At 71.0% G+C, this 53,708-nt stretch carries 58 protein-coding genes and 3 pseudogenes (1 of these 61 only partly in view); 33 read left to right on the forward strand and 28 right to left on the reverse strand.

What is annotated here, in order from left to right; all coding sequences use genetic code 11:
- The first annotated feature begins 2 nt into the window (after positions 1–2).
- Positions 3–932: a hypothetical protein gene (locus MSA03_RS07865; protein WP_147050279.1), complete on the forward strand. Its 930-nt coding sequence runs from the start codon at positions 3–5 to the stop codon at positions 930–932.
- A gap of 30 nt (positions 933–962) precedes the next feature.
- Here the strand turns inward: MSA03_RS07865 and MSA03_RS07870 are convergent, their stop codons facing one another.
- From MSA03_RS07870 to MSA03_RS07910, 9 genes are all read right to left on the reverse strand, one after another.
- A complete protein-coding gene (locus tag MSA03_RS07870) occupies positions 963–1,415 on the reverse strand; it encodes a hypothetical protein (protein WP_147050280.1) in 453 nt (150 codons plus the stop codon).
- A gap of 93 nt (positions 1,416–1,508) precedes the next feature.
- Positions 1,509–2,096 (reverse strand): GNAT family N-acetyltransferase, encoded by a 588-nt coding sequence (locus tag MSA03_RS07875; RefSeq protein WP_147050281.1) that lies wholly within the window; start codon positions 2,094–2,096, stop codon positions 1,509–1,511.
- An 86-nt stretch (positions 2,097–2,182) separates the two neighbouring features.
- Complete coding sequence (locus MSA03_RS07880) at positions 2,183–3,460, reverse strand: DUF2254 domain-containing protein (RefSeq protein WP_147050282.1); 1,278 nt, start codon at positions 3,458–3,460, stop codon at positions 2,183–2,185.
- A 21-nt stretch (positions 3,461–3,481) separates the two neighbouring features.
- Positions 3,482–4,111 (reverse strand): TetR/AcrR family transcriptional regulator, encoded by a 630-nt coding sequence (locus MSA03_RS07885; protein ID WP_147050283.1) that lies wholly within the window; start codon positions 4,109–4,111, stop codon positions 3,482–3,484.
- Positions 4,112–4,140: 29 nt separating this feature from the next.
- Positions 4,141–5,235 carry an NAD(P)/FAD-dependent oxidoreductase gene (locus MSA03_RS07890; protein ID WP_147050284.1) on the reverse strand — a complete coding sequence of 365 codons (1,095 nt, stop codon included), beginning with the start codon at positions 5,233–5,235 and terminating at the stop codon, positions 4,141–4,143.
- Between the two features lies 1 nt (position 5,236).
- Positions 5,237–5,425: a ferredoxin gene (locus MSA03_RS07895; RefSeq protein ID WP_028494794.1), complete on the reverse strand. Its 189-nt coding sequence runs from the start codon at positions 5,423–5,425 to the stop codon at positions 5,237–5,239.
- Between the two features lie 35 nt (positions 5,426–5,460).
- Positions 5,461–6,633: a cytochrome P450 gene (locus MSA03_RS07900; protein WP_147050285.1), complete on the reverse strand. Its 1,173-nt coding sequence runs from the start codon at positions 6,631–6,633 to the stop codon at positions 5,461–5,463.
- A gap of 113 nt (positions 6,634–6,746) precedes the next feature.
- Positions 6,747–7,526, reverse strand: a complete 780-nt coding sequence (locus tag MSA03_RS07905) for an SDR family oxidoreductase (RefSeq protein WP_147050286.1) — start codon at positions 7,524–7,526, stop codon at positions 6,747–6,749.
- Between the two features lie 180 nt (positions 7,527–7,706).
- Positions 7,707–8,303: a TetR/AcrR family transcriptional regulator gene (locus tag MSA03_RS07910; RefSeq protein WP_147050287.1), complete on the reverse strand. Its 597-nt coding sequence runs from the start codon at positions 8,301–8,303 to the stop codon at positions 7,707–7,709.
- Between the two features lie 66 nt (positions 8,304–8,369).
- Here MSA03_RS07910 and MSA03_RS07915 point away from each other — a divergent pair, with 66 nt between their 5' ends.
- Positions 8,370–10,460, forward strand: a complete 2,091-nt coding sequence (locus tag MSA03_RS07915) for a beta-galactosidase (RefSeq protein WP_147050288.1) — start codon at positions 8,370–8,372, stop codon at positions 10,458–10,460.
- On the opposite strand, the pseudogene MSA03_RS14560 reads toward MSA03_RS07915, so the two are convergent.
- A pseudogene (locus MSA03_RS14560) lies at positions 10,451–11,011 on the reverse strand (helix-turn-helix domain-containing protein); the annotation flags it as partial. The gene MSA03_RS07915 and the pseudogene MSA03_RS14560 sit on opposite strands and share 10 nt — an antisense overlap.
- Before the next feature lie 100 nt (positions 11,012–11,111).
- On the opposite strand from MSA03_RS14560, the gene MSA03_RS07925 reads away from it, so the two are divergent.
- Positions 11,112–11,876 carry an SDR family NAD(P)-dependent oxidoreductase gene (locus tag MSA03_RS07925; RefSeq protein ID WP_147050289.1) on the forward strand — a complete coding sequence of 255 codons (765 nt, stop codon included), beginning with the start codon at positions 11,112–11,114 and terminating at the stop codon, positions 11,874–11,876.
- 96 nt (positions 11,877–11,972) lie between these two features.
- Positions 11,973–12,644, forward strand: a complete 672-nt coding sequence (locus tag MSA03_RS07930) for a Type 1 glutamine amidotransferase-like domain-containing protein (protein WP_147050290.1) — start codon at positions 11,973–11,975, stop codon at positions 12,642–12,644.
- A 26-nt stretch (positions 12,645–12,670) separates the two neighbouring features.
- Here the strand turns inward: MSA03_RS07930 and MSA03_RS07935 are convergent, their stop codons facing one another.
- Both MSA03_RS07935 and MSA03_RS07940 read right to left on the reverse strand, forming a co-directional pair.
- A complete protein-coding gene (locus MSA03_RS07935; RefSeq protein ID WP_147050291.1) occupies positions 12,671–13,501 on the reverse strand; it encodes an ADP-dependent NAD(P)H-hydrate dehydratase in 831 nt (276 codons plus the stop codon).
- Positions 13,485–14,213: a histidine phosphatase family protein gene (locus MSA03_RS07940; protein WP_147050292.1), complete on the reverse strand. Its 729-nt coding sequence runs from the start codon at positions 14,211–14,213 to the stop codon at positions 13,485–13,487. Before MSA03_RS07940 ends, MSA03_RS07935 begins: the two co-directional genes overlap by 17 nt.
- Positions 14,214–14,369: 156 nt before the next feature.
- Here MSA03_RS07940 and MSA03_RS07945 point away from each other — a divergent pair, with 156 nt between their 5' ends.
- The gene (locus MSA03_RS07945; protein WP_147050441.1) at positions 14,370–15,356 is read left to right on the forward strand and encodes an aldo/keto reductase; all 987 of its coding nucleotides are present in this window, start codon (positions 14,370–14,372) and stop codon (positions 15,354–15,356) included.
- A gap of 141 nt (positions 15,357–15,497) precedes the next feature.
- Here MSA03_RS07945 and MSA03_RS07950 read toward each other — a convergent pair whose 3' ends face one another.
- Entirely contained in the window at positions 15,498–15,899 is a 402-nt protein-coding gene (locus tag MSA03_RS07950; RefSeq protein WP_028497044.1) for a VOC family protein, read from the reverse strand.
- A complete protein-coding gene (locus tag MSA03_RS07955) occupies positions 15,896–16,177 on the reverse strand; it encodes an ArsR/SmtB family transcription factor (RefSeq protein WP_218028810.1) in 282 nt (93 codons plus the stop codon). The genes MSA03_RS07950 and MSA03_RS07955 overlap by 4 nt, the downstream gene beginning before the upstream one ends.
- A gap of 97 nt (positions 16,178–16,274) precedes the next feature.
- Between MSA03_RS07955 and MSA03_RS07960 the strand changes: the two genes are divergently transcribed.
- Positions 16,275–16,631: a VOC family protein gene (locus MSA03_RS07960; protein ID WP_147050294.1), complete on the forward strand. Its 357-nt coding sequence runs from the start codon at positions 16,275–16,277 to the stop codon at positions 16,629–16,631.
- A 10-nt stretch (positions 16,632–16,641) separates the two neighbouring features.
- Positions 16,642–16,875: pseudogene (locus tag MSA03_RS07965) on the forward strand (SDR family oxidoreductase); the annotation flags it as partial.
- 101 nt (positions 16,876–16,976) lie between these two features.
- Here the strand turns inward: MSA03_RS07965 and MSA03_RS07970 are convergent.
- Positions 16,977–17,570 carry a fasciclin domain-containing protein gene (locus MSA03_RS07970; RefSeq protein ID WP_244946367.1) on the reverse strand — a complete coding sequence of 198 codons (594 nt, stop codon included), beginning with the start codon at positions 17,568–17,570 and terminating at the stop codon, positions 16,977–16,979.
- A 254-nt stretch (positions 17,571–17,824) separates the two neighbouring features.
- Positions 17,825–18,538 carry a FadR/GntR family transcriptional regulator gene (locus tag MSA03_RS07975; protein ID WP_244946368.1) on the reverse strand — a complete coding sequence of 238 codons (714 nt, stop codon included), beginning with the start codon at positions 18,536–18,538 and terminating at the stop codon, positions 17,825–17,827.
- 133 nt (positions 18,539–18,671) lie between these two features.
- On the opposite strand from MSA03_RS07975, the gene MSA03_RS07980 reads away from it, so the two are divergent.
- The 14 genes and pseudogenes from MSA03_RS07980 (at position 18,672) to MSA03_RS08045 (ending at position 34,456) form a co-directional block, all read left to right on the forward strand.
- A complete protein-coding gene (locus MSA03_RS07980) occupies positions 18,672–20,270 on the forward strand; it encodes an ABC transporter substrate-binding protein (RefSeq protein ID WP_147050297.1) in 1,599 nt (532 codons plus the stop codon).
- A 78-nt stretch (positions 20,271–20,348) separates the two neighbouring features.
- The gene (locus MSA03_RS07985) at positions 20,349–21,305 is read left to right on the forward strand and encodes an ABC transporter permease (protein ID WP_147050299.1); all 957 of its coding nucleotides are present in this window, start codon (positions 20,349–20,351) and stop codon (positions 21,303–21,305) included.
- Between the two features lie 4 nt (positions 21,306–21,309).
- Positions 21,310–23,379, forward strand: a complete 2,070-nt coding sequence (locus MSA03_RS07990) for a dipeptide/oligopeptide/nickel ABC transporter permease/ATP-binding protein (protein ID WP_147050301.1) — start codon at positions 21,310–21,312, stop codon at positions 23,377–23,379.
- Positions 23,376–24,176: an ABC transporter ATP-binding protein gene (locus MSA03_RS07995; RefSeq protein WP_147050303.1), complete on the forward strand. Its 801-nt coding sequence runs from the start codon at positions 23,376–23,378 to the stop codon at positions 24,174–24,176. Before MSA03_RS07990 ends, MSA03_RS07995 begins: the two co-directional genes overlap by 4 nt.
- Before the next feature lie 23 nt (positions 24,177–24,199).
- Complete coding sequence (locus tag MSA03_RS08000; RefSeq protein ID WP_147050305.1) at positions 24,200–25,144, forward strand: dihydrodipicolinate synthase family protein; 945 nt, start codon at positions 24,200–24,202, stop codon at positions 25,142–25,144.
- The gene (locus MSA03_RS08005; protein WP_147050306.1) at positions 25,144–26,094 is read left to right on the forward strand and encodes an ROK family protein; all 951 of its coding nucleotides are present in this window, start codon (positions 25,144–25,146) and stop codon (positions 26,092–26,094) included. The genes MSA03_RS08000 and MSA03_RS08005 overlap by 1 nt, the downstream gene beginning before the upstream one ends.
- On the forward strand, positions 26,091–26,780 hold the full coding sequence (locus MSA03_RS08010) for an N-acetylmannosamine-6-phosphate 2-epimerase (protein WP_147050309.1): 690 nt from the start codon (positions 26,091–26,093) through the stop codon (positions 26,778–26,780). Before MSA03_RS08005 ends, MSA03_RS08010 begins: the two co-directional genes overlap by 4 nt.
- Positions 26,780–27,565: a glucosamine-6-phosphate deaminase gene (gene nagB / locus MSA03_RS08015; RefSeq protein WP_147050311.1), complete on the forward strand. Its 786-nt coding sequence runs from the start codon at positions 26,780–26,782 to the stop codon at positions 27,563–27,565. Before MSA03_RS08010 ends, nagB begins: the two co-directional genes overlap by 1 nt.
- The gene (locus tag MSA03_RS08020) at positions 27,565–28,515 is read left to right on the forward strand and encodes a DUF4862 family protein (protein WP_147050313.1); all 951 of its coding nucleotides are present in this window, start codon (positions 27,565–27,567) and stop codon (positions 28,513–28,515) included. The genes nagB and MSA03_RS08020 overlap by 1 nt, the downstream gene beginning before the upstream one ends.
- A complete protein-coding gene (locus MSA03_RS08025) occupies positions 28,508–29,437 on the forward strand; it encodes an alpha/beta hydrolase (RefSeq protein ID WP_170245472.1) in 930 nt (309 codons plus the stop codon). Before MSA03_RS08020 ends, MSA03_RS08025 begins: the two co-directional genes overlap by 8 nt.
- A 99-nt stretch (positions 29,438–29,536) precedes the next feature.
- The gene (locus tag MSA03_RS08030) at positions 29,537–29,728 is read left to right on the forward strand and encodes a hypothetical protein (protein WP_147050317.1); all 192 of its coding nucleotides are present in this window, start codon (positions 29,537–29,539) and stop codon (positions 29,726–29,728) included.
- On the forward strand, positions 29,725–30,603 hold the full coding sequence (locus MSA03_RS08035; RefSeq protein WP_147050319.1) for an aldo/keto reductase: 879 nt from the start codon (positions 29,725–29,727) through the stop codon (positions 30,601–30,603). Before MSA03_RS08030 ends, MSA03_RS08035 begins: the two co-directional genes overlap by 4 nt.
- A gap of 110 nt (positions 30,604–30,713) precedes the next feature.
- Positions 30,714–32,441, forward strand: a pseudogene (locus MSA03_RS08040) (ABC transporter ATP-binding protein).
- The gene (locus tag MSA03_RS08045; RefSeq protein ID WP_147050321.1) at positions 32,438–34,456 is read left to right on the forward strand and encodes an ABC transporter ATP-binding protein; all 2,019 of its coding nucleotides are present in this window, start codon (positions 32,438–32,440) and stop codon (positions 34,454–34,456) included. Before MSA03_RS08040 ends, MSA03_RS08045 begins: the two are co-directional and overlap by 4 nt.
- Positions 34,457–34,460: 4 nt before the next feature.
- On the opposite strand, the gene MSA03_RS08050 is transcribed toward MSA03_RS08045, so the two are convergent.
- Genes MSA03_RS08050 through MSA03_RS08065 form a run of 4 tightly spaced genes read right to left on the reverse strand, consistent with a single transcriptional unit; the run spans position 34,461 to position 37,284 of the window.
- On the reverse strand, positions 34,461–35,186 hold the full coding sequence (locus MSA03_RS08050; protein WP_218028811.1) for a DUF72 domain-containing protein: 726 nt from the start codon (positions 35,184–35,186) through the stop codon (positions 34,461–34,463).
- Between the two features lie 13 nt (positions 35,187–35,199).
- The gene (locus MSA03_RS08055) at positions 35,200–35,547 is read right to left on the reverse strand and encodes a hypothetical protein (RefSeq protein WP_147050323.1); all 348 of its coding nucleotides are present in this window, start codon (positions 35,545–35,547) and stop codon (positions 35,200–35,202) included.
- Positions 35,547–36,122, reverse strand: a complete 576-nt coding sequence (locus tag MSA03_RS08060) for a hypothetical protein (RefSeq protein WP_028497060.1) — start codon at positions 36,120–36,122, stop codon at positions 35,547–35,549. Before MSA03_RS08060 ends, MSA03_RS08055 begins: the two co-directional genes overlap by 1 nt.
- Before the next feature lie 16 nt (positions 36,123–36,138).
- Positions 36,139–37,284, reverse strand: a complete 1,146-nt coding sequence (locus MSA03_RS08065; RefSeq protein WP_147050325.1) for a zinc-dependent alcohol dehydrogenase — start codon at positions 37,282–37,284, stop codon at positions 36,139–36,141.
- 193 nt (positions 37,285–37,477) lie between these two features.
- Between MSA03_RS08065 and MSA03_RS08070 the strand changes: the two genes are divergently transcribed.
- From MSA03_RS08070 to MSA03_RS08090, 5 genes are all read left to right on the forward strand, one after another.
- Complete coding sequence (locus tag MSA03_RS08070) at positions 37,478–38,827, forward strand: APC family permease (RefSeq protein ID WP_147050327.1); 1,350 nt, start codon at positions 37,478–37,480, stop codon at positions 38,825–38,827.
- A gap of 122 nt (positions 38,828–38,949) precedes the next feature.
- Positions 38,950–40,335 carry an ABC transporter substrate-binding protein gene (locus MSA03_RS08075; RefSeq protein ID WP_244946369.1) on the forward strand — a complete coding sequence of 462 codons (1,386 nt, stop codon included), beginning with the start codon at positions 38,950–38,952 and terminating at the stop codon, positions 40,333–40,335.
- A gap of 2 nt (positions 40,336–40,337) precedes the next feature.
- Positions 40,338–41,288 carry a carbohydrate ABC transporter permease gene (locus tag MSA03_RS08080; RefSeq protein ID WP_147050329.1) on the forward strand — a complete coding sequence of 317 codons (951 nt, stop codon included), beginning with the start codon at positions 40,338–40,340 and terminating at the stop codon, positions 41,286–41,288.
- Entirely contained in the window at positions 41,285–42,202 is a 918-nt protein-coding gene (locus MSA03_RS08085) for a carbohydrate ABC transporter permease (protein WP_147050331.1), read from the forward strand. Before MSA03_RS08080 ends, MSA03_RS08085 begins: the two co-directional genes overlap by 4 nt.
- 84 nt (positions 42,203–42,286) lie before the next feature.
- Positions 42,287–42,625, forward strand: a complete 339-nt coding sequence (locus tag MSA03_RS08090; RefSeq protein WP_147050332.1) for a hypothetical protein — start codon at positions 42,287–42,289, stop codon at positions 42,623–42,625.
- Between the two features lie 34 nt (positions 42,626–42,659).
- On the opposite strand, the gene MSA03_RS08095 is transcribed toward MSA03_RS08090, so the two are convergent.
- Complete coding sequence (locus MSA03_RS08095) at positions 42,660–43,322, reverse strand: ThuA domain-containing protein (protein WP_147050334.1); 663 nt, start codon at positions 43,320–43,322, stop codon at positions 42,660–42,662.
- Positions 43,323–43,384: 62 nt separating this feature from the next.
- On the opposite strand from MSA03_RS08095, the gene MSA03_RS08100 reads away from it, so the two are divergent.
- Positions 43,385–44,761 (forward strand): MFS transporter, encoded by a 1,377-nt coding sequence (locus tag MSA03_RS08100; protein ID WP_147050336.1) that lies wholly within the window; start codon positions 43,385–43,387, stop codon positions 44,759–44,761.
- Between the two features lie 9 nt (positions 44,762–44,770).
- On the opposite strand, the gene MSA03_RS08105 is transcribed toward MSA03_RS08100, so the two are convergent.
- Together MSA03_RS08105 and MSA03_RS08110 are read right to left on the reverse strand one after the other, a co-directional pair.
- Positions 44,771–45,436, reverse strand: coding sequence for an esterase/lipase family protein (locus MSA03_RS08105; protein WP_147050338.1), 666 nt, complete (start codon positions 45,434–45,436; stop codon positions 44,771–44,773).
- Positions 45,433–46,224, reverse strand: coding sequence for an alpha/beta fold hydrolase (locus MSA03_RS08110; RefSeq protein WP_244946370.1), 792 nt, complete (start codon positions 46,222–46,224; stop codon positions 45,433–45,435). Before MSA03_RS08110 ends, MSA03_RS08105 begins: the two co-directional genes overlap by 4 nt.
- Positions 46,225–46,388: 164 nt before the next feature.
- Between MSA03_RS08110 and MSA03_RS08115 the strand changes: the two genes are divergently transcribed.
- On the forward strand, positions 46,389–47,483 hold the full coding sequence (locus MSA03_RS08115) for a fatty acid desaturase family protein (protein WP_244946371.1): 1,095 nt from the start codon (positions 46,389–46,391) through the stop codon (positions 47,481–47,483).
- A gap of 108 nt (positions 47,484–47,591) precedes the next feature.
- The gene (locus tag MSA03_RS08120) at positions 47,592–48,326 is read left to right on the forward strand and encodes a VIT1/CCC1 transporter family protein (protein ID WP_147050344.1); all 735 of its coding nucleotides are present in this window, start codon (positions 47,592–47,594) and stop codon (positions 48,324–48,326) included.
- Positions 48,327–48,330: 4 nt separating this feature from the next.
- On the opposite strand, the gene MSA03_RS08125 is transcribed toward MSA03_RS08120, so the two are convergent.
- Positions 48,331–48,834: a MarR family winged helix-turn-helix transcriptional regulator gene (locus MSA03_RS08125; RefSeq protein WP_244946372.1), complete on the reverse strand. Its 504-nt coding sequence runs from the start codon at positions 48,832–48,834 to the stop codon at positions 48,331–48,333.
- A 198-nt stretch (positions 48,835–49,032) separates the two neighbouring features.
- Here MSA03_RS08125 and MSA03_RS14345 point away from each other — a divergent pair, with 198 nt between their 5' ends.
- From MSA03_RS14345 to MSA03_RS08135, 3 genes are read left to right on the forward strand one after another with little or no spacing between them, the layout of a single operon-like run.
- Positions 49,033–49,209 carry a hypothetical protein gene (locus MSA03_RS14345; protein WP_155947983.1) on the forward strand — a complete coding sequence of 59 codons (177 nt, stop codon included), beginning with the start codon at positions 49,033–49,035 and terminating at the stop codon, positions 49,207–49,209.
- Complete coding sequence (locus MSA03_RS08130; RefSeq protein ID WP_307725239.1) at positions 49,206–49,583, forward strand: DUF7882 family protein; 378 nt, start codon at positions 49,206–49,208, stop codon at positions 49,581–49,583. Before MSA03_RS14345 ends, MSA03_RS08130 begins: the two co-directional genes overlap by 4 nt.
- 19 nt (positions 49,584–49,602) lie before the next feature.
- Complete coding sequence (locus tag MSA03_RS08135; RefSeq protein ID WP_147050348.1) at positions 49,603–49,962, forward strand: hypothetical protein; 360 nt, start codon at positions 49,603–49,605, stop codon at positions 49,960–49,962.
- Between the two features lie 27 nt (positions 49,963–49,989).
- Here MSA03_RS08135 and MSA03_RS14350 read toward each other — a convergent pair whose 3' ends face one another.
- The 4 genes from MSA03_RS14350 to MSA03_RS08150 all read right to left on the reverse strand — a co-directional run bounded on the left by MSA03_RS14350 (position 49,990) and on the right by MSA03_RS08150 (position 53,302).
- Positions 49,990–50,148: a hypothetical protein gene (locus tag MSA03_RS14350; protein ID WP_166657818.1), complete on the reverse strand. Its 159-nt coding sequence runs from the start codon at positions 50,146–50,148 to the stop codon at positions 49,990–49,992.
- Positions 50,149–50,211: 63 nt separating this feature from the next.
- On the reverse strand, positions 50,212–50,955 hold the full coding sequence (locus MSA03_RS08140; protein WP_147050350.1) for a glycosyltransferase family 2 protein: 744 nt from the start codon (positions 50,953–50,955) through the stop codon (positions 50,212–50,214).
- The gene (locus tag MSA03_RS08145) at positions 50,952–52,259 is read right to left on the reverse strand and encodes a bifunctional PIG-L family deacetylase/class I SAM-dependent methyltransferase (protein WP_147050352.1); all 1,308 of its coding nucleotides are present in this window, start codon (positions 52,257–52,259) and stop codon (positions 50,952–50,954) included. Before MSA03_RS08145 ends, MSA03_RS08140 begins: the two co-directional genes overlap by 4 nt.
- A complete protein-coding gene (locus MSA03_RS08150) occupies positions 52,256–53,302 on the reverse strand; it encodes an acyl-CoA dehydrogenase family protein (RefSeq protein WP_244946373.1) in 1,047 nt (348 codons plus the stop codon). Before MSA03_RS08150 ends, MSA03_RS08145 begins: the two co-directional genes overlap by 4 nt.
- A gap of 184 nt (positions 53,303–53,486) precedes the next feature.
- Here MSA03_RS08150 and MSA03_RS08155 point away from each other — a divergent pair, with 184 nt between their 5' ends.
- Positions 53,487–53,708 carry the start of a Dps family protein gene (locus tag MSA03_RS08155; protein WP_028497074.1) on the forward strand. 363 nt of this gene lie beyond the right edge of the window, so only the first 222 of its 585 coding nucleotides appear in the window; it begins with the start codon at positions 53,487–53,489; the stop codon falls past the right edge of the window.

Genomic DNA, 53,708 nt, shown 5'->3' on the forward strand with positions numbered 1-53,708 from the left:
CGATGTCGACCACGCTTCCGTCGGGGACGCCGCCGACACGCGAAGAACGACCGGCCGACCCGCGCGCGAGGATCCGGCGCGGAGCGTGGCTGATAGTCCTGACGCCGGGGATCGTCGGCCTGCTGGTGTGGGGACTTCTCCTGTTCACGTGGACGATCGACGAGACGCACTTCGACCGCCCGAGCGAGGAGCTCGACGCGCTCGCAGCGCAGGTCGACCGGCTGCCCGGTGTCAGCCAGGTCCAGACAGAGCGGTGGGTCGAGGCGCCGGCTTTCGCGACTCCGACGTCCTGGCTCAGTGCGGTCGTGGATGCGGCGGCGCTGCCACGACTGCTGCGGGCGGCCTGCTCGACCGCGCATCCCGAGCCCCTCACATGGTCCCTTCGTGTGCTGACCGCCGCGGACGCCGAGGTCGCGCTGCACGCGACGTCGGACCCGGCGCGAGGCGCCGGCGGCGACCGGCTCTGCCTCGACTTCGGGTTCGACGCCAAGGCCCTCGTCCACGAGCTGGACCGGGCGGCCCCGGGTCTCGCGATCCAGCCGATGGTGCTCGACGACGGCGGCCTCGCCCTTATCGCTCTCGACGAGGAGGCCCCCGGCGGCTTCAGCCGCCTCCTCCCGCTCGTCGAGCATGCCCCGGATCTCATCGCGGCGGCAGGACTCGACCGGAACATCCAGGTCGAGATCAGCTCCGCCGACCTCGACGTCCAGCTCGCGCCGGGGGAGAGCGATGCGTATCTCGTGCTCCTCACGCGACTCGCCGACGACCTCGCCGTCCGCAGCTTCTGGTCCATCCCCGCAGGCATGGGGCAGGACCGGGTCGACAAGGTCCAGATCGTGGCGCCCGCGGATCAGCACACCGCGATCGAGGACGCCGTCGGGGCGTCCGGGCTCCGCATCGCCGGGGCTCCCATCGGATTCATCGAACCGTGACGGGCCCTGACCGGCCGTGACCCGCAGCCCTCACGGAGCAGGTGACTGCGCCCGCTCGTCGGGATGGTTTGGTGTCCAGCCGTACCAGCCGTCGTCGGTGGCGACGACAGCCCAGTCGCCGCACGCGTACACGCGGTCGATCTTGAAGACGTCGGGGGTGTTGTCGAGGGCGAAGGTCGGGGCCGAACGGCGCTCCACCTCGCCGCACAGCTCCGGGTCGAGGGGCGTGGCGCTGTCGGCGGTCAGGGAGGCGGGATCGCCGTCCGTCTTCTCCCGGATGAGGATCGAGGACGCGTCGGCGGGAAGCCACGGAGCCTCCTTCGACCACTGCTCGACCATCTGGTCGTGCGAGGAGAACTCATGGGATGCCTCGCCGTAGAGCGCGTCGCTCACCGCGGAGCACCCGGTGAGAGAGGTGAGGAGGAGAATCGCGGGGAGCGTCGCGGCCGCTGCGGCGGCGCGTTTCCGGGGTGCTGAAGTCATGCTTCCATCGTCGGGATAACCGCCCCGGCGACGCGTCCGCCCGGCGATGCATCCCGATACCTCTTCAGGATGACCTGGCACCCCGTCGGGATGTCAGCCGGCGGCCGGGGCCACTGTGATGCGCATCACGGTCTTGCTCTTGCCGATGTGACGCTCGAAGGAGAATCCCGCCTTCTCGAACATGGCCCGGGTCCCGTTGTGCAGGAACGACGACGAGGTCCGCTTGCCGGGGGCCAGCTCGTTCGGGAATGACACCACTTCGCCTCCGCCGGCCCGAGCGATCAGCTCGAGCGCACCGTCCAGCGCCTCGCGCGCCACTCCCGACCGCCGGTGGTCGCGGTCGACGAAGAAGCAGGTGATGCGCCACGGCGCCGGCCGGGCCTCGCCGGCGTCGTACTGCTTCCGGTGGTAGATGTTGGGCAGTTCGGCGGGGCTGCCGTATTGGCACCACGCGATCGCGTCGTCCCCGTCGAAGACCAGCGCGGCGTGGGCGACGCCCTCTGCGACGAGCCGCTGCTTGAACGTCGGCCCGTCGTGCTCGCGCTTCACGGTGGACTCCGTGTCGCCGTGGAAGTACGAGCAGTAGCACCCGCCCCAGACGCCGTTGTGCTTCTGCGCGAGCGCGAGCCACGCCGGGAAGGTTTCCGGCGTCAGGGGTCTGATCAGGTGCCCGTCGGCCATGACTGCCTCCTCGCCTCGCCGTACAGTCTGCCGACCGGCTCCGACACGCGTAAGGGGCCGGCATCCGCTCATGATTTCCCGCGACGTCAGGACGGGCCGGGCGCGGAGCGTGCGGGCCGCCACGACGCCCGGGCCGCCGCGCGCAGCCGCCGGAAGTCGGTCGGGTCCATCGCGCGCCGCGACCGCCGGAGCCCGTCCGCGGCGGCGCGGGCGAAGACGGCGTGCTGCGAGGGGATCTGCGCGGCCAGTGCAGCCAGGCACTTCTGGAGCCGGATCTGCACCTCCACCATCCGGGCACCGTCGCGCGCGAGGGGACGGAACGCGTCGGTGACGAGATCGTCGATGCTCGGCGCCGTCATCCAGACGCGCGTGAATTCGACGTCGCCGCGTGCCCCTGAGCTCCGGTCGGGGATGATGCCGAACACGCGCTGCAGTGCGGCGATGACCTCGATCGCCGTGCCCGGGTCGTTGGTTCCCGGTGAGAGGGCGCGGCTGCCGATCTCGCTGAGGGCGATGACGCCGAGGCGGGGGTCCTGCTCGAAGTCACGATGGGATGCCAATCGGAAGGCGCGGCGGATGCCGTGCGCCACGGCGTCGTCCGGGTTGCGATCCAGCGTCACCAGGGGATGTGCGGCATCCGCCACGGTCCCCGGGATGGCTTCGACGCAGATCTCCAGGTCGTGCTCGTGGGCGACGCGATCGAGGGCGGCCACGTCGATGTGCTGGACGTAGCCGATCCGCTCGGCGAGGACCGGAACCGTCATGTCGAATCGGCGTCCCCGCCGCGCCCCGCGGGTGGGACTCTCGATGTACGTGGCGAGAGACGCCGTCGCCGCCTCCTCCACGCGGTCGATGACATCCGACATCCTTCCGAAGTTCGCGAGGTGCGCGATCCAGCGGAGCAGGGTCACGACGATGATGCCGACGACCACGAGCGTCCCGATGAAGAGGATCGTCCTTCCCTGCTCCGTGTAGTAGCCGGTCGAGAGGGCGATGATGCCGACGAGCGCGAAGACGAAGGCGCCGATGAAGGTGGAGAGTGCGTTCTGCGAGGTCGGGTCGGCGATCAGGAGCTTGGTCGACCGGGGCGTGGCGATCGTGGTCGCCGAGGAGTACGCCGTGACCATCGCCGTTACGGAGAACGTCGTCGCCGTCAGCATGGCGGTCGCGATGATCTGCAGGACCGAGTCGACGGCGTTCTGTCCCAGCTCGATGGACAAGGAGAACGGCAGGAGAGAGCCGATGAATCCCGCGGCCAGAGCGAACCCGATGGCGATCGCGGTGAAGAGCGTCGCGCGCACCCACACCTTCTGAATGACGCGTGCCAGAACGACACGCACGGTGGATGCGGATGGCCGGCTCATGGCATCAGTTCTAACAGCACATCAGCTCGGCGCGATCGCGTCGGCATCCCCGAGGATCTTCACCCACGCCTCGGTGAGCACACCGAGCTCCGGCCCGGTGTCGATGTCCCACGCGTGATGCATCCAGTGCTGCGCGGTGCGGTCCAGCATCCCGAACGCGAGTTCGCCGCGCATGTGATGTGTTTCGGGTGCGTACCGGCCCGCCGCGGTGAGACCGTCGGCGATGTCGGCGATCACCTCATCCGCCCAGTTCTCGTACACGACCCGGATCTCGTCGTCGACGGCCGCGGCCTCTGCGGCGGACAGCAGATAGGGCTTGATCGCAGGCCACCGGCCGGCCTGCGTCCGAAGCCACGGACCGATGGCGTCGGCGGTGCCGGCCCGCACCGCGTCGACCAGCGCCGACGCCGTCGAGCGTCCCGTGTCGGAGGCCCCGCGTTCGAGGATCTGGTTCAGCTCGTCGATCAGCGAGAGCATGATGTCGCGTCGACTCGGGAAGTGGGCGTAGAACGTCACGCGAGTGGATGCCGCGGCGACGGCGATGTCGTCGATCGTCGTCGCGACATATCCCTTCGACTGGAACAGGTCGAGCGCGGTGCTCAGCAGACGCTTCCGCGTCGTCTCCTTCTGGAGTTCGCGCTTGTTGACCATCCGCTCACCCTAACGAGCGCTCAGGCGCGTCACGCGGCGGTGAGACGGCGAAGCTTCGGGATGGGGATGCGCCAGTTCACCGAGACCGCGGTGCGCGTGCCGTCGTCGTGCGTCCAGCGGAGCAGCTGCCCCACGTCGTCCTGCTCCAGCACCTCGGGGTCGCCGTCCAGCGGGATGCCGCCGACCGCCTTCAGATGGATGCCGAACTGCTCGATCCAGAAGTACGGCTGGAATGCGAGCACCGGCGCGTCATCGCCACGCAGCAGCGTGGCGGCGGCGACCTTGGCCTGCTCGATCGCGCTCGTCCACAGCGGGGTGCGGATGCCGTCCCATCGGGCGACATCGCCTGCGGCGACCACGCCGTCGCCGAGCCGTCCCCGGGAATCGGTGTGCAGCGGGCCGGAATGACCCAGCCACTCCGTGTTCGGCAGGTCGCCGACGACCGTGACCACGACGTCCGTCTCGATCATGCGATCATCGGCACTCACCTGGAGATGCCCTCCGCGGTCGACGACCCGCACATCGCGGGCGACCATCGTCTTCAGTCCCTGCGCGGTCGCACTCGCACCCAGCACCCCGGCCAGGTACGGGCCCAGCTGCCGCACCATCGGCACCGCATTCGCGACGAGCGTGACGTCGCATCCCGCCGCGAGGGCGCCGGAGGCGACCTCCATCCCGAGCACGCCGCCGCCGACCACCGTCACGCTCGGGCGCCCGGCAAGGGCGCCGCGCAGCGCGACGGCGTCACGGAGTTCGCGCAGCGTGTGTTCGTGCGGGCTGTCGGTGAGGCGGCGGGCGCGGGACCCGGACGCGATCACCAGCCCGTCGTAGTCGAGCAGCGACCCGTCGCTCAGTGCCACCCGGCGGGCGTCGGCGTCGAGTGCGGTGGCGTGCACGCCGCGGAGCTCGGTGGCACCGTGGCTCGCGGGGGCGAGTTCATGCCCGTCCAGCCCGCCATCCGGCTTGAGCAGCGCCTTCGACAGTGCGGGGCGGCTGTACGCCGGCTCGGGCTCCGCGCCGACGACGACGAGGTCGCCGTCGAAGCCCTCGGCGCGCAGCGTCTCGCACGACGTGAGTCCCGCGATGCCGTTGCCGACGACGACGACCCGGCGCATTGACGACATGTCAGACGAGCCGCAGGGCGGCGACCGGGCAGACGCGCACCGCCGCGCGGGCGCGTTCCAGGGCGGCGCCGTCGACCTCGGTGACGTCGAGCACGAGGTCGTCGTGGTCGTCCAGGTGCATGAGGTCGGGTGCCGCCTCCTCGCAGAGCCCGTGGGCTTCGCACCGCGGGCGGTCCAGTTCGATCTTCATCTGGGTGTCCTTCCCGGGAGGGGCGGTCAGCGTGGTCATGCGTGCGCCAGCACGCGCAGCTCGCTGATGCTGCGGGTGATGTTGCTGGGGAGGCGGACTTCGCCGTCGACCTCGAACGAGGTGAGGTGGGTCGCGAGGGCGCGGATGACGGCGTGGCCTTCCATGCGGGCGAGACCCTGACCGGCGCAGCCGTGCGGTCCGTACCCGAACGACAGGTGATCGACGGGGTTGCGCGTGATGTCGAACGTGTCCGGGTCGTCGTAGTGACGGGGGTCGTGGTTGCCCGCGCCGAACAGGATCGCCGCGTGGGCGCCGGCGGGGATCACGGCGCCGTCGATCTCGACATCCTTCGTGACGCGGCGGCCCCACGCGTGGACGGGAGGCCAGAACCGGAGCACCTCGGCGAACGCGGCCGGCACGAGCGAGAGGTCGTCGCGCACCTTGGCGAACTGCTCGGGATGCCGGCCGAACAGGGCGATGATGTTGCCGATCGAGGCGATGGTCGTGTCCACGCCGGCGCCGAGGTACTGGTGGATGATGTGCCCCGCGGCGCCCTCAGGGATGTCCCCGCGGCTCTCCGCGTCGAAGATCCCGCGGCCGATGGAGCCGTCGGCGAGGTCGTCGGCGGTCACCTGGCTGCACCAGCCGTAGAGCTCCCCGGCGATCGGGAAGTTCTCCTGCGTGCGCGGGTTCATCGGGCCGATGACCTCCATCGCCGCCTGGCCCCAGCGGAGCATGTTGGCCTTGACGGTGCCGGTGAAGCCGATGAGATCGGCGACGATCTCGAGCGGGAACGCACGGGCCAGGTCGTCGATGGCGTCGAACGAGCCGCGGGCGGCGAGTTCGGCGACGAGCGTGTCCGCCTTGGCCTCGATCGTCTCGCCGAGTCCGCGCAGCGCGCGCGGGGTCAGGTTGGCGGACAGCGTCGCGCGCAGCTGCGTGTGGACCGGCGGGTCGGACGCGAGCGAGGTGCCCTGCAGCGCGTCGTTCACCATCGGGTTGAATCCGATGGCCTTCACCGACGAGAACGTCTCGGGGTCGCCCAGGGCGTCGCGGATGACGTCGTAGCGCGTGAGCGCGTACACGTCGTTGACCGGCAGGTGCACGACCGCGGCCTGCTCGCGCAGTGCGGTGTAGGTCGGGTAGGGGTCGACCAGGACGTCGTCGGCGAACAGGTCGATGTCTGAGGCGGCAACGGGTGCAGACATGGGGTCTCCTCTTTGAGATGGTGGCCCCAGCATCGCATCCACTTGACACTTTGTAAAGTGAGTTCAGCTGAGAACTCGCCGATCCCGCCCCGGATGCGTCCCGGCGGCCGTGCTCACCACACGCTGTCGCCGCGGAGAACGGCGTCCGAGCCGCCGTCGATGTAGATGACCTGCCCGCACAGATGCGCGTTCGCGACGCTCGAGAGCCAGACGAGCAGTTCCGCCGCGTCCTCGGGGGCGAAGAAGCCGTTCAACGGCATCGGGACCATCTGGAGCAGCTGTTCACGCCCTTCCGCCGTCCCCGTCAGCTCGGCGGTCATCGGCGTGTAGACGACGCCGGGCGCGACGGCGTTGAGGGCGATCGACGCCCCCGCCCACTCCGGGCTCGGGGCGGCCCGCCGGATCCAGCGGGACAGGGCACGCTTGGACGATCCGTAGATCAGCCCTGCGGTTGCGGGATCGCCTGCCAGGACTGCCGCGCGGTCCATGGCGCCGGCTTCGTCTCCGGCCAGGAACTGTTCGAGGAGCTCATCATCCGGCGGGAACAATGCCGCCATCGACGACACCGCGACAGCGCGGGGTGCGCTCGACCGGGCGAGGAGCGGGCGCAGCCCTTCCAGGGTGGCGACGGTCCCGAAGAAGTTGACGGCGGCGGTCGCGGCCGTCGGCGAGGACAGGCCGGCGACGGCCAGCACGGCATCCACCGTGCCCCCGGATTCCTCCTCCACGCGACGGACGAGCTCCGTCCGCCCTTCCGGCGACCCGAGGTCGACGGAGATGTCGGCCTCGGCGATGTCGACCCCGATGACGCGGTGGCCCTGCTCTGACAGCAGATCGCGGGTGGCCTTGCCGATGCCGCTCGCGCTGCCGGTGACGACGTAGGTGCGGGTCATGATGATGTCCTTTCATCGCCGGGACGATATGACGTGACGGTCGGTCGAAACCGCCGCATCCCGGCCACTGCCTCCAGTCAGCCGCGCACCGGGCGGGCAGGTGGGGTCGAAGGTCCCGTCGAGCGCGGCGCGTCCATCGCAGCGCGGCCGCGCGGCGGCATGCTCGCGTGGCGCGCGGCGTTACGCCGGCCGCAGGAGATCGACGAGCAGCGTGCGCATCGCCTCGACGGGATCGGTGCCGTCGGCCAGCCACCGGATCTGGATGCCCTCCCACCCGCTCACCACGATGCCCGCGAGCAGTTCCGGGTCGCGGTCGGTCGTGATGCGGCCGGCCGCCCGGTCGTACGCGATGAGGTCGAGGTAGGACGCGGTCACCGCGGCGTACCGGTTCACCAGCCAGGCGTGCGCTTCATGGCCCGGGTGCGTCGCCTCGGCGCTGATGATCGAGAACATCCGCACGAGCTCCTGCCGGCGGAGGTTCCGCTCGACGATCCCGATCACCATCGGGATGAAGCCATCGCGGCGGGAGCGCTCCTCGGCGTCGGGGTCGGAACTGTCCTCCTGATCGAGGACGGCGGCAAGCAGCGCGACCTTCGTCGGGAAGTGATGCATGACCGTCGTGAGGCCGAGGTCGAGCTGCCGGGCGATCTGCCGGAGCGAGCCGCCCTGATAGCCGTGGGTGCTGAAGATCGCCGTGGCGGAGGCGATGATCTCGGCACGCCGGGACGCCGTCTTGGCGTACGGCCCCCGCCGCGCCGACTCCGAAGCATCCACCATGAGGTCAGCGTACCGACCCTTGCGTCAAAATAGTGCAGGTGCACGTTTTTGTTTTATGATCGAGGTATGGCGATCGACGGCACGCGGACACGGCGTTGGGTGAAGGATGGCGCGCTCGGCGCCCGGCGGATGCGCTACGGCGCCGATTACAATCCGGAGCAGTGGCCGCGCGAGGTGTGGCGGGACGACATGCGCCTCATGAAAGAGGCGGGCGTCAACATCGTGTCGCTCGGCATCTTCTCCTGGGCGCACCTCGAGCCGCGGCCCGGCGAGTGGGACTTCGCGTGGCTCGACGAGATCATGGACCTCCTGCACGAGCACGGGATCGACGTCGACCTCGCCACCGCGACCGCCTCCCCACCGCCGTGGCTGACGCGCCTGCACCCCGAGGTGCTGCCGCAGACCGCCGACGGGACGATCCTTCATCCGGGGGCGCGGCAGCACTGGCGCCCCACCTCGCCGATCTTCCGCGAGTACGCGCTGCGTCTCACGCGCGCGCTCGCCGAGCGGTACGCGCAGCATCCTGCCCTCGTCGCGTGGCACATCTCCAACGAGCTCGGATGCCACAACCTGTACGACTTCTCCGACGACGCGGCGCGCGCGTTCCGGATCTGGCTGCAGGATCGGTACACGACGCTCGACGCCCTCAACGACGCGTGGGGGACCGCGTTCTGGTCGCAGCGCTACGGGGACTGGGAGGAGATCCTCCCGCCCCGCGTGGCTCCGACGCAGCGCAACCCCGGGCAGCAGCTCGACTTCGAGCGGTTCTCCTCGGATGCCGTCCGCGACCACCTGCGCGCGGAGGCCGCCGTGCTGGCCCAGATCAGTCCCGACGTGCCCCGGACGACGAACTTCATGGTCGCGGGGAACGTCCGCGAGATCGACTACGCGACCTGGGTCGGCGACGTCGACTTCGTCTCCAACGACCACTACCTGATCCCCGGTCCCGCCGGACGGGACGACCTGTCGTTCTGGGCGAATCTGACCGGGAACCTCGCCGAGGGGGCCCCGTGGTTCCTCATGGAGCATGCGACGAGCGCGGTGAACTGGCGCCCGGCGAACACCCCCAAGCGCCCGGGCGAGCTCATCCGCGATGCGCTGACGCATGTCGGCCACGGCGCCGATGCCGTCTGCTACTTCCAGTGGCGTCAGTCGCGTGCCGGCGGCGAGCGGTACCACTCGGGGATGGTCCCGCACGCGGGCTCCGACAGCCGCGTGTTCCGCGATGTCGTCCGGCTGGGCGCCGAGCTGGAGGCGCTCGCGCCGGTCACCGGATCCCGCCGTGAGCGGGCGGGCGTGGCGATCCTCTTCGACTACGAGTCGTGGTGGGTGAGCGGCCGGGACTCGCACCCCACCGACCGGATCGCCTACGACGCCGAGGTGCAGGCATGGCATCGCGCTCTCCTCGACCTCGGCGTCCGCGTCGACGTCCTGCCAGTCGGTGCGTCCTTCGACGGCTACGAGGTCGTCATCGCCCCCATGCTGCACATCGTGACCGACGAGCTGCGGGCCCGCCTCGCGGAGGTCGTCGCCGATGGTCGCCACCTCGTCGCGACCTACTTCTCCGGCATCGTGGACGAGCACGACCGCGTCTGGCTCGGCGGGTACCCGGGCGCACTGCGCGAGATCCTCGGCGTCTCCGCCGAGGAGTTCGTGCCGCTGCTGCCGGGCGAGCGCGTCGCGCTGGCATCCGGTGCGGCCGCAACCATGTGGTCGGAGCGGATCACCCGCGTCGACCCCGACGTCGAGATCGTCGACACGTACGCCGAGGGCGACCTCGCCGGCGCCCCCGCGATCACCCGCCGCCGGGTCGGGGCGGGCACCGCGACCTACGTGTCCGCGGACATCGGCCGGGTCGGGGCCCGCGAGGTGCTGCGGGCGCTCGCGGACCAGGCGCCGGTGCTCCGCGGCGACGCCCTCGCGGCGGGCGGCGACCTCGAGGTCATCGTCCGGCTCGGCGCCGATGCGCGCTTCGTCTTCCTCGCCAACCGCACCGACGACGCCGTCGCCGTGCCGCTCGGCGGGGAGATCCTCAGCGGCAGCGCGCCGATCGGCGACGTCGCCGAGATACCGCCGCGGGGCGTGCTCGTCGTGGCGACGAGTCTCGACGCAGCCGCGCCCACGGCGCATCCGGAGGTCAGCGCCGTCCTCGCATGAGCGCCGGCGGCGTCCGCGCGCTGATCCCGCTCTCGCTCTTCGTGGTCGGCGCGTGCGTACACGTCACGGGACCCGGGCTCGGTGAACCATCGGTACACCACCATCCGCGAGAGGCCGGTGAGGCCGGATAGATCGCCGAGGAGGGACTTGGCGGGGCCGGTCTGCAGCAGCGTCTCGCCGAGCTCGTCGATGACCTGGGCCGGGGTGTCGGAGAGGCGGTCGAGGATGCGGAGCATGCCCGGGAAGACGTGCGACGTGGAGCCCACGCGATCCGGTGCCGCGTGACCGGCCAGTCGGAACAGGTGGTCTCGCTCCGCGGTGTCGAGGCGGAGCGCCCGAGCCAGCGCCGAGAGCATCTGGGTGGACGGCTGCGGTCCACGCCCCTGCTCGAGCCGGTTGAGGTAGTCGGTCGACATCGTCGCGAGCTGCGCGACCTCCTCGCGCCGCAGACCCGGCGCCCGGCGCCGCGGACCGCGGGCGAGCCCGACATCCTCCGGCTGCAGTGCGTCGCGGCGGCGGCGGAGGAACTCCGCGAGCTGATCTCTGTCCACCGCACCATGCTGGTCGACCACCCCGCGCCCAGCAAGGGATCGCGAATCCCACGATCGGCACTGCCTGGATGCCGATGCGTCCCACGGTGAACGTGGGGGCATGACCACTTCACGCATCGTCCTCATCACCGGCGGGTCCCGTGGCCTCGGCCGCGCCTCCGCGCTCGCGCTGGCCGACAGCGGCGCCGACATCGTCCTGACCTACCACTCGAACGCCGCGGCCGCCGCCGGCGTCGTCGCCGACATCGAGGCGAAGGGGCGCCGTGCTCGCGCGCTCCCGCTCGATACCACCGCGCCGGACACGTTCCCGGGGTTCGCCGCGGCGCTCCGCACGGCGCTGCAGGCAGGCTGGGGCCGCGAGACGATCGACGTGCTCATCAACAACGCCGGTTTCGCCGGGAACACACCGTTCGGCGGGATCGAGCGCGCCGAGATCGACGCGCAGGTCGCGGTCCACTTCACCGGCGTGGTGCTGCTCACGCAGCAGCTCGAGCCGATGCTCGAACGCGGTGGCGCCATCCTGAACACGTCGACCGGTCTCACGCGGATGCCGGTCAACGCCGTGTACTCCGTGTACGCGGCGATGAAGGCCGCGGTGGAGACCTGGACCCTGTATCTCGCGCAGCAACTCGGCCCGCGCGGCATCACGGTGAACGTCGTCGCCCCGGGTGCGACCGCGACCGACTTCGCCGGTGGTGGCATCCGCGACGACGCTGCGTACCGGGACAGGATCCTGCCCACCGTCGCCCTGGGGCGCATCGGCGAGCCGCACGACATCGGCGCGGCCGTCGCCGCGATCGTCGACCCGCGCATGGGCTGGGTCACCGGGCAGCGCATCGAAGCCTCGGGCGGACAGCGCCTCTGACCACGGCGCCGACCCCCTGCGTCGCGGCACCGGGCGCCGTATCGTGGCGACGCGGGTTCGAACGCCGCGCACGGATCCGAAGCCCGGGAGGCATCCATGAAACTGCTCCTCACCTCGGGTGGCGTGACGAACGACGCCATCCGCTCCGCTTTGCTCGCCATGCTCGGCAAGTCGATCGACGAGTGCGACGCCCTCCTCATCCCCACGGCGCAGTGGGGTCAGCCGGCGTGCTCGCCGCAGACGGTCTGGATGTCGACGGCCGGCCGATGGCCGGGCGAGACCGGCCTCGTCGACCTCGGATGGAAATCCGTCGGCCTCCTCGAGCTGACCGCCCTCCCGAGCATCGGCGGCGACCGATGGATGCCGTGGGTGCAGGCCGCCGACGTCCTCCTCGTCGACGGCGGGGAGGCGATCTACCTCGCGCACTGGATGCGCGAGTCCGGCCTCGCCGACGTCCTGCCCTCGCTGGCGGACACCGTGTGGGTGGGGGTGAGCGCCGGGAGCATGGTGATGACCCCGCGCATCGGGCCGGAGTTCGTCGACTGGAGACCCGGCGGAAGCGATGAGACGCTGGGCGTCGTCGACTTCTCGATCTTCCCGCACCTGGACTATCCGGGCTGGGACGAGAACACCTCGGACGCCGCACGGCGCTGGGCGGCGAAGATCGCCGGACCCGCGTATGCGATCGACGACCAGACGGCCATCTCCGTCGTCGACGGCGCCGTCGAGGTCGTCTCCGAAGGGCGCTGGACGGCTCTGAACACCTGACGGCGGCAGGTTCGCAGTGCGGCGCGTCAGACCTCGCGGACGGCCGGAGCGAGTTCGTCGGCGAGCTCGCGCGCCAGGAATCCGAGTCCGCGCCGCTGCGTCAGCCGATCGCCGGCGCGGGCGTGCGCCCACGCCCCCCACGCGGCCGCGCGCACCGGTGGCATCCCGCGCGCCGCGAATCCGGTGATCGCGCCGGCGAGCACATCGCCCGACCCGGCGGTCCCGAGACCCGGCCCGCCGCCCTCGACCTCCCAGAGCTCGCCGTCGGGCGTCGCGACGACGCCGTAGCAGTTGACGATCGCGCGGTGGGTCCGCGCGATCTCAGCGACGCCTGCGGGGATGTCCTCCGGCTCGCGCCCGAGCAGGATCGTGGCTTCGTCGAGGTTCGCGTTCACGATGAGCGCATCGGGGAGGCTGGAGCGCCGGACCTTCAGCAGCGCGGCGACCGCGAAGGCGTCGACCACGAGACAGGCGACGTCGCACGCGGCGATCATCCGGAGCCGCGCAAGCGTCTCCCGGGGGTCGTCGAACCCCGGGCCGATGAGCACGGCGTCGGCCGCCGACAGTTCCGCGGCGAGCGTGGAGTGGGCCTTCCGTCCCCGGGGCCCCAGCTCGAACACACCGGCCTCCGGGAAGCTCATCCGGATCACGTCGGAGATCTCCGGGAGCACCGCGGCGCCGACCTTGCCGGCGCCGACGCGCAACGCCGCCTCACCTGCGAGCCGCACGGCACCGGGGGACAGCGACGAGCCGCCCACCACGACGAGCCGTCCCCTGCTGTTCTTCGAGTCGCCCGCCTCGGGCAGCCCCCAGCCCCGCAGCAGGTCGGGGGTGACCGGCTCACTCCGGTGCGACATCGGGGCTCCCGGGGTGCACGGTGACGTCGGCGCCAGCGCGCTCGAGGTGGTCGACGTTCGAGAATTCCGCCAGCATCCACTCGTCGCCGTCCCGGTGCAGGCGGGTCACGGAGGCGTTGAGCACCGTGTTGGTCGCGGCGAACGCGAGCAGCTCGGCCTCGTCCATCCGCGTCAGGATCGCGATGAGCAGCATCACGACGGCGTCGTGCGCGACGATGAGTCCGACCGTGGCGGGGGAGTCGGCGGCATCCCTCAGGAACGACCGCAGCCGGAGCGCGACGTCGGCCCACGATTCCCCGCCGGGCGGGCGATGGTAGTACTTGCCCAGATGCGCGCGGCGTTCCGCCTCTTCCGGATGCCGGGCGGCGACGCCCTTCCGGGTCAGCAGATCGAGGATGCCGAGCTCGCGGTCGCGAAGCCGGTCGTCGGCGAAGACCGCCCCGATGGCGGGCCCGTCCGCGACGGCGAGCGTGAAGGTCTGCTGCGCGCGCACGTACGGGGACACCCACGCAATCTGCGGCGCGGGGTCGATGGTGCGCAGCCGCATGCCGAGGGCGCCCGCCTGTTCGACACCGGTGTCCGACAGCGGCACGTCGGCATCCCGCCACTCGAGCGAGATGGCTTCGCGGCCCTCGATCTCGGCGCGCGTCGCGGCGACGTTTCCCGCACTCTCTCCGTGTCGGACCAGCCAGAGCTCTTCCACAGGCGCCATGCGTCGAGGCTCGCACGCGCGGGGGATCCCGTCACACGGGGTTGACGGTGCGCCCCCGCCGCGGTAATCGGGCGGGGGCGCACCGACCGGCCCCGTGCTGCCAGCAGGATGCAACGATGGGGGAATCTTCCCTTCGACCCAGGAGTCCCGATGACCATGCAGTACACCTCGCTCGGCCGCACCGGGACCGCCGTCTCGCGCCTCGCGCTCGGCACGATGAACTTCGGCGACCGCACGTCGGAGGAGGCCGCGTTCGCGATCATGGACCGCGCCCTCGAGCTCGGCATCAACTTCTTCGACACCGCGAACGGCTACGGGGGCCGCGGCGGCCGCGGCGCGACGGAGGAGATCATCGGCCGGTGGTTCACCGCGCGGCCGGGCGTCCGCGACGACATCGTGCTCGCCACGAAGGTGCATTCGCCCATGGTGGACCCGGTCGACGGCGAGGACGTCGTCAATGCGCGCGGCGCCTCGGCGTGGCAGGTGCGCCGCGAGGCGATCGGCTCGCTGCGGCGGCTGCAGACCGACCGCATCGACCTGTACCAGTTCCACCACATCGACCGGCACATCTCGTGGCCGGAGATGTGGCAGGCGATGGAGGTGCTCGTCGCGCGCGGCGAGGTGGTCTACACCGGCAGCTCCAACTTCGCCGCGTGGAACATCGCCCAGGCCAACGAGATCGCGAGCCGCCGCAACTTCCTGGGCCTCGTGAGTGAGCAGTCCCTCTACAACCTCACGCAGCGCTCCATCGAGCTCGAAGTCATCCCCGCCGCGCAGAACTACGGACTCGGCATCCTGCCGTGGTCGCCGCTCGGCGGCGGACTGCTCAGCGGCCCGTCGACGGATGCCCACGGCCGGTCCGCGGGCAGCTGGACGACGAACGCCCGCGCAGAGCGCCAGGAGCAGATCGACGGCTACGAGACCTTCGCGCGCGAGCGCGGGTGGGCGCCGGCATCCCTCGGCGTCGCGTGGCTGCTGCACCAGCCGGGCGTGACGGCACCCATCATCGGGCCGCGCACGATGGCGCAGCTCGAGTCCGCCGTCGCCGCGCTCGAGATCCAGCTGAGCGCGGAGGACCTGGCCGCGCTCGATGAGTTGTTCCCCGGCCCGGGCGGCCAGGCGCCGGAGGCCTACGCCTGGTAGTCGCGCTTCGCGCCGGCGCGCGCCGCGCGTACGGCACGGGAGGAGATGACGCGTCGGGAGGTTCGATGCGCCGAACCGCACCTCCCGAGGCGCCATCTCCTCCGCACCGGCCGCATGACCTCGGGCCCTGCGCCCGAGCGCCTACGCCTGGTGGTCGGGGTGGAACTGCGCGATCTGCAGGAGGTTTCCGCAGGTGTCGTCCAGCACCGCGACCGTCACCGGACCGAGCGGCGTGGGCGGCTGGGTGAAGGCGACGCCGAGGGCGGAGAGCCGCTCGTGCGTCGCATGGATGTCGTCGACCCCCAAGACGCACATGGGGATGCCGTCGGCCGCGAGCGCGTCGGCGAACGCGACGGCGGCGGGATGCGACTTCGGCTCGAGGGAGATCTCGGTGGCGTCCGGCCGATCGGGGTCGACCACGGTGAGCCACCGGTGCTCGCCGAGCGGGACATCCGCCGCGACGGTGAATCCGAGCTTCTCGGTGTAGAACTCGAGCGCCCGCTGCTGGTCGTCGACGAAGATGCTGACCGTCTGGAGTTTCATGGGAGATCCTTCCGGGTAGGCCACCGCTGCGCGATCTGCGCGAGTGGGGCGGTGTCGATCGTGTGGAGCTTGAAACGCCCCCGCTTCTCGGTGCGGACGAGTCCGGCCGCCTCGAGCAGGTCGAGGTGCTGGGAGACGGCCTGGCGGGACGGCGTCAGTCCGTGGTGCATCGCCAGGCTCGTGCACAGCTCGAACAGCGTCTGCTCGTCTCGCGTCAGAAGCTGATCCAGCAGTGCGCGCCGCGTCGGATCGGCGAGCGCCTTGTAGACATCGGCCACACCCGAAGAATAGGCAAGTAAATGCTTGCCTGTCAAGGATCGCGTTGACCGGCGGCCCGTGCCGCGGGCATCATGACGTCTGAGGGCAGGAGGCGCCATGGCGGTGACGGGGATCGGCGGGCTCTTCTTCCGCAGCCGCGACCCGGAGGTGCGCGCCGCGTGGTACCGCGAGCACCTCGGCATCGAGGCGGGACACGACGGCATCTGGCAGCAGGATGCCGGCATGACGGTGTTCGCGCCGTTCCCCGAGACCAGCGACTACTTCGCGGAGGACCAGGCGTTCATGCTGAACCTGCGGGTGACCGACCTGGCCGCGCTCGCCGCACGGCTCGAAGCCGCCGGCATCCCCGTCGAGCGCCGCACGGAGTGGGACACCGAGGACTACGGGACCTTCGCGCGCATCCACGACCCGGAAGGGCTCCCCATCGAGCTGTGGCAGCCACCGGCGGGCTGAGAACGGCGAAGAGGGGATCCGCATCAACTCCGTCGCGCCGGGCGCCATCGACACGCCCATGCTGCGCGACGCCCTCGACCGGTTCGGGTTCGATGCGGACGAGTACGCCAAGCAGCTCTCGACGCTCGGCCGTTTCGGTCAGGCCCGGGAGATCGCGCAGGGGACGCTGTGGCTCGCGTCCGACCTGTCCTCCTACGTGCACGGCACCGTGCTGCAGATCGACGGCGGCTACATCAACCGCTGAGCGTGCTTCCCGCGCGCCCGCGGGAAGTCGCTGCCTGCGCATGGAAGGACCCGCCGCGGCGACCCGGACTCTGTTCGCCGCGGCGGGAGTGCAAGACCCGATCAGCCCGCCGGAACGAGCACCCGGTCGATCGTGTGGATGACGCCGTTGGACGCCTGGATGTTGATCGCCCAGAGGACGAGCCGGGGGTCGCGCAGCGACGGGGTCGCGTCGCGGAGCGTGATCCCGCGCGGCTCGACGATGCCGCCGTTCGCCATCGTGAGGGACTTCGACGTCAAGACCTTCACGGGACTCAGCTTCTGCCCCGACACCACGTGGTACAGCAGGATGTTCGAGATCTGCTCGGTCGTGAAGGCGCTCGTGATCGTCGTGAGCGCTTCGGCTTCACTCGCCGGGGTCGTACCGGTGAGGTCGGTGACGAGGCGGAGGAAGGCGCGGTCGTTCGGCGCGAACACGGTGTAGGACGTGCTCGTGTCGGACAGCGCGGTGTTGAGGCCCGTCGCGACGACGGCCTGCACGAGCAGGTCGTAGTCGTAGGGGTTGTGATCGGGCGTGCCCCCGCCGGAGGCGGCCACGGCGACGTCGACGATCGTTCCGCGAGCGGGGGAGCCGCCCCATGCCTGGGCGGGCAGGGCGGTGAGCGTCAACGCGGCGGCCGCGACGGCGGCGACGGCGAAGCGGACTCGGTTCTTCATCATTCAGCTCCTTCGGTGAGATGCGTCCGAGCTCCTGTGCCGGGCGTCATGAAGGTATTCCGGACGAACCGGTCCCCTGGATGCACCCCGCGCGGAAATCATCCGCGCCGAAGCGTGGGTGTGCCCGCCCCGCACCCGCCATTCGGCGCGGGTGGACGGCATCCCCGCGGTTCATCCGCGGCAAAACGCGGGTGTCCGCGTCCGGCACCCGCCATTCGGCGCGGATCGACGACGCGCTCCCGAAGCGCGCCGGATCAGGCGGTGGCGGCCGAGATCGACCGCTGCAGCGGTCGGTAGTGCTCGATCACGGCCTGGCGGTACCCCTCGACATCGCCGCGTAGCGCCGAGGCGAGCATGTCGCCGTGGGCCTCCGCGGTGTGCTGGATGTCCTCCGGCATCGCGATCCCCAGCTGCGGGACGACAGCCGTGTGCACGTCCCAGAACGCACCGACGAGCTGCACGGCCAGCCGGTTGCCCGTGACGGAGAAGAGCTTCGTATGGAAGGCGCGGTCCGCCTCGAGGAACACCTCGCCCCGGGAGGCCTTGTCGACCATCTCATCCACGAGGGCGGACAGCTCCGCCGCATCCTCGCCCACCGCGCCGTTCACGATCGTCTCGGCGAGCGCAAGGTCGAGTGCCAGGCGCACCTCGACCACTTCGCGGAGGGCGTTCAGCGTCCCATCCGGGGAGAGGACGCCCCGGAACACGAGCGCCTGCACCATAGGGTCGAGGGACATGGCACCGACATATGTGCCGTGGCCGTGCCGCACATCGACGATGTCGAGCGTCGACAGCGTCCTGATCGCTTCGCGCACGGATGAGCGCGAGACGTTCAGGGTCTCGCACAGCTCGGCCTCCGTCGGCAGCGGGTCGCCGGGCTTCAGATCGCGGGTGAGGATGAGCTTCTTGATCTCATCGGCGGTCGTCGAGCGCCGCATGCGCGAGCCGCTCTTCTCAGACACTGGCATCCAGACTCCGTCCCCTCGTCTGTCGAAGATTACAAGTTGATTTCCTGCGTTGTGTTACGCGGGAGATTGTGTTTATAGTACATCGGACGTCAGATGTCCGACAAGTGCGTCCCACATCCCATCTGGAGAACACATGAATCGATTCCCCACCCGCCGCACCGCGGGTCGCATCACAGCCGTCCTGGCGGGCACCGTTGCCGCCGCGGTCGTGTTGGCAGGCTGCGGCGGCGCCGCGTCGACGCCGACCGACAACGCGCCCAGTGCGGCCGAGGTCGACCCCGATGCCATCATCGAGGCCGGCATCTCGTACGCCCTGAGCGGCAGCTTCGACCCGATGATCGCCTCCGGCGCCGTCACGGTCGCCGCGAACTGGCACATCTTCGAGGGTCTCGTCGACCTCGACCCCGTCACCAAGGAGCCGTACGCCGCGCTCGCCGCCGAGCTCCCCACGGCGGTCGACGACACGACGTACGAGGTCGACATCCGTGAGGGTGCGACGTTCCACAACGGCGACCCGGTCACCGCGGATGACGTCGTCTTCAGCTACGAGCGCGTGATGGACCCGGCGAGCGGTTCGCTGTTCACCACCTACATCGACTTCATCGACACCGTCACGGCCGTCGACGAGGACACGGTGCAGATCACGACGGACTACCCGTTCTCGCTGATCAACAGCCGCCTGGGCATCGTGAAGATCGTCCCGAAGGTACTGGCCGAAGCGGATGCTGAGGCGTTCGGTTCCACACCGGTCGGCTCCGGCCCGTACTCGCTCGTCTCGGCTGTGCCCGAGGACAAGCTGGTCTTCGAGCGCTACGAGGACTACAACGGTCCCCGCCCGGCTCTCGCCGCCGGCATGAACTGGAACCTGCTGGCCGACGCGGCCGCGCGCGTGACGGCGATGTCGTCGGGCACCATCCAGGCCATGGAGGACGTCCCCTACATCGACGTCGATCAGCTCGCATCGGCCGCCGACGTGGAGAGCGTCCAGTCGTTCGGTCTCCTCTTCATGATGTTCAACACGAAGGCGGCGCCGTTCGACGATGCCCGCGTGCGTCAGGCGTTCTTCTACGCGCTCGACATGGACAAGATCATCGAGACGGGCATGCTCGGCAACGCCACCGCCGCGACCTCGTTCCTGCCCGAGACGTACCCGAACCACCACGAGGCGTCCACGGTGTACACCTACGACGCCGACAAGGCGAAGTCGCTCCTCGAAGAGGCCGGCGTCTCCGACCTGTCGATCACGCTGCTGACCACCGACACCGGCTGGGTCAAGGAAGTCGCGCCGCTCATCAAGGAATCGCTGGACGCCATCGGCGTGAACGTGACCCTCGATGTGGGCCAGTCCGCCGCGCAGTACGCGAAGGTCGACTCCGGCGACTACACCGTCATGGTCGCCCCCGGTGACCCGTCGGTCTTCGGCAGCGACCCCGACCTCCTGATGAACTGGTGGTACGGCAACAACGTGTGGAGCAACACCCGCGTGAACTGGGCCGACTCCGCCGAGTACAAGGAGATCCGCGCACTGCTCGACACCGCCGTGCAGCAGGAGGGCGACGAGCAGCAGGAGACCTGGAACGAGGCCTTCGACGCGATCGCCGAGCAGGCCGCGCTGTACCCGCTGTTCCACCGGAAGCTGCCCACCGCCTGGAGCAGCCAGGAGCTGGTCGGCTTCCAGCCGGTCCCCACCACGGGGCTGTCGTTCCTCGACGTGGGCGTCGCCGCAGGCTGACCCACCCCACCCCCCGAGGCGGGGGGTGCGTCCCCCAGCGCACCCCCCGCCCCACCACCCTCAGGAAAGGAGCGGTCCGTGTCCAACACGCTCCGCCTCATCGGACGCCGGCTGCTCCAGCTGCCGTGGATGATCCTGGGCATCACCTTCCTGGTCTTCTTCGTGATGTCCTTCTCCCCGGTCGACCCGGCGCGCACCGCGCTCGGCGAGACCGCCTCGCCGGATGCGCTCGAGGCCTACCGCCAGTCGCACGGCCTCAACGACCCGCTGTTCGTCCGGTACGTGGCTTTCCTCTTCGGCCTCCTGCGCGGCGACTTCGGCACCTACTCCGCGCGCAGCCTTCCCGTCGGCGACGAAGTGGCCCGCGCGTTCCCCGTGACGCTCTCCCTCACCTTCCTCGGCCTCCTGATCGCCGTCGCGGTCGCCTTCATCCTCGGCGTCGTCGCCGCGGTGTACCGCGACCGCTGGCCCGACCAGGTCATCCGCATCCTCGGTGTCGCGTCGCTGTCGACGCCGTCGTTCTGGCTCGCCATCCTCCTCATCCAGCTCTTCACGCTGCAGCTCGGCATCCTTCCCGCCTCCGGCCGGCTGCCCGACTTCTTCGCCGACCCGGGCGGATGGCTCGCACGCATGACGCTCCCCGCCGTCGCGCTCGCCGTCCCCGTCATCGGCCAGCTGTCCCGCGTGGTGCGCACCTCGATGGTCGAGGAGCTCGACCGCGATTACGTCCGCACGGCCCTCGGTGCCGGCATCCCCCGCCCCGTCGTCGTCGCGCGCAACGTGCTGCGCAACGCCCTCATCACCCCGGTGACCGTCCTCGGCCTCCGCGTCGGATACCTCCTCGGCGGTGCCGTCGTGATCGAAGTCATCTTCGCGATCCCCGGCATGGGCACGCTCATCCTCAACGGCGTGACCAACAACGAACCCAACCTCGTGCAGGGAGTCACCCTCGCGGTGGCCCTGGCCTTCGTCGTGATCAACATCGTCGTCGACCTCCTGTACGTCCTGATCAATCCCCGAATCCGGGCGGTGTGACACCATGCGACGCAATCTGACCCAACGGCTCTCCCTCTCCGGTCTCCGGCTCGGGAGCCTGTCCCTCGGCTCCAAGATCTGCCTCACGATCATCGCGATCGTGGCCCTGGCGGCGATCTTCGCCCCGCTCATCGCCCCCTACGACCCGCTGGCCTCCGGGGCGCCCGTGCAGGCGCCGAGCGGCGAGCACTGGTTCGGCACCGACCGGCAGGGCCGCGACATCTTCTCCCGCCTCGTCTACGGCGGCCGCTACTCCCTGACGATCGGCCTCGGCGCGACGATCGCGGCGCTCACCGTCGCCGTCGTGCTCGGCGCGATCGCCGCCACCGCCCCGAAGTGGATCGCCGAGACGCTCATGCGCGTCATGGATGTCATCATGTCGTTCCCCGGCATCGCGCTGGCCGCCGTGTTCGTCGCCGTGTTCGGCAAGTCGCTGCCGGTGCTCGTGCTCACGATCGCCTTCCTCTACGTGCCGCAGCTGACCCGCATCGTGCGGGCCAACATCCTCGACCAGTACGGCGAGGACTACGTCTCGGCCGTCCGCGTCATGGGCTCCTCGACCCCGCGCATCGTCATCAAGCACGTCGCCCGCAACACGATGGCCCCGGTCCTCGTGTTCGCGACCGTGCTCGTCGCCGACGCGATCGTCTTCGAGGCGTCGCTGTCGTTCCTGCAGGCCGGCGTCCCCGACCCGGAGCCCTCCTGGGGCAACGTGATCGCCGCGGGCCGGAACCTGCTGATGAGCGGCGCCTGGTGGGCGACCTTCTTCCCGGGCCTCCTCATCATGGTCACCGTCCTGTGCCTGAACATCCTCTCCGAGGGGATGACGGATGCCATGCTGACGCCGAAGACCCGCAAGCTCACGCTGGATGCCGCCTCGACAGAGGGGTCCGCGACCACGCGTGAGGCCACGGAGGCCCCGCACAGCGAGGACGACTCGTTGGCGGCGAAGATCGACGGCAGCGTCCTCGACGGCGTCGAGGTGCCGGTCATCACGGTCAGCAGCCCGATCCTGAGCGCGACGACGCGGGTCATCCCGCTCGATGAGCGCCTCGCGGCGCTCCGCGACGTCGAGCTGGCCCGCGCCGACCGCCTGGAGTACGCCGGTGACGCCGCGCCGCTCCTGGAGGTGAAGAACCTCTCCATCGCGTTCCCGCGTCACGGTGAGGTCAACGTCGTCGACAACGTCAACTTCACGGTCCGGCCGGGGGAGACGATGGCGCTGGTCGGCGAGTCCGGATGCGGCAAGTCGATCACCTCGCTGGCGATCATGGGACTGCTCGACCCGCGCGCCCAGATCAGCGGCGAGATCCTCTTCGACGGCAAGAACCTCCTGGAGATGTCGCCCAAGGAGCGCAACGCCCTCCGCGGCCACGACATCGCGATGATCTACCAGGACGCGCTCAGCTCCCTCAATCCCGCGATGCTCATCCGCTCGCAGATGAAGCAGCTCACGTCACGGGGCGGGACACGCACCGCCGAGGATCTGCTCGAGCTCGTGGGTCTCGACCCGCAGCGCACGCTCGCGTCCTACCCGCACGAGCTCTCCGGCGGGCAGCGGCAGCGCGTGCTCATCGCGATGGCCCTGACGCGCAACCCGCGTCTCGTGATCGCCGACGAGCCGACCACGGCGCTCGACGTGACGGTGCAGGCCCAGGTCATCGACCTGCTCAACAAGCTGCGCGACGAGCTCGGCTTCGCGATGCTCTTCGTCTCGCACGACCTCGCCCTGGTGGCGGAGCTCGCCCACCGCATCACCGTCATGTATGCCGGGCAGGTCGTCGAGCAGGGCACGACGCGGGAGCTGCTCACCCAGCCCGTGCACGAGTACACGCGGGGCCTCCTCGGCGCCGTGCTCTCGATCGAGTCGGGCTCGGACCGCCTCCACCAGGTGCCCGGCACGGTGCCGTCGCCGCGCGACTTCCCCGCCGGCGACCGCTTCGCCCCGCGCTCGTCGATCCCCGCCCGTGGCGCCGGGGTCACCCCCGTCCGTCGCCGCATCGACGGGACGGACCACTACTACGCCGCCCACCCGGACGATGCGCCTGTCACCCCGATCGGAGCCGGACGATGAACGAGACGATCATCGAGCTGGATGACGTGCACGTCCGCTACAAGACGCGCTCCTCCGGGCTCTTCGCGAAGAGCTACGTCGACGCGCTCGCCGGGGTCTCCCTGACCGTCAAGCGCGGCCAGACCCTCGGCATCGTGGGGGAGTCCGGCTCGGGCAAGTCCACCGCCGCGAAGGTGCTGGTGGGCCTCGAGCAGCCGACATCGGGTCAGGTGGTGTTCGCCGGTGAGCCGGTGCGCACGTTCACGACCCGCGTGCGCAAGCGTCTCGGCAGCATCCTGTCGGTCGTCTTCCAGGACCCCGCGACGGCGCTGAACGCCCGGATGACGATCCGCGACGCCCTGCTCGACCCCATGCAGGTGCACCGCATCGGCTCTCCCGCGCAGCGCGACCGGCGCGTCAAGGAGCTCATCGGGCTCGTCGGCCTGCCCCAGTCGGCGCTGGACGCCCTGCCCGGTCAGCTCTCCGGCGGGCAGCGGCAGCGCGTCGCCATCGCCCGCGCCCTCGCTCTGGACCCGCAGGTCATCGTCGCCGATGAGCCGACCTCGGCGCTGGACGTCTCGGTGCGCGCGCAGATCCTCAACCTCCTCACCGACCTGAAGAACGAGCTCGGCCTCGGCATGGTCTTCATCTCGCACGACATCCAGACCGTGCGCTACCTGTCCGACGAGATCGCGGTGATGAACAAGGGCCGGGTCGTCGAGTTCGGCGACGCCGCCCGCATCTTCGAGAGCCCCGAGGATCCCTACACCCGCAGCCTGCTGGGCGCCGCGCCCTCGCTGCTGCATCCGACCCCCTGAACCCCACCGACTTGGACTTGCACATGACTTCCTCCACCGCCTCCTCCGCCGCACGATTCTCCGGCGTGGTCCCGCCCGTCGCGACCCCGCTGAACACCGACGGCACCGTCGACCACGGGTCGCTGGCCCGCCTCGTCGACCACCTCATCGATGCCGGCTGCACGGGACTGTTCGCGCTGGGCTCGACGGGCGAGACCGCGTACTTCACCGAAACCCAGCGGGTCGAGATCGCTCGCACGATCGTCGAGACCACGGCGGGGCGCGTCCCGATCATCGCCGGGGCCATCGAGCTGACCGCGGGCCGGATCATCGAGACCGCCCGCGCGCTCACCGCGGTCGGCGTCGACGCCATCGTCACGACGGCGCCGCTGTACACGCTCAACTCGCCCGCCGAGATCGCCGCGCACTTCCGCACCATCGCCGCCGCGATCGACGTGCCGCTCTGGGCGTACGACGTGCCGGTCCGCGTGCACACCAAGCTCAGCCTCGCGCTGCTGATGGAGCTCGCCGCCGAGGGGGTCATCGCGGGCGTCAAGGACTCCTCCGGCGACGACGTGGGCTTCCGCCGCCTCCTCGCCGCGAACGAGGCCGCCGGTCACCCGCTGCAGCTGCTCACCGGCCACGAGATGGTCGTCGACGCGATGCTCCTCGCCGGCGCCGACGGCGTCGTGCCGGGGTTCGCGAACGTCGAGGCCGAGGGCTACGTCCGGCTGTGGGATGCCGCGACGCGCGGCGACTGGGATGCGGCGCGCACCGAGCAGGAGCGCATCAACGCGCTCTTCGAGGTCGTCTTCCAGCCCACCGGGCTGTCCGGTGACGCGACGGGCGTGGGCGCGTTCAAGGCGGCCATGGTCGCCCGCGGCATCATCGACCACGCCGTCATGGCGCCCGGCGTCGAGGCGCTCGACGACGCGGCCGTCGAGAAGATCCGCGCGATCCTCGACGCGCACGACCTGCTGCCTGCGTGATGGCCGACGTCGTCCTCGCCGTCGACATCGGGGGCACGAAGACCGCGGTCGGCCTCGCCGATGCGGATGACGTGATCCTCGACGAGATCGCCGGGCCGACACCGGGCTCCGCCGGGCCGGAGGCGATCATCGCCACCGTGCTGCAGCTGTCGGCGACGCTCCTCGACCGGATGCCGGAGGCCACCCTGCGCGGGGTGGGCATCGGCACCGCGGGGGTCGTCGACGTCGGCTCGGGGTCGATCATCTCCGCCACCGAGACGCTCGCCGGCTGGGCGGGCACCCGCCTCGCCGACGCCGTGCGCGCCGGCCTCGCGGGGAGGCTCGCCCCCGGTGCCGTCGTCCACGTGCAGAACGACGTCGACGCGCACGCCGCCGGCGAGCACCGGCACGGCGCCGCCGCCGGCGCGGACAGCGTGCTCGTCGTCGCGGTCGGCACCGGCGTGGGCGCCGGCATCATCCTCGGCGGCCGCGCTCTCCGCGGCGCGCGGCACGTCGCCGGCGAGATCGCGCACGTCCCCACCCCCGGCGCCGAGCATCTGCGCTGCCCGTGCGGGCGGCGCGGCCACCTCGAGGCCATCGGCTCCGGCATCGGGCTGTACCGCCACTACCTGTCGCTCGGCGGCGACCCCGACGAGGTCGACGCCCGCGGCGTCGCCGCCCGCGCCGCGCGCGGCGAGGCGCTCGCCGTGCGCGCCGTCCGCGACTCCGCCGCCGCCGTCGGCCGCGCCATCGCGGCCGCCGTCACCCTCCTCGACCCCGAGCGCGTCGTCATCACCGGCGGCGTGCCCGACATCGGCCACCACTGGTGGCAGCCCATGGACGACGCGTTCCGTGCCGAGGTCATCGACGCGCTCCAGACCGTCCCCCTCGTCCCCGGCACCCTCGGTCCCCACGCCCCGCTCCGCGGCGCCGCCGCCTCCGCCTGGGCCGCCCTGAAAGGAATCTCATGACCGCGTCGTCCGCGACGATCATCGACCGGCTGGCCGGCGGCCTCGTCGTCTCGTGCCAGGCGTATCCCGGTGAGCCGATGCGCGACCCCCGCACGATGGCGCAGATCGCCCGCGCCGCCGTGATCGGCGGGGCCGCCGGCATCCGCCTGCAGGGGCTCGACGACATCCGGGAGGCGGCCGACCTCGACGTGCCGGTCATCGGGCTGTGGAAGGACGGGAAGGACGGCGTCTTCATCACCCCGACCCTCGCGCACGCCCGCGCCGTCGCCGACGCCGGCGCCGACATCGTCGCGATCGACGGCACGCGCCGCCCGCGTCCCGACGGGCTCACCCTCGCCGAGACGATCGCCCAGCTCCGCGAGACCCACGACGTGCTCGTGATGGCCGACTGCGGATCGCTCCAAGACGCCCTCGCCGCGGAGGCCGCCGGAGCCGACATCCTCGGCACCACGCTGTCCGGCTACACGGGCGAGCGTCCCAAGACGGTCGGGCCCGATCTCGAGCTCATCGCCCAGGTCCGCGCCGCCTGCACCGCCCCGATCATGGCCGAGGGCCGCATCCACTCACCCGCCGACGCCCGTGCCGCGCGGAACGCTGGAGCCGACGCCGTGTGCGTCGGAACCGCGATCACCCACCCCGCGACGATCACCTCGTGGTTCGTCGCCGCACTCGGAGAGGACATCTGATGGAGATCATCATCGGCAGCGAGGAAGCCATCGGGGAGCGGGGCGCCGACCTGTTCTCGGCGCTGCTCACAGCGCGACCGGACGCCGTGCTCGGGCTCGCGACCGGCTCGAGCCCGCTGCGCATCTACGACGCCCTGGCCGCCCGCGTCCGGGCCGGCGAGGTCAGCTTCGCGCAGGCGCGCGCCTTCACGCTCGACGAGTACGTCGGCCTCCCGGCCGGGCACCCGTGCAGCTACCGCCGCGTCATCGAAGACGACTTCACGTCGCACGTCGACTTCGCCCCCGGCGCCGTGCAGGGCCCCGACGGCACCGCCGCCGACCTCGCCGCCGCGTGCGCCGCGTACGAGGCCGCGATCGCCGCTGCCGGCGGCATCGACCTGCAGATCCTCGGCATCGGCACCGACGGTCACATCGGCTTCAACGAGCCCGGTTCGTCGCTCGGCTCCCGGACGCGGGTGAAGACCCTCACGGCGCAGACCCGCCGCGACAACGCCCGTTTCTTCGGCGATGACGTCGACGCCGTGCCACGGCACTGCCTCACGCAGGGCATCGGCACGATCCTCTCGGCGCGGCAGATCGTCCTCGTCGCAACGGGACAGGCCAAGGCCGAGGCTGTCGCGCAGATGGCGGAGGGCCCCGTGTCGGCCCTGTGGCCGGCCACCGCCCTGCAGCATCACCCCCGCGTCACGGTGCTCCTCGACGAGGCCGCCGCCTCCCGGCTGCAGCTCGCGGACTACTACCGCGACGCGTACGCCGGCCGGCATCTCGTCGCCGCGTCCCGCTGATGATCCCCCCGGTCCTGGTCAGCGCGTACGCCGCGTCGCCCGCCCACACCCACTGGGACCCGCAGCTGGAGGGCGCGCTCCTGGAAGGGCTGTGCGCCCTGCCCGGCGTCGTGGGCCTCGAGCTCCCCTGGCTGGGGGAGCTGCACCCGCATGACTCCGCCTGGCTGCGGGCGAACGTGCCCGCCGGTGCGACGCTCGCGCTCACCGGGCTGCCGTGTGTCATGCGGCGGTGCGGGGCCGATGCCGCGTACGGCATCGCCTCCGCCGACCCGGACGGACGCCGCGCCGCGATCGCGGACCTGCGTGCCCAGGCCGACGACGCGCGCCGGCTCAACGACGACGGTCGCGCGCGCGTCGCGGTCATCGCCCTGCACACCGCGCCGCAGCTGACCGGCAGCGGCGACGCCCTCGCCGACTCCCTCGCCGAGATCGCCGGCTGGGACTGGGACGGCGCCGAACTCGTCGTGGAGCACTGCGACGCGGCCGTGCCCGGGCAGCAGCACGAGAAGGGATTCCTCCCCCTCGCGGACGAGACGGATGCCGTCACGCGCAGCGGCGCGCCCGTCGGGCTGTGGCTGAACTGGGGTCGCTCGGCCATCGAGCTGCGCGACCCCGACGCCGTCACCGCGCAGGTGCGCGCCTGCGCGGACACCGGCCTGCTCCGGGGGCTCGCGTTCTCCGGCGCCGCCGCCGTCGACGGTCCGTACGGCGCGGCGTGGGTCGACGCGCACCTTCCGCTGGCCTCCGCCGACGAGGCGTCGGCGTCGCTCCTGGACGACCGGCACGTCGCGGATGCCGTCGCCGCGGCCGGCCCCCTCGCCTGGGCGGGACTCAAGGTCAGCAGGCGCCCGTCCGACCGCACGGCGGGCGATGTCCTCCGGACGGTCGCGGCGAACCTCGCCGTCGTCGAAGCGGCGTTCGCGCAGCATCCCGGCGCACGCGGTGCCTGACCCGGTCGGCCCGCGGCGGGGTGCCCGTCCGCCCGTCGCGCGTGCGCTCCGGCCGGCCCTCGACGCCCTGGCCGCGGCGCTGCCGACCGCGATGACCACCCGCTCCGACCTCCTCGCCTACCGGGCCGCGGCGACCGCGCGCGGCACGACCGCCGCCGCCGTCGCGGCCCGGTGCGGCCTCTCCGCGGAGGAGCGAGACGTCCACGGCATCCCTGTCACCGTCTTCCGTGGCCGCGCCGCGCAGCCCGCGGCGCGGGTGGTGTTCCTCCACGGCGGCGGGCTCATCGCCGGCGACCGGTTCGACGGGGCCGATGTCGTCGGCCGGCACGCCGGCGCGCTGGACCTCGAGATCTGGAGCGTCGAGTATCCCCTCGCGCCCGAGCACACGTTCACGGCCATGGTCGACGCGGCGCTGACCGTCGCTGCCGCCGCCGGCGTAGACGGCACCCGGGTGCTCCTGGCGGGGCAGAGCGCGGGTGGGGGCATCGCGGCGGCCGCCGCGTGGGATGCCGCATCCCACGGCGTCCGCATCGACGGGCAGCTGCTCGTCTGCCCCATGCTCGCCCGGGCCGACCCAGCCGCCACCGCCGCGTTCCGCGACGACCCGTCGTGGAGTGCGCAGAACAGCACGTCCGCGTGGCAGGCGGCGCTCGACGGCGACGCCGCCCTTCCAGCGGGGGAGCGGCGGGACCCCCCGGCCCTGCCGCCCGCGTACCTGGACGCGGGTTCGGCGGAGCTCTTCCGCGACGCGATCACGGCGTACGCGACCGCCCTGTGGCGCGGTGGCAACCGCGCCGAGCTGCACGTCTGGTCGGGCGGGTTCCACGCCTTCGACTGCGCCGCCGAGGAGGCGGTCGTCTCCGCCGAGTCGCACCGGGTGCGCGGCGACTGGATCCGCCGCTGGCTCGCCGGGGAGGTCTGAGGCGCGCGCTATCACCGCGGCGCGAGCGCCTCAAGCCCCCCGCGTGCCGGCGGCATCCGCGTTATGGTCCTGGAACCGGACACGAGAGAGGATGCCGCGATGAGCGAGCACGCGAACCATGACGAGAAGGCGGCGGCGGGCGGGCTGGACGAGCACGGCACGCCGACCGCCGACGAGCACGGCACGCCGACGGTCGACGACGCGGTGCGCGAGGAGATGGACGGCGGCGCGCTGGCCGAGCCGGACGTCGACCTCGACGAGCCGCCGAGGCGCGCGGACGACGACGCGTGAACGCGGTCGCCACCACGCCGGTCACGCTCGGCGCCTCGTCGCTCGGGACCCGTCCGGGCGCGTCCGAACTGGCCGGCGCGCTGCTCGCCTCGCCGCTGGGCAACGTCGACACGAGCAACAACTACGCCGGCGGCCGCAGCGAGACCGCCCTCGGCGAGGCCATCCGCCGCGCGGGCGGCCTGCCGGCCGGGAAGCTGGTCTTTTCGAAGGCGGACAGCGACGGCGACACCGGCGTCTTCGACGGCGACCGCGTCCGGCGCTCGCTCGAGGAGTCGCTCGGGCGCCTCGGGCTCGACAGCCTGCCGCTCTATCAGCTGCACGACCCGTACACGATCGGGTTCGACGAGGCCATGGCGCCCGGCGGTGCCGTGCCCGCGCTGCTCGCCCTCCGGGACCAGGGGGTCATCGGGGCCATCGGCATCGCGTCCGGGACGATGGCGCAAGTGCACGAGTACGTCGAGACCGGCCTCTTCGACGTCGTCCTCTCGCACAACCGCTTCACCCTCGTCGACCGCTCGGCCGAGCCCACGTTCACGCGTGCCCGTGAACTCGGGATGACGGTCTTCACTGCGGCCCCGTTCGGCGGAGGGACGCTCGCGAACGGATCCGGCACGTACGGCTACCATCCGATGCCGGCCGATTTCGCGGCGCACGTCGACCGCGTGCGCAGCCTCGCGCGGGAGTGGTCGGTCGACCTGGCCGCTGCGGCGCTCCAGTTCTCGCTGCGGCATCCGCTCGTGGACACCACCGTCGTGGGCGTCAGCTCACTCGAACGGCTCAACGCCCTGCCGGGGCTGATCGGCGCCCCCGTTCCGGACGGCTTCTTCGCGGCGATCGAGCAGCTCGGACCACCGCCGGCCAGCGGCAACGACTGAGCCGGGAGCCCCGACGCGCCGGTGTCGGGGCCCCGTGCGACGCTCCCCGTAGACACGCGCCGATCGCTCTGCGAAGCTATCGGGTCGGATCCACACGCTCGGAGATCTCGTTGCTCGGCAAAATCCTCGTCAAATACCTCGCGCAGTACCGTTGGCTGCTGCTCGGCGTCCTGGCCTTCCAGTTCGCGGCGGCGGTCGCCTCGCTGTACCTGCCCCGCCTCAACGCCGACATCATCGACAAGGGCGTCGCCCAGGGCGACACCGGCTACATCTGGTCCACGGGCCTGCTCATGCTCGTGATCTCGCTCGGCCAGATCACGGCATCCGTCATCGCGACCTACTTCGCCGCGCGCGCCGCGATGGCGGCGGGCCGTGACATCCGCCGGGACGTCTACGAGAAGGTCAGCGGATTCTCCGAGCGCGAGGTGTCGCGCTTCGGGCCGGGCTCGCTCATCACGCGCAACACCAACGACGTCCAGCAGGTGCAGATGCTCGCGATGATGGGCGCGACGATGCTCGTCACGGCGCCGCTCCTCGCGATCGGCGGCGTCATCATGGCCCTGCAGCAGGACGTCGGCCTCAGCTGGCTCATCGCCGTGTCGGTGCCGCTGCTGCTCGCCTTCGTCCTTCTCATCATCAGCCGCATGGTGCCCCTGTTCCGCAGCTTCCAGGAGAAGCTCGACGCCGTGAACCGCGTCATGCGCGAGCAGCTCACGGGCGTGCGCGTCGTGCGCGCGTTCGTCCGCGAGCGCATCGAGGAGGAGCGCTTCGCCGTCGCGAACACCGACATCATGGTCGTCGGCCGCAAGGTCGGGTCGCTCTTCGTCCTGCTGTTCCCCGTCGCGATGCTCGTCCTGAACGTGACCGTCATCGGGGTCATCTGGTTCGGTGCGATCCAGGTGGATGCCGGAAACGTCGAGATCGGGACGCTGTTCGCCTTCATGCAGTACGTCGCCCAGATCCTCATGGGCGTGCTCATGGCGAGCTTCATGACGATCATGATCCCGCGCGCCGCCGTGTCGGCCGAGCGCATCGGCGAGGTCCTCGCGAGCGATTCCACCCTCACCCGGTCGGAGAACCCGGTCACCGCGTTCCCCGCGCCGGGCACGGTCGCCTTCGCGGACGCGGAGTTCACCTACCCGGGCGCCGACGCCCCCGTGCTGCAGGGCATCACGTTCGAGGCCCGGCGGGGGGAGACCGTCGCGGTCGTGGGGTCCACGGGTTCCGGGAAGACCACGCTCATCTCCCTCATCCCGCGCCTGTTCGACGTGACCGGCGGCGCCGTGCGCGTCGGCGGCGTCGACGTGCGCGAGGCCGACCTCGACCGACTGTAGAAGGGCATCGGCCTGGTGCCGCAGCGGCCCTTCCTCTTCTCCGGCACCGTCGCCTCCAATCTGAGGTTCGGGCGCGAGGAGGCGACCGACGAAGAGCTCTGGCAGGCGCTGGAGATCGCACAGGGGCGGGACTTCGTCGAGGAGATGGAGGGGCGGCTCGACGCGCGCATCGCGCAGGGCGGAACGAACGTGTCGGGCGGCCAGCGCCAGCGCCTCGCGATCGCGCGCGCCATCATCCATCAGCCCGACATCCTCGTCTTCGACGACTCGTTCTCCGCCCTCGACCTCGCCACCGACGCGCGGCTGCGGCAGGCCCTGTGGCGCGAGCTGCCCGAGGTGACCAAGATCGTCGTGGCCCAGCGCGTGTCGACCATCACCGACGCCGACCGCATCGTCGTGCTGGAGGACGGCCGGATGGTCGGCGTCGGGACGCATGAGGAGCTGCTGGAGTCCAGCGACACCTACCGGGAGATCGTCGAGTCGCAGCTGGGGGTGGAGGCGTGAGCGCCACGGAGAACCTGACCGAGGAGGAGCGCCGCGACCTCGAGCTGGCCGAGCAGGCCCGACTGAACTCCGGCGACTGGGACAGCGTCGCGCCCGGCAAGGCCGCGAACTTCGGTCAGAGCTTCAGCCGCCTGATCGGGCTGCTCAAACCCCACGCCGCCGCATTCGTGTTCGTGTCGATCCTGGGCGCCGTCGGGGTCGTCCTGGCCGTCATCGCGCCGAAGATCCTCGGTGAGGCCACGAACCTCATCTTCGAGGGCGTCGCCTCGAACGCGCTCGCCGCCCAGTTCCCCGCCGGCACGTCGCAGGAGGTCGTCGTCGACGCGCTGCGCAGCGCCGGTCAGACCGACATGGCGAACATGATCGCGGCGATGGGCGACTTCACCGTCGGCGCGGGCGTCGACTTCGAGGCCCTGCGGATGGTGATCGTCGCCGTCCTCGCCATCTACGTGGTCTCGTCGATCCTCAGCTGGATCCAGGGCTACGTCATCAACGTGATCATGGTCCGCACGATGTGGCGCCTGCGCGAGTCGGTCGAGACGAAGATCAACCGCCTCCCGCTGTCCTACTTCGACAGGGTGCAGCGCGGCGAGCTCATCTCCCGCGTCACCAACGACATCGACAACATCACCCAGACGATGCAGCAGTCGCTCTCCGGCGTCGTCACCTCGGTGCTCACCGTCGTCGGCGTGCTCATCATGATGTTCTCCATCTCGTGGCAGCTGGCCCTCGTCGCGCTCGTGTCGCTGCCGTTCATGGCCGTGATCTTCGGCGTCATCGGTCCGCGGTCGCAGAAGGCCTTCGGCACCCAGTGGCAGAAGGTCGGGCGGCTCAACGCCCGCGTGGAGGAGTCGTTCTCCGGGCACGCCCTCGTGAAGGTGTTCGGTCGTGAGATCGATTCGCGGGAGAAGTTCCAGGTCGAGAACGAGGAGCTGTACGAGGCGGCGTTCAAGGCGCAGTTCCTCTCCGGCATCATCATGCCCGGCATGATGTTCATCGGGAACCTCACCTATGTGGGCATCGCCGTGCTGGGCGGTCTCATGGTCGCGACCGGGCAGCTGACGCTCGGCTCCGTGCAGGCCTTCATCCAGTACTCGCAGCAGTTCACGCAGCCGCTGTCGCAGCTGGGCGGCATGGCGGCGGTCATCCAGTCCGGCACGGCGTCGGCCGAGCGTGTGTTCGAGCTGCTGGACGCGGACGAGCAGGAGCCGGATGCGAGCGACGCACCCGCCCCCGTCGACGGCGAGGGCGTCATCGAGTTCGAGAACGTCTCGTTCTCGTACAGCCCGGAGCACCCGCTCATCTCGGACCTGTCCTTCCGGGTCGAGCCGGGGCAGACGGTCGCCATCGTCGGACCGACCGGCGCCGGCAAGACGACGCTCGTGAACCTCATCATGCGGTTCTACGAGCTGGACGGCGGTCGCATTCTGCTCGACGGGCAGGACATCGCCGAGCTCACCCGCGACGACGTGCGCGCCCGCACCGGCATGGTGCTGCAGGACCCGTGGCTGTTCGCCGGCACCATCCGGGAGAACATCCGGTACGGCCGCGAGTCGGCGACCGATCAGGAGATCGTGGATGCCGCGACCGCGACGCGCGTCGACCGGTTCGTGCACTCGCTCCCGGACGGCTACGACACGGTCCTCGACGAGGAGGCGTCCAACGTCTCGGCCGGGGAGAAGCAGCTCATCACGATCGCCCGCGCCTTCGTGGCCCAGCCGTCGGTCCTGATCCTCGACGAGGCGACCTCCTCCGTCGACACCCGCACCGAGCTCCTGCTGCAGCACGCCATGGCGGCGCTCCGCGAGGGCCGCACGTCGTTCGTGATCGCGCACCGGCTCTCCACGATCCGCGACGCCGACCTCATCCTCGTGATGGAGCACGGCGACATCGTCGAGAAGGGCACGCACGAGGAGCTCATCGCCGCCGAGGGTGCGTACTGGCGGCTGTATCGCGCCCAGTTCGAGCATGCGGCGACCGACCTCGCGGAGGACCCTGCGCCGACCGAGGCCTGAGCGCTCATCCCCCGAGGAACCGGCGCAGCGTCAGGGCGTTGCGGACGGCGTGGCCGTGTCCGTCGTTGTTGAAATACGCCCAGACGTCGTGCCCGTTCGACGTCCACTCCCGGATGCGGTCGGCCCACCACCCGAGGTCGTCGTCGGAGTACGAGCCCTCGTACAGCCGGTCGTGGCTGGGCCCGTGGAACCGGAGGTACACGGTGCGGGCGGTCGCACGCAGGATGCACTCGATGTGCGCGCCGCTCACGACGCAGTACGCCGTGCCGTGCCGCTCCAGCAGGGCGAACACGGCCTCGTCGTTCCACGTCGGGTGACGCAGCTCGACCGCCGTCGTCATCCCGTCCGGCACGCGTGCCAGGAAGTAGTCCAGTCGGTCATCGTCGCGCTGCATGTCGGGCGGGAGCTGCACGATCATGCAGCCCGCCCGGTCGCCGAGCGCCCGCCACCCCCGCGTCATGCGCTCGAGCCACACCTCCGGATCGTAGAGGCGCTTTCCGTGTGTCAGGCCGCGGGGAGCCTTCACGGTCATCGCGAAGCCGGGCGGGAGCCGCTCACGCCACGCCGCGAACCGTGCATCGGGCGGCCAGCGGTAGAAGCTCGCGTTCAGCTCGACGGTGTCGAAGGCCTCGACATACCGCGCGAGGCGCTGCCCGGCCGGCGTCCCCGGCGGGTAGAGGACGTCCGTCCAGTGGTCGTAACTCCAGCCCGAGGTGCCGACCCGGATCACGCCGACCCGCCGTTCACTCCGCGTCGATGAGCTCGAGGAGCGCGCGCAGCTCGTCGCGGATCTCGGTGTGGTCGTGCTGCCCCGCCCGGCTCTCGCCCGAGATCACGCCGGAGCGGTGCACCTTGCGGAAGTCGCCGAACGGGAACGAGTACGCGCCCTTGGTCTCCCGGTTCTGCTCCTTGTCGATCCCGAGATGCCAGTGCGAGAACTCCGTCCACCCGTGCTCCTCGATGAAGCTGTTCTCCTCGTCGGCGGTGGGGGCGGCTTCCGACCAGGCGTCGCGGTCGTCCCGGACGACCTCGCCGGCACGGATGAGCCTGCGGGCGTTCTCGACGGCGGGCCGGTTCACCTCGATGGCCATCAGCGACCTCCTCGCGACACCACGAGCGCGCGCCCGAATCGGAACAGGCCGACAGCGGCGAGGACCCACGGGCCCACGACCAGCACGGGATCCATCCACGCGTGCTTCAGATCGACCCGCCCGCGCCCGAATCTCGAGGCGATCGGGTGTCGTCCGCGCTCGCCGAGGACCCCGGACTGGGTGATCGGGTCGTCCGGGCGGCGTGAGGCGAGGGATGCCAGGTGCGCGCCCGCGGAGTCCACCCGGTCCGCCGCGACCAGCAGCAGCCAGTGCGCCGTCTGCCCTTCGCTGTAGCGCGCGTACGCGAGGCGGCGGATCCCGCCGGCCACGCCGTGCAGCGGCTGCGCGGTGCCGAAGACCGGTGTCAGCCGGGTGTGCTCGACGGACTTCTCCCGCGGACCGAATCCGTGCTGCTGCTCGGGCAGGTCCCAGTGGGCGCCGGTGGCGATCCCGGGCTGCTCGCGAGGGAAGGCGGGGCGGTCGGCCGGGTCCAGGTCGGCGCCCCACCCCGGGATGCGGGCCCGCAGGGCCTCGGGGTCGTGCGGGCGGCCGGGCTTATCGGCGGTGTACGGCATGTCGTCCTCCTTCGTCCTAGGCGACCGGGGTGATGATCGGCTTGATGATCCCGTCGAGCTTCGACGAGAAGACGTGGTAACCCTCCGCGATGTCATCCAGCGCGAACCGGTGCGTGATCAGCTCGCGTGGCGCGATGCGGCCGGCGCGGATGTGCTCGAACAGTCGCGGCCACTGCCGCTTCACCGGCGCCTGATTCATGCGCAGTGTGAGGCCCTTGTTCATGGCATCGCCGAACTTCACGGCGCTGTAGAGGGGCCCGTAGGCGCCCATGACCGAGACGGTGCCGCCCTTGCGGACGGAGTCGATGGCCCAGTTGAGCGCGACGGGCGACCCGCCCTGCAGTTTGAGCTTCGCGGAGGTGACGTGCTGGATGACGTGACCGTCCGCTTCCGCGCCGACGGCATCGATCACCCGGTCTGCTCCGAGGCCGTCCGTCATCTTCTTGAGAGTCCGGACGACGTCGTCGACCTCCCCGAAGTGCAGGGTCTCCGCATACGCGAACTGCTCGGCCTTGCGCAGCCGGTAGTCGATGTGGTCGACGACGATCACCCGCCCCGCGCCCATCAGCCAGCAGGAGCGCGCCGCTGCGAGCCCGACCGGTCCGGCCCCGAACACGACGACGGTGTCGCCCTCGACGATGTCGGCGAGCTGGGCCCCGAAGTACCCGGTCGAGAACGCATCCGTCAGCAGCAGCGCATCCTCCGGGTGGATGTCGTCCGGGATCACGGTCGGTCCCACGTCGGCGAACGGGACGCGGACCAGCTCGGCCTGACCGCCGTCGTAGCCCCCCGTCGTGTGCGAGTAGCCGTAGATGCCGCCGATGGCGGTCGCGTTCGCGTTGACGTTGTGGCAGTTGGAGTACAGGCCCCGTGCGCAGAAGAAGCACGAGCCGCAGAAGATGTTGAAGGGCACCATCACGCGGTCGCCGACCCGCAGATTCTGCACGGACGCACCCACGGACTCGACCGTCCCGATGAACTCATGACCGAAGGTGTGCCCCACCCGGGTGTCGGGCATCATGCCGTGGTACAGGTGCAGGTCCGAGCCGCAGATCGCGGCGAGCTCGACCCGCACGATCGCATCGTTGGGATGCTGGAGACGGGGCTCCGGCTTGCTGTCCACGCGGATCTTGTACGGCCCCCGATACGTCATCGCTTTCATGCCTCCGGTTCTAAACGCGACCCGTCGTGGGCGCAGGGGGGTTGCATCTCGCGCCGCGGTGTGGAAACGGACCGGCCCACGGACACAGGGATGCCCACGACGTCAAGCCCTTCGCGGTTTTCCGCTCGGTGTCTCAGGCTGTTCGTCAGACTTGCTCTCCGGCTGTGCACGGCAGAGCAGAAAGGGACATGGCATGACCGTCGACACGGAACCGACGACGAAGCTGCACCGCGGCATCACCGGACCGCTGCTGTTCTTCTTCGTCCTCGGCGATGTGCTCGGCGCCGGCATCTACGCGCTCATGGGGGTGCTCGCCGAGCGGGTGGGCGGGATGCTGTGGGCGCCGTTGCTGCTCGCGCTCGCCCTCGCGATGCTCACGGCGGGGTCGTACGCGGAGCTCGTCACGAAGTATCCGCGCGCCGGCGGCGCCGCCGTCTTCGCGGAGCGGGCGTTCCGGATGCCGCTCGTCTCCTTCCTGGTCGGGTTCAGCATGCTGGCCGCCGGGGTCGTCAGCGCCGCCGGTCTGAGCCTCGCGTTCGCCGGGGAGTACTTCCAGACGTTCCTCCAGCTGCCGGTGATCCCCGTCGCGCTCGTCTTCCTCGCCGTCGTCGCGGCGCTCAACGCCCGCGGCATCCGCGAATCGATGGCGGCGAACGTCGTCATGACGGTGATCGAGGTGAGCGGGCTCGTCATCGTCATCGCCGTCGTGGGCCTCATGCTCGCCGGGGGCGGCGGCGACGTCGCCCGTGTCACAGCCCTGCCGGACGGCGCCGGCGCGGCGACCTCCGTGCTCGCCGGCGCCATCATCGCCTACTACTCCTTCGTCGGGTTCGAGACGTCCGCGAACGTGATCGAGGAGGTGAAGAATCCGTCCCGCTCCTACCCGTGGGCGCTCTTCGGCGCCCTCCTGACGGCGGGTGTCGTCTACGTCCTCGTCGGGCTCGCGAGCGCGATCGCGCTCCCCGCCGCCGAGCTCTCCGAGTCCACCGGTCCGCTGCTGGCCGTCGTGGAGGCCAGCGGCGTCGCCGTGCCGTCCTGGCTGTTCAGCCTCATCGCGCTCATCGCCGTGGCCAACGGCGCTCTCCTGACGATGATCATGGCGAGCCGTCTGGCCTACGGCATGTCCGAGCAGGGGCTGCTGCCGTCGGCCTTGTCCCGGGTGCTCCCGAAACGCCGGACCCCGTGGGTCGCGATCCTCGCGACGACCGTGATCGCGATGCTCCTCACCCTCGTCGGCGACCTCGCCACCCTCGCCGAGACCGTGGTGCTCCTGCTGCTGTTCGTCTTCCTGAGCGCGAACGTGTCGGTCCTCGTCCTGCGGCGGGATGCTGTGGAGCACGAGCACTTCCGGGTGTGGACGGTCATCCCGTATCTCGGCATCGCGTCCTGCGTCCTCCTGCTCACGCAGCAGCGGCCGATCGTCTGGCTGTTCGCCGCGGCGCTTCTCGTCGTCGGCGTCATCCTGTACTTCGCGACCCGGTGGGGGAGGCGCCGCGGCGCGCGCTCCGCGGACCCGGAGCGGGGTCCCCTCGTCCGGTCCTGACGCACCGCCGACTACTCGCGCGATCGTGGACTGTCAAGCCCCTCCGGCGCGTTCCGCCCCCGCCCTATCTTCTCGCCACCGCCCACTGCCGGGCGCGCAGGGAACACATCGCAGGGGGCATCGTGCGTACGACATCCAGACGACTCCTCGCCGCGGCCGCGGCGCTCACGCTCTTCGGCGGTCTCACCGGCTGCGCGCAGGGCACGGGCGGGATGGAGGACGACGACACCGAATACAGCCCGGACGCCGACCTGACCGGATCGCTGTCGATCATGGGCTTCTCCGGCGTGGACGAGGTCGCGACCTCACGGCTCGACCTGGCGAAGGAGGCGGTCGGCGACGTCGACGTGAAGCTCGCGGAGGGCGATCTCGACATGCAGCAGCTGCTGTCCGCGATCGCGACCGGGCAGCCGCCGGACCTCGTGTACGCCAACCGGGATCAGGTGGGATCCCTCGCCGCCCGCGGCGCGATCGTCCCCCTCGAGGACTGCATCGACGGGGAGGGGATCCCGACGGACGATTTCGTGGAGTCCGGCCTCGCCCAGGTCACCCTCGACGACGACGTCTACGGCATCCCGGAGTTCAACACCGTGCAGCTGACGATGGCCAACGCGGACCTGCTCGACGCGGCAGGGCTTTCGCTGGATGACGTGAACGGGTCGGACTGGGACCGCACGGCCGATGCGGCCGACAGGATGATGGTCGCGCAGTCCGGCAAGCTCTCCGTGATCGGCGTCGACAGCAAGCTCCCGGAGTTCCTGCCGCTCTGGGCGAAGGCGAACGGGGCCGAGCTCATCTCGGAGGACGGCAGGACGGCGCAGCTGGACGATCCCGCCGTCGTCGAGGCGCTCGAATGGGCGGTCGGCATCTACGACGCGCAGGGCGGATTCAGCGCGGTGAAGGCGTACCGTGACTCCGCCGACTTCTTCGGCGAGGGGAACCAGTTCGCGACGAACGTCCTCGGCGCGATGCCCATGGAGCAGTGGTATGTCAACGTCCTCAACGACGTGTCGCCGGACGCCCCGGTCGCCTTCGACACGGTGCGCGACCGCAAGGGGGAGCCGCTCGCGTACGCCTCAGGGTCGGCGTGGGTGATCCCCGCCGGGGCGGAGAACCCGGCGGCCGCCTGTCGCTTCGCCCGCGTCATGACGTCGCTGGACGCGTGGGAGGCCGCGGCGAACGCCCGCCTCGAGGCGCGGAACACGGAGGGCAAGGCGTTCACCGGCATCCTCACCGGCAACACGAAGGCCGACGCGATGATCCGCGACATGACGACCGCGGAAGACGAGCCGTGGGCGTCCGCGGTGGAGAAGATGTACGAGGCGAACGACGACACCTTCAGCCTCCCCGCGAACCCCGCCGACGCCGAGTTCAAGTCGGCGATGTTCGATGCCGTCAACGCCGTGCTGAACGGTCAGAAGGAACCCGCCGACGCGCTCGCGGCGGCCCAGGACAAGGCCCAGGCCGCGCTGGACGAGGGCTGGGACAAGCTGGAATCGAGTGACTGAGGATGAGCACGGCCGTCGCGGCGACGCAGCGGGCGCGTGATGCTTCGCGCGCCCGCGCCCGCCGGCGGAACGTCGGTGCGGCGTTCCTGTTCCTCAGCCCCTGGCTCGTCGGTTTCGTCGTCTTCACCGCCTGGCCGCTGATCTACAGCGCCTACCTGTCGCTGACCGACTACGACGTGATCAACGACCCCAGCTTCGTCGGACTGGACAACTATGCGGAGATGTTCCGCGACCCGAAGGTGGGTCTCGCGCTCGGCAACACGTTCCTGTTCACTGCTCTGCAGGTTCCGCTCTACGTCATCGTGTCCCTGCTGCTCGCCCTCCTGCTGCACCGTGCGGGCCGCGCGTCGGGGTTCTACCGGACGATCTTCTTCCTCCCGAAGATGACGCCGCCCGTCGCCGTCGGCGTGCTCTTCCTGCTGCTGTTCAACGGACAGAACGGTCTCGTCAACGAAGCCCTCGGGGTCGTGGGCATCGACGGGCCCTCCTGGACCACCGACCCGGCATGGGTGAAGCCCGGTCTCGTCGTCATGAGCCTGTGGACCGTCGGCGCGTCGGTCATCATCCTCCTGGCTGCCCTGCAGAGCGTCCCGGAGGAGCTGTACGAGTCCGCACGGCTGGACGGGGCGGGATTCTGGCGGCAGTCGCTGAGCATCACGCTGCCGATGATCAGTCCGGCCCTGTTCTTCATCGTCATCGTCAACACGATCGCCGGGCTGCAGACCTTCGACGAGGCCTACACCGCGTTCTTCGGGGCCGGGAACACGACCTACAGCAACGACGCCGCGCTGTTCTACGTCATCTACCTCTTCCAGCAGGCGTTCGAGTTCCTGCACATGGGCTACGCGTCCGCGCTCGCCTGGTTGCTGTTCGCGCTCATCATGGTCGTCACGACGGTGCAGATCGTGATCTCGCGGCGGCTCGTCTACTACGAGGGGGAGGACGCGCGATGACCCTCTCCGCCACCAGGCCTCCCGCCGTCGCCCCGGACGGCGACGAGCCCCACGGCATCCCCGACCGAAGGAAGGCACGCCGCACGCCGCGCCGGGTGAGCCGCGTGCTCATCGGCCTCGCGCTGGCCGTCTTCGCCGTGATCTTCGCGTACCCGTTCGTGTGGCTCATCAGCGCCTCCTTCAAGCCGCGTGGACAGGTCTTCGACAACCGGCTCATCCCGGAGACCTTCACCTGGGAGAACTACGTCCGCGTGTGGCAGGAGGCACCTCTCGCCCTGTGGCTGCTCAACACCCTCGTCGTGACGGTGCTCGCAGCGGTGGCTGTCACGATCTCCAGTGCGATGGTCGCGTGGGGCTTCGCGTACTTCCGCTTCCGCGGGCGCAACGCGCTGTTCGGTCTGGTCCTGGCGACGATGATGCTCCCCGGCGCCGTCACCATGATCCCGACATTCCTCATCTGGAACTCCCTCGGCCTCGTCGGCACGCTCGTGCCGATGTGGGCGCAGAACCTCTTCGCGAGCGCCTTCTACGTCTTCCTGCTGCGGCAGTTCATGCTCGGCCTGCCGCGGGACCTGTTCGACGCGGCCCGCGTCGACGGTGCCACGCAATGGGGGGTCTTCTGGCGGATCGCCCTGCCGCTGAGCAGACCCGCCATCGCCGTGACGCTCGTCTTCGAAGTGCAGGCCGTCTGGACCGATCTCATGCGGGCGCTCATCTACCTGCGCGACGCATCGACGTTCACGATCCCCCGCGGGCTGAAGTCCCTCGTCGATGCGTTCGGGTTCGGCGGCGAATGGCATTGGGAGATCATCGTCACCGCGAGCGTCATCGCCACGATCCCGATGATCATCATCTTCTTCCTCGGTCAGCGACAGATCATCCAGGGCATCAGCGCGGGAGGGCTGAAGGGATGAGCGCCGCCGCGCGGCGGTTAGGCACACGAGGCGGGCAGATGCAACCCCCAAGCGTGCGGGGTGAGGGTCGGAGAGGATGGCGTCATGCAGCGACTCCACTACACCGGTGACTCGATCCTCATGGCGGATGAGACGGCCGCGGCGCTCCTGGACTACGCGTCCGCGCTCGCGGAGGCGAATGCATCGGATGTCGTCGCTGTGCCCGCCGTCGACGAGGAGGGCCGGTCGACGAAGGCCGAGCTCCTCATCGGCCCGGCCAGTCAGCTCTACACGATGCCGGTGGCCGGCCTGGACGAAGTGCCGCCCGACGCCGACGTGATCGCGGAACTGCAGCTGCGCGCCGCGAAGGTGCGGCCCTCCCGCCCCGTCACCGAGGAGACCGAGCTCTCCACGTTCGTCCAGGGAGACGACGACCTCGTCTGACGGCCCGCCGCAGCGCCATCCGGGTGCGGCATCGTCAGCCGCGGGCGGCCCAGCCTGCCAGCGCTGCGAGCATCGCCCGGCGGCCCGCGGAGTCGTAGGAGCGCTCGTCGTGGCCGAGCAGGTCCACCGCGATGCGGGCAGCGCCGACCTCACGCACCCACGCGGTCCGCGCCGACGTCCCCTCGTGCACGTGGTGGGCGACCTCGACGCGCTCGCCGAGGAGTTGCAGGCCGAGGTAGCGCTCATCCTCAACCTCGAAGTCGGCGATGGGCCCACCGCCCGGCAGCATGCCGCCGCGGATGGGCGTGACGCCGAGCGGCGGATGCCAGGAGACGTCGTCCACCCAGAGACCACCCAGCAGCTCCGGCCCGCCCGGATGCGCCTGCAGGCAGCGGATCCCGATGTGCACGGCCAGGATGCCGATGCCCCGCGCCACCGCGGCGGCGAGTCCGGCGGCAGCATCGTCCGGCAGCGGGGCGTCATCCGACGGCGCCCCCGCGTGCAGCACCAGGAGATCGACGCCGCCGAGGCGGGTCAGTGCGCGGTCGACGTCGTCGTCGACGCTCACGTCGAACCCCGCATCCGCGAGCGTGGCCGACACGAGCGGCGTCGTCCGCGGGAACGGATGCCACGGGTCGGCGTACCGCCCCGCGCCGCTCGCGATGAGTGACCGCATCCGACCTCCGGCTCCCGTCATCCATCCCACTGTAGACACCGGTATCCGCCCCGGCACCCTCGTCAGCGGCGTAGGTTGACCGCATGAGCGCACCGATCACCGGCCCGTCCCGGATCGTCCTGACGGTCGCCGTGCTGGCATCCTTCGTCGCGTTCCTGGACGGCACGATCGTCAACGTCGCGCTGCCCGCCATCAGCCGTGAGCTCGGAGGCGGGCTCGTGACGCAGCAATGGGCCGTGGACGCCTACCTCATCACGCTGGGCGCCCTCATCTTGCTCGCGGGCTCCGTCAGTGACGCGTTCGGCCGCGTGCTCGTGATCCGCCTGGGGCTGATCGGATTCGGCGTCGCGTCGGTCGCCGTCGGGCTCGCCCCCGATCCGATGGTGCTCATCGCGGCGCGGGCGCTGCAGGGTGCCGCGGGGGCCTTCCTCGTGCCGAGCTCGCTCGCGCTCATCACCTCGACGTTCCAGGATGCCGCCCAGGCGCGCGCCATCGGGATCTGGACGGCGCTCACGACCGCCGCCATGCTCGTGGGGCCGCTCCTGGGCGGCCTGCTCATCGACCTCGCCTCCTGGCGGTGGGCGTTCTTCATCAACGTCGTCCCGATCGCGGTGACCCTCTTCCTCGTGCCGCGGATGGGCGTCCACGACGTGCGGCAGCCCGGTGCGCGGGTCGACTGGCTGGGCGCGGCGCTCTGCGCCGTCGGTCTCGGCGCGACGGTCTTCGCTCTCATCGAGCAGGCCCGCCTCGGGTGGGGGGACCCCCTCGTGTGGGGCACCGGCGTCGGCGGGGTCGTCCTCCTGGTCGCATTCGTGCTCCGGCAGCGGCGGGTCGCCTCGCCCATGCTGCCGCTCGAGCTGTTCCGGGTGCGGAACTTCTCCGCGGGCAACCTGGCCACCCTGCTCATCTACGGCGCACTGTCGCTGAACGGCGTGGTGGTCGCGGTGTATCTGCAGGAGAGCGCCGGACTCTCCGCGACGGCCGCCGGCCTCGCAAGCCTGCCGTCGACGGTTCTCCTCGTCCTCCTGAGTTCCCGGGCCGGGGCCCTCGCGGGCCGCTGGGGTGCCCGCATCTTCATGACGGTCGGTCCGCTCGTCATGGCAGCGGGCTGCCTCCTGCTGCTGACGGTCGCGGAGTCGTTCTCCTACTGGTGGCAGGTGCTGCCCAGCATGCTGGTCTTCGGGCTGGGTCTCGCCCTCACCGTCGCTCCTCTGACGGCGGCGATCCTCGGTTCCATCGAGGCCGCCCACGCGGGGGTCGCCTCCGCCGTGAACAACGCGGTGGCCCGCATCGCGGGACTCCTCACGATCGCCTCGCTCGCGCTGATCGTCGCGGGGGACCTCGATCTGGCGGGCCTGCACCGGGCCGCGGTCGTCTGCGCGATTCTGATGGCCGGTGGGGGCGTGGTCTCCTGGCTCGGCATCCGCGACACCGGACGCACCCGCGTCGAGGCCGCCTGATCCGACAGGTCAGGCGGCAGCGGTCTCCACCTCCGCGAGCACACGCGGGTGCGCGAGGATGCGGAAGTGCCCGCCCGTCGTGAGCATGATGTTCCGGGCCCCGGCCAGTTCGCTGCGCTCGGGGATGTGCGGGTCGAACGTGCCGTAGATCGAGACGATACGGGTGTTGAACGTCGCCTGACCGCCCAGGGCCACGATCGTGGCATCCCGCGGGGAGAACGTCCGCAGGGTCCGCGCCGGAAGCAGCCGGGCGTAGCGCGACCCGCCGAACGGCGTGGCGACGGCCACCATCGACCGGACGCGGCCGCCGGCGGGCCCCACCATGACCTGCTTCCCGACCAGCCCGCCCTTGCTGTGCGCCACGAGGACGACATCCCGGAGATCGTGCTGCACGAGGTACGCGGTCACCTTCTCGGCCATCTCGGCGACGGGGCGCCGGTTGCGGCGCAGCAGCTCGACGACGTGCACCGGGTGACCCCGGCCATGCAGCGCCCCGACGAGGGGCTGCATGAACTTCCACGTCTCGTAGACGCCCGGCAGGACGACGATCGGCGTCCGGTCGCCGGTGCGGAACGTCGCCGGGTCGGTGCGGTTGAAGGTCGCGCGCAGCTGCCAGAGACCCGCGTAGGCGTAGTCCCGTGCCCACCACACGAGGATCCGCACCAGCCGGATCACGCCGTCACCTGTGCACGCCCCGTGAGAGCCCGGATCGCGGATGCCACGGCGCGCGGCGCCGTGTGCTGGACGACGTGGAAGCCGCGGGGGATCTCGACGAGCGTGGCGGACGCGGCGGCATCCCGCAGCGCCCGGCACCACTCGCGGCCGGCGATCGGATCGCGGGCGCCGCGAAGGACGAGGAGCGGCACGTCGAGCGCGGCGACGCGCTCCTCGATCGGATACGACAGCATGTGCCGCACCTGCGCCAGGTACCAGGGCACGCCGCAGCGGAGGTAGTCGGTGAAGACGATGCCGTTGACGGTGGGGGACTCGCCCAGCGTGTCGAGCGCCAGCGCGCTCAGCTGGGCGGGCAGTGTCCGGTGCGCCGCATCCGCGACGGGTCCCATGATGACGACGTCGGTCACGAGGTCGGGACGCTGCGCCGCCGCCTCGACGACCCATTGCGCACCCATCGAATGACCGACCAGGACGACGGGTCCGAGGTCGAGCCCGGCGATGACGGCGGTGAGACCGTGTGCCATCGCCTCCACCGGGAGGTCCCGTCCGGGCTTCGGAAGACCCGCGTACCCCGGCAGGTCGATGGAGTGCACCGCGCCGTCCACGGCCAGGGTCGCATGGAGGCGGGAGAGATAGCGGTGCGAGGCGCCGATCCCGTGCACCAGCACGGTCGGCGGGAGTGCCGCCGATGCCGCCGACGGACCCGCCGAGAGCACCCGGAACGCCACGTCGTCCACGTCCACCCGCCGGGGCGGACGCGGGGCGGGTTGCGCGGCGGCGATGGTCACACACGCGAGTATGCGCGAGATCCGGGCGGCCGGGCAGCGGGTTGCTATCGGCATCCCACCGCGCTATGCCGAATCGCGCGAGTGCCCGCGAACCTGTGAGGCGTACAGACTGCGGGCGTACCGTTCGGAGTACGCGTCGCAGCCCTGAACACGAGGAGGGCATCGTGGACGTCATCCGCACCATCCCCCGCACCGACCGCACGGCCGGTCGGACGGTCAGCGAGTTCTCGGAACTGGCGCAGAAGGTCCGCGACAGCGGTCTCCTCCGCCGGCGATACGGCTACTACTGGTCCAAGCTCATCGGCCTGCCGGTGCTGCTGGCCGCCTGCCTCGTCGCGTTCGCGGTGATCGGCGACACCTGGTGGCAGATGTTCACGGCCGCCGTGTTCGCCGTCGTCTTCACGCAGATCGCCTTCCTCGGCCACGACGCGGCGCACCGCCAGATCTTCGTGTCCGGGCGGTGGAACGACTGGACGAGCCTGGTCCTCGGGGACCTGCTCGTCGGGATGAGCTACGGCTGGTGGCAGCACAAGCACACCCGCCACCACGCCAACCCCAACAAGATCGGCGCCGACCCCGACATCGAGCTCCCCGTCATCGTCGTGGCGCCGGAGCAGCGTGCGCGTCCCCGCGGTCGCGTCATCCAGTGGCTGCGGGCGCACCAGGGCATCTTCTTCTTCCCCATCCTGCTGTTCGAGGGCGTCTCGCTGCACGCGTCGGGCATCCGCCGGGTCGCGGTGCGCGAGCACCTGGATCGTCGGTGGGTCGAGACCGCCTTCATGCTGGTGCGGATCGTCGGCTTCGCGGTGCTCGTCTTCCTCGTGCTGTCGCCCGGTGTCGCGTTCGCGTTCCTGGGCGTGCAGCTCGGGCTCTTCGGCTTCTACATGGGCATATCCTTCGCCCCCAACCACAAGGGGATGCCGATCGTGCCGCGAGACATGAAGCTCGACTTCCTGCACCGCCAGGTCATGATGAGCCGGGATGTGCGCGGCGGCCGGGTGCTCGACGTCGCGATGGGCGGACTGAACTACCAGGTCGAGCACCACCTGTTCCCGTCCATGCCTCGCCCGCACCTGCGGCGGGCGGCGCCGATCATCGCCGAGTACTGCCGTGAGCACGGCGTCCCGTACGCGAGCGTCGGACTCCTGGCCTCGTACGCGATCGTCGTCCGCTACACCAACCGCGTCGGGCTCGGCGAGCGGGACGTGTTCACCTGCCCCCTCGTCGACCAGCGGAGCTTCGTCGGCGGGCGTGCGTGAGGCGAAGTGCAGGAGCAGCTGGTGCCGGTGGGGCGGATGACGGCACTCCTGTCCCACCCGTCACACTCGGTCCTGCAGTTCGCGCCGCGCACGGCCTAACCTGGCGGTATGACGACTCCCTCCAGTGCCCCCACTCCGGTCGGACACGCCGGTGAACCGCATGCCGCCGGCGTCTCCCAGCGTCTGAACTGGCTGCGCGCCGGCGTGCTCGGCGCGAACGACGGCATCGTCTCGACGGCGGCCGTCGTCGTCGGCGTCGCGAGTGCGACCTCCGAGTCGCTTCCGGTCCTCCTCGCGGGAGCGGCTGCCCTCGTGGGTGGCGCGATCTCCATGGCGCTGGGCGAGTACGTCTCGGTGTCGAGCCAGCGCGACAGCGAACGGGCGCTCATCGCGAAGGAGCGCCGGGAGCTCGTCGAGGAGCCCGAAGAGGAGCTGGAAGAGCTCGTCGGACTCTACGAGGCGCAGGGCCTGAAACCCGAGACGGCCCGTCTGGTGGCCGTGGAGCTGACCGAGAAGGATGCGCTGAAGGCGCACCTGTCGATGGAGCTCAACATCGACCAGGACGACGTCGTCAGCCCGTGGCATGCTGCGTTCGCGTCGGGCGTCGCCTTCACGATCGGCGCGCTGCTGCCGCTCGCGACCATCCTGCTGCTGCCGCATCCGGCACGGATCGTGTGGACCTTCATCGCGGTGCTGGCGGCCCTCGCTCTCACGGGCTACGTCGCGGCCTGGATCGGCGGCTCGAGCCGGGGCCGCGCGGTGGTGCGCACCGTGATCGGCGGCCTGCTGGCGCTGGGCGCCACATTCGCGGTCGGGACGCTCTTCGGCGCCACCATCGCCTGACGCCTCAGCGCGCCTTCGCGTCAGCTTCGGCCAGCGTGTCGAGCGAGTCGGCGAGCTTCGTGATGATGTCCGCGCCGATCTGCGCTTCCTCGGGGGACAGCGACTCGATCACCTGGACGACGGCGCGGTGGTGCGCGGCGAACGCCTCATCGACCCGGGCGATCGCCTCTTCGGTCGGCACGAGGTAGTGGGCGCGACGGTCGTGCGGATGCTGCACCCGCTCGATAAGGGAGCGGTGCACGAGCCGGTCGACCACGTTCGTCACCGTGGCGCTCGACGTGTCCAGCATGACGATGAGGTCCTTCGGGCTGAGGTCCCGCCCGTCCCGGTAGCCCTGCACGAGATAGCGCAGAGCGGACAGATCGAGGTGCGAGAGCCCGGCACGCGTCAGCGTGCGCTGAGCCTGGACCCTCTCCGCCTCCCGAAGCCGGAGGATCGCGGCACTCAGGCGCTGCCCCTCGGCCGACGACGGGGGATCGGCGTAGAGGTGCTCGATTTCGTGCCGCATGACCAGCTTCGGCATATCAACCTCCGGAAATCCTCGTAATCCGCGGCGACGTCGGCGTTATCGGAACCTTATCGCGATGGCGTTGAGACGAGTATATACGCAATGCCGTGTGACAGCTGGAAAGTAACACAGCAAGTGTGATACATATTTAGTTAGATTCACATTCGCCGAGATCGGCACCGACAGAAGGAGCGACGAATGACCACCGAGACGCACGCAGTCGCATCAGTCCCCGCGCCGGTCACGGCACCCCACGTGGGCCTCGGGACGGGGATGATCCCCCGCATGCGGCCCATCGGACGTGGCGGACTCGCGGACATCATGGCGGTACGGCGGCGGCAGCGTCGCCTCCAGCTGACCGCCCAGGCCGCGTGACCGCCACCATCATGAACACCAAGAGCGAGAGGACCATCGCCATGGGAAAGCTGTACTACGGAAGTGCCGGTGAGCCCATCCAGGTCTCGGACCGACTGCTGGCCCACCTCAAGTTCGTCGCGACCACCAAGCTGCGCCGCCAGGAGAGCTTCGCGCTCAACATCCTGCACCCGACCAGCGAGGACGCCGGCCGCACGACCCTCTGGATCCAGCCGGCCATCCCCCTGCGCTTCGTGTTCAGCTCCGCTGAGCCGGAGACGCTCGATCGGGAGCTCATCAAGCAGCTCGCCGAGGATGCCAACACCACCGGCGGCATGACGCTCGACGCACGCGAGACGGCGCGACCGCTCAACGCGGTGCCTGCCGCCGCGTGAGCTTCGTGAAGGAGGAGTGATGGCAATCCCCATCGCGCCGCGGCTCGTGCTCGAGCCGCTCGATGAACGGTCCTGGCGGCTCCGCGATCGCGACGTCGCGGCATGTGAAGCGGCCAGCGTGATCGCCTATGTCGGGCAGGCCGCGGACGAGTCGTACGAGGCCACCTGGGTCGCCCATCCCGGCGGCACGGACGTCTACACGACGCTCGCCCACCTGCTCGCCGACGCCGAGATGCGCGTGGCGCTGCATGCCCCAGAGGCACCGCGAACCGCCGTCGCCGTCCCGGAGGACGCCCTCCTGGACGAGGTCGACGAGTTCGAGGATGCGCTCGAGGAGGAATGGATGCGGATGTACGGCGAACGCCCCCTGGGGGTGTGAGCTCCGGCCCTCTTCCCGTGCTGGGCGTCAGGTCTGGCGGCGGACGAAGCGCAGCAGCCAGGCGATCACCGCGATGATCACGATGATGAGGCCGATCCAGAGGAGGAACTTCGCGGCCTCGACGAACACGCCGAGCAGCAGCAGGACGACGCCGACGATGAGCAGGATGACAGCGAGTGAGGTCATGACGCCATGCTCCCGTGTGCGGGACGACCGCGTCCACGGGTTGACAGGGCACCGGCCGCCGGGCTAGAGGAGCGAGATCTCCCGCGTGTCCGGCGCGCCGACCTGCCGGGCGCGCTGCAGGAGGCCCTCCTGCAGATAGCGCGCGTAGCCTTCGGGTGCCCGGCCCTGACGCCGGCCGCTCGTGCGCACCCACGCGGCGTCGGTGGCGACGCCGCGGCCGCCTGCGCGTCGGATCAGCTCGACGGCGCGCACATCCTCGTGCGCCGACGCCGGGGGGAACCCGCCGATCCCGAGCAGCGCGGACGCGCGGATGCCGAGGTTCGCGCCGTGCACGTGGCCGTTCGCGACACCCGGGGTGTGCGTCGCCCACCACGCGGCGGTCTGCTCCGGCGTCAGGTCGTCGAAGTCGGGCCGGACGGTCCCGATCACGAGGTCGGCGCCGCGGCGGGCGTGCAGGAGCTGGTGCGTGATCCAGTTCGGCGGGACGACGGAGTCGGCATCCGTGTGGGCGGTCCAGACGCGTCTCAGGTCGTACTCCGGCAGGAGGGCTATCGCCTGCGCGACCCCCGCCGCGCGGGCGGCGCCGACAGCGCGCGCGTCGATCGCGGTGACGTGCACCCCCGCCGCCGCCGCGATGGCCGCCGACCCGTCGCGGCAGGCGTCGAGGACGACATGCACGTCCACGCGGTCGACCACGGCACGGGCCGCGAGCACCGCGACGGCGATCGAGTCGAGGCAGGCGCCGAGCAGCTTCTCCTCGTCGTGCGCGGGGACCACCACCGCCACCGCATCGATGCGCCGCGTCATCGCAGGCCCTCCGCCTCGGCCACGGATGGTGCACCCGGTGACGCCCACACCTCGAGGAGGAAATCGTCCTCCGCATGCCGGACGGACCGGGTCAGCCCCATGCGGGCGATCGCCGCGTGCACGCCGACGCCGTCGAGGGGAGCGCCGTCGATGGGGTGGCGCCAGTGGCAGGCCACCAGCACGCCGCCGGGGGAGAGCGACGCCCGGATGCGGGCCAGGGCGAGGCGCAGGTCGTCCGCCGACCAGTAATAGGCGACCTCGGAGAGGACGATGAGGTCGAACCGCCCCTCCGGCCACTCCTCGGGGAGCGTGAGGCGGGCGAACTCCACTCCCGCGACGCGGGACGCGGCCCGGCGCAAGGCCTCCGCGGAGGCATCCACCGCGAGGAGGCGGCCGGAGCGTGCCGCGAGCTCCGCCGTGAGCACGCCCGTCGCGCAGCCGAGCTCCAGTGCGCTGTCGAAGCGGGCACGGGGGAGGCTCGCCAGGAGCAGCGCGCGCTTGCGCTCCTCGTACCAGCGGGTCTCGAAGCCCCACGGATCGTCGTGCCGGGAGATGAACGCGTCGAGCTCGGCGGGCGGCACAGAGGCGCGCGACCGCTCGGGCTCCGCCGCGATGAACAGCTCCACCCCGCGGTGGAAGTGCGCGAGCATGCCGTCGTGCAGGATCGGCTCCGCCCCCGCCGACTGCGAGGCGAACGCCGCGATCGCCGCCGCCTTCGCGGCGATCGCTTCGTCGTCGAGAGCGACCGCGCGCCACGGCCCGGGATCCGGAGCCTCCGGATCGCCCCAGTGCCAGTACCAGATGGGGTAGCCGACGACGGTCGCGCCTCCCGCGGCCGCGCGCACCGCTTCGCCGAGCACGCGATGGTCGCGGTGCCCATCGCCCCACCACGTCGTCACGAGCAGCGTCGTCGTGACGTCGATCCTGGCCACCTCGTCCGCGATCGCGGCGGACAGTTCCGCGGCGTGCTCGCGCAGGCCGCCGTCCGGCAGGCCGAGGAACCGGATGCGGGCGCGCGGCGCGACGTGTCGCAGGGCGGCGATGAGCTCGACTCTGCGCCGGCCCGGCAGCCCGCCGTCCGCCGCGTCCGCCGCCTCTCCGTCCGTCGCCACGACGACCGAGACCTCCGCGCCGCTCGCGGACGCGAGGGCCATGAGCCCGCCGGCGCCCAGCGTCTCGTCATCCGGGTGCGCCGCGAAGACGACGAGGCTTTCCGGCACTTCCAGCGTTCGCGCGGTCGCTCCTGCACCTGCCCACGCCGACTCGGGGGTGCCCGCGTCGCGGTGGTCGAAGACGACGCTCACGAAGACCTGACCATCGAACCGAGCCGGGCGAGGTCGCGCTCGGCATGGTGCTGACGGACGTAGACGCGCAGGTCGGCGACGCGGCGGGCGTGCTCCTCGTCTGCCGTGAGCGGCCCGGGGCCGAGTGCGCGGTCGCTCAGGTCCAGCACCCGCTCGACGGCGTCGCTGACGACGGCGCGAACCCGGGCGGCCAGCAGTCGGGCACCCGCGTCATCGAGCTCGCCCGCGTCGACGAGCGCGGCTGCTTCGGCGAGGGCGGTCCCGGCGCCCCAGAGCGCGGCATCCGCCGCCCCCGCGTAGGCCTGGGCGAGCTGATCGGCGCGCTCGGATGCGGCCGCGGCGGCGAGGGCGTCCGCCAGGGGGCGTGCGCCGCCCCACCAGATCGCCGCGACGCCGATGCCGCCCCACGCGAAGCCCGGACGGCGCTGATACCAGCCCGGCGCGCCCACCGGCACGGCGAACGCATGCGCGAAGTCGACCGGCGCGCTCACGACCTGGTGGAGTCCCCGCGACACCCACGGACCGGGTCGGGCCGAGACGCCGTCGTCGCGGAGGTCGACGGCGAACAGGCGTCGCTGCTCGGGCCCGACCCACGCGGTCACGAGTGCATGGCTGAGGTGCGCGGCCAGCGAGCACCAGGGCTTGGTTCCGGACAGCTCCCACGCGCCGTGCTCACGACGCTCTGCGACCAGACGCGTGCCGGGTCCCTCGGCGGCGAACACACCCCAGGTGCTGCGGGAGTCGACGCGCAGCGTGCGGCGCAGGTCCGCCGTGTCCATCCCCGAGGCCGCCGCCTGATCGAGGATCGCCAGCGCGTCCGCGTGCGGTTCGAGGATGCGCGCGGCGCCGACGTCCAGTGCGGCGGCATCGGCGAGGGCGCCCCACAGATCGGCGGTGGCGCCCTGCCCCGGCAGGGGGAGCGAGGGAGCCAGCCGGGCGACCCAGGCCAGCGTCGCCGGGACGTCGACGCCGAGGCCGTCGACATCCTCCGCGGAGGTCGCGAGCGACGCCCCCGTCCGCCCTGTCATCACGTCCTGTGCCATGCTCCCCGCCTTCCTCTCCGCCACTCTCTCCCGCGCGGCGAAGGACGGCCAAGGGCTTGACGAGAGGGGTCCGGGCTGGGTAGGCGGCTCGTTACCACCGGCATCAGGCGGGCGCAACCCCGATGCTCCAGACCCCGGGAGTGCGTATCGTTCGAGACCCACCCGGAAAGGAAGGCGGCTCGACATGGCCACGACGCAGAAGGCGAAGAACACCTCCCCGAAGAACACCTCCCCGAAGAACACCTCCCCGAAGAACAAGCGGCGTCCCAGTGCGGGCGCGCAGCTCACGGACAAGCAGAACGCGGAGAACGGGTTCCGGGCGTCCCAGGAGCTCAGCGAGAAGCTGCAGGCCGTGCTGGTGGACCTCCTCGAGCTGGCATCCCAGGGGAAGCAGGCGCACTGGAAC

The organism is Microbacterium saccharophilum (assembly GCF_007992455.1).
In the GTDB taxonomy this organism is placed as follows: Bacteria; Actinomycetota; Actinomycetes; order Actinomycetales; family Microbacteriaceae; genus Microbacterium; species Microbacterium saccharophilum.

Bases quoted from the DNA above. Each gene is read 5' to 3' on its own strand.
- MSA03_RS07915 (WP_147050288.1), top strand. From the start codon at position 8,370: ATGGCGATCGACGGCACGCGGACACGGCGTTGGGTGAAGGATGGCGCG.
- MSA03_RS14350 (WP_166657818.1), bottom strand. From the start codon at position 50,148: ATGACCTCACTCGCTGTCATCCTGCTCATCGTCGGCGTCGTCCTGCTG.
- MSA03_RS08010 (WP_147050309.1), top strand. From the start codon at position 26,091: ATGACCGCGTCGTCCGCGACGATCATCGACCGGCTGGCCGGCGGCCTC.
- MSA03_RS07865 (WP_147050279.1), top strand. From the start codon at position 3: ATGTCGACCACGCTTCCGTCGGGGACGCCGCCGACACGCGAAGAACGA.
- MSA03_RS07950 (WP_028497044.1), bottom strand. From the start codon at position 15,899: ATGAAACTCCAGACGGTCAGCATCTTCGTCGACGACCAGCAGCGGGCG.
- MSA03_RS08055 (WP_147050323.1), bottom strand. From the start codon at position 35,547: ATGGCCATCGAGGTGAACCGGCCCGCCGTCGAGAACGCCCGCAGGCTC.
- MSA03_RS08005 (WP_147050306.1), top strand. From the start codon at position 25,144: ATGGCCGACGTCGTCCTCGCCGTCGACATCGGGGGCACGAAGACCGCG.
- MSA03_RS07885 (WP_147050283.1), bottom strand. From the start codon at position 4,111: ATGGTCAACAAGCGCGAACTCCAGAAGGAGACGACGCGGAAGCGTCTG.
- MSA03_RS07995 (WP_147050303.1), top strand. From the start codon at position 23,376: ATGAACGAGACGATCATCGAGCTGGATGACGTGCACGTCCGCTACAAG.
- MSA03_RS07875 (WP_147050281.1), bottom strand. From the start codon at position 2,096: ATGGCCGACGGGCACCTGATCAGACCCCTGACGCCGGAAACCTTCCCG.
- MSA03_RS08080 (WP_147050329.1), top strand. From the start codon at position 40,338: ATGAGCACGGCCGTCGCGGCGACGCAGCGGGCGCGTGATGCTTCGCGC.
- MSA03_RS08070 (WP_147050327.1), top strand. From the start codon at position 37,478: ATGACCGTCGACACGGAACCGACGACGAAGCTGCACCGCGGCATCACC.
- MSA03_RS08140 (WP_147050350.1), bottom strand. From the start codon at position 50,955: ATGACGCGGCGCATCGATGCGGTGGCGGTGGTGGTCCCCGCGCACGAC.
- MSA03_RS07945 (WP_147050441.1), top strand. From the start codon at position 14,370: ATGCAGTACACCTCGCTCGGCCGCACCGGGACCGCCGTCTCGCGCCTC.
- MSA03_RS07935 (WP_147050291.1), bottom strand. From the start codon at position 13,501: ATGTCGCACCGGAGTGAGCCGGTCACCCCCGACCTGCTGCGGGGCTGG.
- nagB (WP_147050311.1), top strand. From the start codon at position 26,780: ATGGAGATCATCATCGGCAGCGAGGAAGCCATCGGGGAGCGGGGCGCC.
- MSA03_RS07930 (WP_147050290.1), top strand. From the start codon at position 11,973: ATGAAACTGCTCCTCACCTCGGGTGGCGTGACGAACGACGCCATCCGC.
- MSA03_RS08150 (WP_244946373.1), bottom strand. From the start codon at position 53,302: ATGGCACAGGACGTGATGACAGGGCGGACGGGGGCGTCGCTCGCGACC.
- MSA03_RS07980 (WP_147050297.1), top strand. From the start codon at position 18,672: ATGAATCGATTCCCCACCCGCCGCACCGCGGGTCGCATCACAGCCGTC.
- MSA03_RS07990 (WP_147050301.1), top strand. From the start codon at position 21,310: ATGCGACGCAATCTGACCCAACGGCTCTCCCTCTCCGGTCTCCGGCTC.
- MSA03_RS08095 (WP_147050334.1), bottom strand. From the start codon at position 43,322: ATGACGGGAGCCGGAGGTCGGATGCGGTCACTCATCGCGAGCGGCGCG.
- MSA03_RS07905 (WP_147050286.1), bottom strand. From the start codon at position 7,526: ATGACCCGCACCTACGTCGTCACCGGCAGCGCGAGCGGCATCGGCAAG.
- MSA03_RS08060 (WP_028497060.1), bottom strand. From the start codon at position 36,122: ATGCCGTACACCGCCGATAAGCCCGGCCGCCCGCACGACCCCGAGGCC.
- MSA03_RS08085 (WP_147050331.1), top strand. From the start codon at position 41,285: ATGACCCTCTCCGCCACCAGGCCTCCCGCCGTCGCCCCGGACGGCGAC.
- MSA03_RS08125 (WP_244946372.1), bottom strand. From the start codon at position 48,834: ATGCGGCACGAAATCGAGCACCTCTACGCCGATCCCCCGTCGTCGGCC.
- MSA03_RS08135 (WP_147050348.1), top strand. From the start codon at position 49,603: ATGGCAATCCCCATCGCGCCGCGGCTCGTGCTCGAGCCGCTCGATGAA.
- MSA03_RS07940 (WP_147050292.1), bottom strand. From the start codon at position 14,213: ATGGCGCCTGTGGAAGAGCTCTGGCTGGTCCGACACGGAGAGAGTGCG.
- MSA03_RS07870 (WP_147050280.1), bottom strand. From the start codon at position 1,415: ATGACTTCAGCACCCCGGAAACGCGCCGCCGCAGCGGCCGCGACGCTC.
- MSA03_RS07880 (WP_147050282.1), bottom strand. From the start codon at position 3,460: ATGAGCCGGCCATCCGCATCCACCGTGCGTGTCGTTCTGGCACGCGTC.
- MSA03_RS07900 (WP_147050285.1), bottom strand. From the start codon at position 6,633: ATGTCTGCACCCGTTGCCGCCTCAGACATCGACCTGTTCGCCGACGAC.
- MSA03_RS08100 (WP_147050336.1), top strand. From the start codon at position 43,385: ATGAGCGCACCGATCACCGGCCCGTCCCGGATCGTCCTGACGGTCGCC.
- MSA03_RS07895 (WP_028494794.1), bottom strand. From the start codon at position 5,425: ATGAAGATCGAACTGGACCGCCCGCGGTGCGAAGCCCACGGGCTCTGC.
- MSA03_RS07970 (WP_244946367.1), bottom strand. From the start codon at position 17,570: ATGAAGAACCGAGTCCGCTTCGCCGTCGCCGCCGTCGCGGCCGCCGCG.
- MSA03_RS08000 (WP_147050305.1), top strand. From the start codon at position 24,200: ATGACTTCCTCCACCGCCTCCTCCGCCGCACGATTCTCCGGCGTGGTC.
- MSA03_RS07975 (WP_244946368.1), bottom strand. From the start codon at position 18,538: ATGCCAGTGTCTGAGAAGAGCGGCTCGCGCATGCGGCGCTCGACGACC.
- MSA03_RS07890 (WP_147050284.1), bottom strand. From the start codon at position 5,235: ATGTCGTCAATGCGCCGGGTCGTCGTCGTCGGCAACGGCATCGCGGGA.
- MSA03_RS08030 (WP_147050317.1), top strand. From the start codon at position 29,537: ATGAGCGAGCACGCGAACCATGACGAGAAGGCGGCGGCGGGCGGGCTG.
- MSA03_RS07925 (WP_147050289.1), top strand. From the start codon at position 11,112: ATGACCACTTCACGCATCGTCCTCATCACCGGCGGGTCCCGTGGCCTC.
- MSA03_RS08090 (WP_147050332.1), top strand. From the start codon at position 42,287: ATGCAGCGACTCCACTACACCGGTGACTCGATCCTCATGGCGGATGAG.
- MSA03_RS08065 (WP_147050325.1), bottom strand. From the start codon at position 37,284: ATGAAAGCGATGACGTATCGGGGGCCGTACAAGATCCGCGTGGACAGC.
- MSA03_RS08020 (WP_147050313.1), top strand. From the start codon at position 27,565: ATGATCCCCCCGGTCCTGGTCAGCGCGTACGCCGCGTCGCCCGCCCAC.
- MSA03_RS07910 (WP_147050287.1), bottom strand. From the start codon at position 8,303: ATGGTGGATGCTTCGGAGTCGGCGCGGCGGGGGCCGTACGCCAAGACG.
- MSA03_RS07960 (WP_147050294.1), top strand. From the start codon at position 16,275: ATGGCGGTGACGGGGATCGGCGGGCTCTTCTTCCGCAGCCGCGACCCG.
- MSA03_RS14345 (WP_155947983.1), top strand. From the start codon at position 49,033: ATGACCACCGAGACGCACGCAGTCGCATCAGTCCCCGCGCCGGTCACG.
- MSA03_RS08120 (WP_147050344.1), top strand. From the start codon at position 47,592: ATGACGACTCCCTCCAGTGCCCCCACTCCGGTCGGACACGCCGGTGAA.